Genomic DNA, 47,481 nt, shown 5'->3' with positions numbered 1-47,481 from the left:
CTTCTGCTTTGCGCTGATTTTCCTCTTCAACTTCAACCAGCTCTTGCGTAATCATATCTGGATGTTCCAGCGTGATAAGTCCCAACGTACCGTTTCTCAGGTCATTGATCAGAATTTCAGACGCTTTGTGAAGATCGATTCTGCCACCAGCACGAAGACAACCACGCTTGGTGCCTATAGCTTCCATAAGCTCTATTTCAGTCTCCGCCAACTCATCAAGGCTGTATCGTGTTTTCAGTAGCTGCGGATATTTGTCAGCGAGATATTCAACAGTGTAAAAGGCCACTTCATCGTATTCCATGGCTGTATCTTTCACCGCACCGGTTGCAGCGAGACGGAAACCACTATGCGGATTTTCTACTTTTGGCCAAAGTATTCCCGGTGTGTCAGAAAGCACTACACCATTTTGTAAATTAATACGCTGCTGTTGGCGAGTAACCGCTGGCTGGTTACCTGTTTTTGCAACAACACGGCCTGCAAGGGTATTGATAATCGTCGATTTACCAACATTGGGATACCCATGATCATGGTGCGAATGTTTTTGCCTGTTTCCTGTCGGTGTGGCGCTAATTTTTGGCACAGCTCCATAATTTTATTCACTTCACTGACCTGATCAGTGGTGATTGCTAGCGCCTTAACACCCTGTTCTTTTTCGAGATGTTCAAGCCATACAGCGGTCATTTCCGGATCTGCTAGGTCGCGTTTATTAAGTACTTTAATAACGGGCTTGTCACGTCGTATCCGGCGGATAAGAGGGTTTTCACTACTGAAAGGGATTCGGGCATCCAGTACTTCTATGATGACATCAATCTTGGGAATGACTTCTTGAATCTCTTTTTGTGCTTTATGCATGTGGCCAGGAAACCATTGGATGGACATGCGATTTTCCTTTATCCGTTGTAATGGGAGCCATATTTTAATGATTATATTAAGTTTGACCAGAGACTTTATGTGCAGGACTGTGTCTTTCTAGGGTAGTGGTCATGACGGTATCTAAACATTAAAGGTTGTTGTATCTCGCTGTTTTAATCGCGGAGGAGTTAAATACCAAAAACGTAATAATAGATCATAGTGTGGTCGGCCTGCTGGGTATTACTTTCAACAGAACACACTGCATTGCCTGATAGAAACCGTCAAGCTGTTGTAGTGGATAACAGCCAATATTACATTTGGTTAGCAGCAATAGTGGTTCTTCTAAAAACCGACTTCAATACTATGGTTGATTCTATTTTTGCAATGCTGTCGAGATTAGCGATTTGTTTCTTCAATATTTGCTCATAGTGAGCAAGATCTTTGGCAATCACTTTTAGCAAATAGTCATGTTGACCAATAATCACCGAGCATTCCATTACATGCGGTATGTCTGAAACCTCTTGCTCGAAGGCTTTACCTGCTGCCTCAGAGTTATTTTTCAGGCTGACAAATGCGTGGATAAAGACGGTATAGCCCAGTTTCGTTTCGTCAACACATCCTTTGTAACCCGTTATCACTCCGCTTTGTTCGAGTTTCCGAATCCGTCTCAGGCAGGGGGTATCAGACATATTCAATGATGCGGCGAGTTCGCTGACTGCAATCCGACCATTGGTCTGGAGTGCTTCTAGTATGAGTTTGTCTTTATTATCCATTGTTATTGTACCGATATTTTCATTCCCGATATAAATTTATCGAAAATCACTAAAAAATCAATTTTTGTTAAAAAATATCGATATTTTTGTGAATTGACTCGGCATTATTTTGTCGTATTTCCCTATTAGGCTTGTGATAAATTTTTACATAACGGGTTGATTATTCAATGCCCTTGATATGGGAATCAGGCAAAGGGCAGGAGGCCAGGCCATGACAGACAATGTAATTGCGTTTGATAGCTGGATGCGCGACGGATTTGTCGAGCTCAACAATGATCTGGAGCGCTTGTATTGGGCGCAGGAAGACAAAGCAAATGTGGATGAGGTTGGTGATGACGTGAAGAAAACGTTAGTCGCTGAGGGAAACCAACTTATATCGTCTCTTCTGCAGGAAGGAAACACCGACGAAGGGTTCGATGCAGCCTTTGACGTGTTGGGTAATGTCGGATTGTTTATGGCGGCATGTCGACGACATGAAATTACTGAGCCATCAAGAGAACATGTGTCTCCATTAACGGAGGCATCCGCCCTTGCGATGCAAATCGGCGCATCTATCGGTGTCACACCGAGATTTGCCACTGCTCACCTTACAACGCATAACAAAGCGGTGGCAGGAAAATACAAACGCTTCACTGACCTTGATGCTGAGAGGATCTTTGTTGATTACAATACCAAAGGGATTCTCGCATACAAACGCGCAGCAGATGCGCTATTAAAAATTAAGTCAATTGGGATTTCTCATCCTATTGCGGCCGACTTACTGCGCGTTGCTCATCGAGCTCTGCAGGATGTACATGAGTCCAATTCAATCTTATTTTCAAAGCTAGATACAGACGGATTTTTTTATCAGGTGAGGCCATATTACAAGCCTCACAGGGTCGGTCAGAATATTTATCGCGGTGCCAACGCGGGTGATTTCGCGGGCATTAATGTCATTGATCTGTTGCTTGGCTTGTGTCTTGCCAATGAACCTTCCTATTCTCAACTGCTTGTCGACAAGTTTTTATACATGATGCCAGAGGATCAGCAGATACTGCGTGATTGTATGCGGATGACATCCTTTATGGATGAATTTATAGCGTTGTCAGAGAGTTGTCGCCATCAGTCTTGGTTTCAAGAGCACCTTTCTTTGTTTATTGATGTGTGCCGGATGCATGGACAAACTGCTCAGCAGCATCATAACCAGTTAGTAGAAAAGTACATCGCTAAACCTGCTAACGATATGGTCGAAAACCATCTGGATAAAGTGACAGCCAGTGGCCCGCCTCTTCCGGTTTTACTGGGAGCGTTAGAAAAGTTGCGTGACAGAAGATGCGCGGCACAACGTAATGATATCTACACCCGTTATGAAGACATGCAAATGTTAGAAGCTATGTTGGGGTAAGGAATATGTCTACATTTTATCGAAAGGAAGATTTTTACTGCCCAAACGGCGCGTACCTGCTCAGTCACTCAGTGGGCCGTCCTTTGCGTGAACAGTTAGCAGGGTTTGAGCGCGATTTTATTGAGCCTTGGCAACAAAGCGGTCAGGAACCATGGCCTCAATGGATGTCCGGTATTGAAGGGTTTAGGTCGGCACTCGCGTCACTCTTTAACGCGAGTCATGACGAATTTTGCCCTCAATCTAATTTATCCTCTGGATTAACAAAAGCCTTCCAGTCTCACCAAACACTGCGTAATGCACCTGTGATAGTGATGGCAGAGCAAGACTTCCCGAGTATGGGATTTGTTATCCAGCATGCACCATTTGAGCGTGCGACATTAAGGATGATCCCAGCAGAGAGAGATATTACTGATGCCAATGTATGGGCCGAATTTCTACAACAAGATGTCGATGCGGTTTTCATCAGCCATGTTTACTCCAACACGGGTCAGCAGGCTCCTGTTGAGGATATCCTTGCTTTAGCACGGGGAAAAAATATTCTTTCAATTGTTGATGTTGCACAGTCTGCCGGTGTGATCCCGCTGGACTTGCAGGTTTCAAGGCCTGATTTTCTGGTGGGTTCATCTGTGAAGTGGTTGTGCGGTGGACCAGGTGCTGGATACCTTTGGATAAATCCTGACATCCTACCTCAATGTCAGCCCGCCGATGTTGGCTGGTTCAGTCATCAAGATCCCTTTGAATTTGACATACATCATTTTGAGTTCCACGAGTCCGCACTGAGGTTTATGGGGGGCACACCGGCGGTTGCACCGTTCGTCATGGCAAAGCAGAGTATGGAGTATTTTGCGTCCCTTGGAATTAACAATGTGCACAATCACAATCAGCGTCTTGTAGACAGATTACACGATCAAATGGGTGAGCACCTTGTGTCGCCAGATGATATGAGTTGTCGTGGGGCGACGGCGATTGTCAGTTGTGAACATATTTCTGACGCATCGGAGTTGATGAAAAGCAACCATATTTTCATTGACCAAAGAAAATACGGACTCCGTGTTTCGCCACATATTTACAATAACGACGATGACATCGATGCATTTGTCGAGGTGTATAAACGTGGCCTCAAATGAGGTAGGTCTTTATCCGGCAAACCCTTACAGGTAAGGGGCACCTTCTAGAAGCAAATTACTGGGATCGTGCCTCGCAATATGCTGAAAGGTGTTGCGGTTCCCCTAAAAAGTATCCCTGATAATAATCAATATTGAGGGCTAACATTGCAGAAAATTGCTCTTGGCTCTCAATACCTTCAATCAGTGTTTTTGCACCAACATCATTTGCCAGCTCAATAGAGTGCAGAAGCCACTCTTTATCACCTGCCATATACTGAAGCAGCACAGAGCGATCTATTTTGAGAATATTAGGTCGTATGGAGCGAACTCTATCTTCCTGTGACGCATTCACGCCATAGTCATCTATCGCGATTTGAAAACCTGAAGACAAACGTTTAGCGGCGGCAATGGCGAGGCTTTTATCATCTTCAGATTCATGTTCGACCATTTCAAAAACCACATTGTTTATGTTCAAACCCAACTCGTTGATACGATCTGTGATCAGTCCATGCTCTTTATTTATCTTCAACCAGTGTATTGCTGATTGAGGAAGCACGTTGAGGAATAGAGAGCTGGTGGATTCAAACTTTGAAAAATTACGTAGGTGAATGACCCGAGTAAGTTTATCGAGGTTACGCTGATGAATTATCCAGTGCTTGTCGTAACATTGACAAAAAATATCTGAACAACAAATAGGGTTACCATCGCTATCATAAATTCTGCAGAGTGCTTCGAACCCAATAACCTCTCTTTGTCGATCAATGATAGGTTGGAAAACACTCGAGAGCACCACATTTTCGTAAGACGCCGTGACGTCTCCGTTTGCCTCTAGATTCAGGTGTACTTCAAAATCTTGTTGGCTCATTAGTTCTTTAGTCAATGGATTAAACCTACTAAGCCCGTTCATTTGGATCTGCATTTTATTTTCATCGAAAAATAAGTCTGTCAGTTTCGATCCCGTTCGGGATAATTGTCACGATAAATATTAAGCGACAAAATAATGACACCCTTTTTTTTAGATATGTATCGATAATTTTATTTTGATTTTTCGAGTGAAATCATATGTAAATATATATTTACATTAATTACACACTTGTAAGCTATTGCTAACGTATAAATCTTCGCCAAATGCTCCTAACGTATTAATAACGATTGAGTTACATGCGTAACATTAAAGCCAAGGAGAGGTGGCTTAAATTATGGCTAAGACATCTAAATACGAGTCCAAACCTGTTGATGGTTCAGGTCATATTGCATGGAGCATGCAAGAGAATAGCGTCTGGAATCGCCTGGTTACTCGTCAGCTTGACTGCATAAACGATAAAGCTTGTGAGGAATATTTTACAGGTCTGGATCTCCTGAGTCTTCCCGTCGATAGAGCACCTCACTTATCGGAAGTAAATGAGGTACTTGCTGATACAACGGGGTGGCAATGCAAAGCTGTTCCGGCACTCATTGATTTTGACCATTTCTTCCATCTTCTTGCCAACAAACAATTTCCGGTAGCCACTTTTCTTCGAACTGAGGAAGATTTTGACTACTTGCAGGAACCAGATTTTTTCCATGAAATATTCGGCCATTGTGCGATGCTTACGAATCCAGCATTTGCCGAATTCACGCATACGTATGGAAAACTGGGTTACGCAGCCAACAAACAGCAGCGCATTTACTTAGCGCGCTTGTATTGGTTCACCGTAGAGTTTGGGTTAATCGAAAATCTTGACGGGTTAACTATTTATGGTGGCGGTATTTTGTCGTCTCCGGGTGAAACCCATTATGCTTTTAGTCATCCTGATGTCATCAGGAAGCCACTTAATGTGGTGGACGTCATGCGTACCCCTTACCGCATAGACATTATGCAACCAATATATTTTACCATCGACAGCTTAGACAGGCTGTTTGATTTCACCAATATGGATTTGATGGCGTGTGTTGAGGAAGCTAAGTCGCTCGGGCTTCATGCGCCGCTTTTTCCACCGAAATCTGCTCAAAAGGAACAACAATATGGATGATTTGAACGAACTGAAATGTGAAGCCTGCGTTGCTGATGCTCCGCGCATTGAAGGCGAAGAAGCAAAAGCAATGTTGGAAATGATCCCTGCTTGGGAGATTGTTGAAAGAGACGGAATTCCTCAGTTGGAAAGGGTATTTAAATTCAGGACCTTTAAGCAGGCATGGGCATTTTCTGACAAGGTGGCAACCTTGGCAGAAGATGAAGGGCATCACCCGGCCATTCTATTGGAATGGGGAAAGGTAACTGTATCTTGGTGGTCTCACAAAATTAAGGGTCTTCACAAAAACGATTTTATTTGCGCGGCCAAAACAGACAGCCTGTGTGATTGATTTTGGCGTGATTTTATAGTCATCACAACTAAAGACAGTGGAGAAAATCCCACTGTCTTTTTTTGGGTATCCGGTTGAAATCATTAATACAAATGGATTAATTGATGACGTTTGGTATCAGGAGATAAAAGCAAGGCTCAGATACGGCGGCTATCTTGCCAGATTCAAATTTGATTGAGTTCGAGCAGCTCTGGCAGGTCTTTGCGGCGGTGCTCGGTCAGGCTGCTACGAAAGGAAGTATGCGGGACAAGATTGGCAATTGAGCTGGTTCCTGATCCGCCGGATCATCACTTTGTTAGGGATATCGAACGTTTCCCACCATTAAACTGACACTGAATTAGCCACAGGCAGTTCCATAACAACCAAAGAGGGAGAGCGAATAAAGGTCAGGTAGACACTAGCTGGTATCTGCCTGAATATTCAAAGTCCTGTTGCGCCCCACATAGCCGAGCCCCGGCGTCATCTGTTACCTCAGCAAATTCCACTCAAACCCAGACCGCCTGATATGGCGTAGGGGTATTGGGGTACGCTAAAGCACGTATAGAAATAATCTGGACTGGGTACTGCCTGATAGTTTGCAAACTCGTCACATTCGTTATGGCAAGGTTACGGTGACAACGTACTCATGGATTATTCCCTCTCAAGCGTCTGAATTTAGGCCTTTTAAATTTTAAAAATCGAAAGATGCCTTTGTTTTTGATTATCGGAACACATAAAGAGGGGTTGATTGATACCGCTTCGTTTTGGTCATTAAAGCCAATGGAACCACCACAGCCTAAAACAACAGTCACTTCGGGGTATGTGTCTATCTCTGTCTTATTTCCCTTATAATACACCTCAAGTTGATTACCAATCTCACTGTCAATTGTATATTTTTGAGAGCCGCCCAAGCCTAATAGCGATAATGACTTTGGTATACCAGCAGGTATGCCGTGTTTGCAGAGAAAGAAAGAGCTTCCCACCATGTGGTTACCTCGTGTCTTAAAGTTATGAACTTCTGTTGAAAACATTTGTTCAAACTTAGCCCCACTCCAGTGTACTAACACCCATCCCTCTATCATGTTTACTTTGAACCCGCTGACTTCTTCAATCGGTGACTTCGTTCCAGATTTGGGTTTTGCGGGAGATGCTTTACACTTATTACACGAACAAAAATATGCCATCGTTTTTCCTGTTGCATGACTAACTGAACATTACTTTCATTGTTACTTTATTAACTATCTTTGAGAGAGTACCTCTGGTACGGTCAACTCCTCGTGAGGGCGCTCAGAATGAGATCAGGCAGAGCGTGGTTGAAGCCGATGCGCGGCAACTGTCGAACACCTTAAACCGCGACCTTATCCGTTTTTTCATCGATTTCAACTTCAGTTCCTAGAGAACCTATCCAGAGATGGTAATCGTTATCCCAGAAAGGGTGACATCAACGCACTGGCGGCCAACATTGAAAAGTTGAAGACGCAGATCTTTGGCGTGAACCCAAGTAGGAACTGGGACCATAATGACGCTATCCCCCAGTGATATCGCGATGGAAGAGAAAGACCACAGTGTTTACGCTCAGACGTTTGAGTCAATCACCTGAGCAACTTCGTAAAGCCTACCAGTCTGGGGTTGAAGCAGGTAAGTAAGCCATCGTACGTTGGCATCAGCTGTCTGGGTAAAGAGTGAATTGCTGTACCCAGACAATCCATCAAACTGTCGCGGTTGATTAGGCTTCACCTTTGATTGTGAGGCTGTCCTTGTTTTCCGGCTTCTTCTTTATTAACAAACTTAAATACCACTGAGGGTTGAGGGTGATGTCATAGTTATCCTGTTGTAATTTTTGTAGGTAACATTTGAGTTCGGGTATAGTATTTATTATCACTATCGGCTTCTTCGGGGTAAAAAAGATCAGAGGAAAATCAATGCTTCCGAATGGATTTCCAAAATAGTCACTGTGCATGACGACTTTTTGCCCAATTCTGCTGTTTATTTCATTACCTAATTTTTTTATTTCAAGGGAAATGTTCCCACTATTTTTACATTCTTTCTTGTCTGCAAGTACATTTATATTATCAGGTCGTAAGAATGGTGTTCCTTTACATCTATTTATAATCGATTCTTTAGTGCCAGGTCGTAGCGTTGCGTGGAGGGGGAGAAGTCTGTCGTTATAACCGTTTGATGCATTACTAGGTGAGATGATCCCCCATAAATCATAATCACCACAAACGGCGGATTTATAGGTTAACGGTTTTTCGTTGGGGTTTGTGAGCCCACAGACTGGAAGATATCCATCTAACTTCAGGTTGAAAAATCGGACAATATTCTCTTTTTCATTGGGATTATTGGCATCCTTTCTATCGTCATAACAAATACACCACATGTTATCCATATGTGTCTGTCTAATAAGGCAAAAGGTTGTCCCATCCGCATTGGCTGTCACGTATGTTTTTTGACTGGAAATGACGGTGAGAGTCACTAAATTCCAGTCTCTAAGGTTATAGAGACGTTGAGTTGATATAAACAGAGGAACCGATCTGGCTCCCTTCTTCTTCGCTCTAATTATTGCTCTCTCCTGATCTGAAATTTTTTGTTTGGCTTTTGTGTAACGATGATCATCAGGAACAAAGCCAGCCATTGGTCCCCAATCACAGGTCTTTGCTTTAATATGGAAGCCCTTTGACGAATAACCATCTAGCATCAGGTCCGTACAAAGAGGGTTTAGTTCTCTGGAAATGATGACGATATTTTTCTTATTTGAGATATCTTGAAAAATATCGGCGTGTTCTTTAGGAAAACCAGCTAGCTCTCGGTATTCTGTTAAAGATGACACTTTTTTCCCCTTTATCGTTTGTTGAAAAATATCTCATACTTATATTTCATATTTGATGTGCATATTGCTCTTCGACAGGGTTATCAATATCCAAGAGGCCGGAGAGTGCAGTAGTAATTAGGAATGTCTATTCTGAATAAAGATAAATTTTCGCTAGACGTAATGGCGACAATATAATGAATGGAAACATAAAATACAAAATAGAGACCAAACCATTAGCTCATCATACAAACACAAAATAAAAATAAAATTGATAGTAGTCTTGAAATAAAAAATGTAAAAAGTGTTTAGCAAAAGAAGTGAAACGTTAACAACAGGCCATGAAGTTTCTGCCCAAACAACCTGAAGATGCTCGAATTCAGAGTGAATTCAGCGAGCTTGATTCAAGGAAAGTATGAGCAGGAATAGTAGACTATATCAAACAACATCCTGTCGCTTCTTTCCCTGTGATTGTCATTACTGTAGATAAAATTCGGGCGGCGAGTCGTCATGCTGTTGAAGAAATCAAACTGGAGTTTATGTCTCCGATGTCCACCCGCTGCTCATGGCGCAGGTGTCTGCGTTCAATAGACTCGCCAAACATGTAATAAACCAAGTTGCCGTCTCTTAACAGGGCAGGGATGTTGTCAACCCGCGAGGTGCGGTCGATGTGATAAGACGGGCACCAGACGTTGACAGTTCGACAGGTACTTCTGAATCGGATAGCTCACATAGTGAAAAACACTGTATAAAAAAATACTATAAATGTAGTAAAGGGGGAGAGGTGAGAGTAAGGGGGACTTTGTGATGGCGAACAAATAGAGAGGTGAGTCCCTAATTTCTTGATCAATTGTGTGAGCAACTAATGCTGATAAATTAATTTAATTAATTTTCATGTATTTACAATCAATTTTAATATCTAGTTGCATTAGTGATATTTTTACTTTCATTACATCTATTATCACCTTATAGAAGACATTCTGCCTTTTTTAAACGGCCATCTGCCTAGTATTTTTATATGCTGCTTAGGCATATAAAAATAGACAGTCAGCGGGGTAGGTAAATGCATAATCCAATAACACCACCAACACCACCAACAACACCAACACCAACAACAACGACGTCAACGACACCAACGACACCAACGACACCAACACCAACACCAACACCAACAACAACACTACCAACAACAACACCAACAACAACTCTGCGGCAAAAGGTAGAACCGAATAGTAGCCGTCATATGGCTACGAGCCATTCGAGAACTTCGCGTATCGAGGAAATTCGTAAACCTAAGGGTAATTCTCAATCCGCTGCACTTCCGGCAAGCCCAAGACAAACTGATGTGGGTGATAATTATGGGGAACATCAAGTACATCATCTAGAACCAGTTCCAGCGGTTCATGATGTCGGATCTGAGGGTGATTCTGAGTCCGCCGCACCTCCTACAGTAGAATCAAGACAAAATGAAGAAGCGCATAAGGGCTCTTTCTACAACCCCTATAAATTTGGTCAGGACGTATCCTCAGGCGTCCAAGCGCCTCTGGTGTCAGAAGAAAACCAAGTCGTTTATGCCACGGATGGAAAAAGTATGTATATGCTTGATTACAATAATAGAGTGTATGACGACACTGGGAATAGTTGGACGAATCCTTGGGTGATAGTTCCTGAGCCAGCACAGAAAACCAGCGCGAAATCAACTGCGGTACCGAGCAGTTTAGTAGTTAGTACACCTACATCTCCCCCACCTATTGCGGGTGGGCAGCCCACTACGGGGACTCAGCCTGCACCTCGCGCCACACCTGATGTATCTAACGAACAGAATGTGCAGAGCGCTGAGGGAGAGCCACAAACTTATGATAATACACTAAATACGGACGGACCAAAATTGCAGCCAGTTCCAGCGGTTCCTGATGTCGAGCCTATGGATAATTCTGAATCCGCTGCACCTCCGGCAAGCCCAAGACAAACTGATGTGGGTAATAATTATGGGGAACATCAAGTACATCATCTAGAACCAGTTCCAGCGGTTCCTGATATCGGACCTAAGGGTGATTCTGAGTCCGCCGCACCTCCTAGAGTAGAATCGAGACAAAATGAAGAAGCGCATAAGGGCTCTTTCGACAACCCCTATAAATTTGGTCAGGGAGTACTCTCAGGCGTCCACGAGCCTATAGTGTCAGAAGAAAACAAAGTCGCTTTTGCCACGGATGGAAAAAGTATGTACCAGCTTCATTACAATGGCAGAGCGTATGACGACACTGGGAATAGTTGGACGAATCCTTGGGTGATAGTTCCTGAGCCAGCACAGCAACCCAGCGCGGAATCGACTGCGGTATCGGGTAATCCAGTAGGCAGTACACCTACATCTCCCGCACTTGTTGCGGGCGGGCAGCCCACTACGGAGACTCAGCCTGCACCACGCGCCACATCTGACGTATCTAACGAACAGAATATGCAGAGCGCTGGGGGAGAGCCACAAAGTTTTGAAAACTCAGAGGTGTCAAAGGTCGTTCAAAACTTCAATGCTGAAGTCCAATCACTCAAGGAACAAATGTCGTCTTTGGAAAACCAATATTCGTCTCTGCAAAACCAATATTTGTCTCTGGAAAAGCAAGCGCTGGATAGTTTAAAGCAAATTTACAACGACGGCAGTTTTCCACCTGCGGAGAAAAAACAGATTTCATCAGCCGTGTTGGAAACAGCTTGGATACGTTACAGACAAGACAATATGGAGCCTGATGGGACGGTTAACATTGACGTTGAAGGTAAGGAAATACTGCAACGTTGGCAGAATTTAGAAGATAAGTATGAGGTGGCAGAAAATGACGTCACTAGAGGGTATATTAAAAGACAATTCACTGATCTTATTGACGGAACAGCTGGCAACTTACCAAAGCAGGTAGAGGACCTGACAGATATTTACCTAGAGCAAGCACTATTGGAGTATTTGAGAACAGCTTCGAACGCATTGCAACAACAAAACGCTGATAATTAAGAAGTGATTGAGGAAATGCGCCGCAGAATTTACAGAAAGAAGCCAGAATGGCAAGGGATGAGTCTTTATTACTTCTGATGTTGAGACATTTTGGTGCCATTGAATGATAGAGATTTCCCGGGCCGAGAGTGAATGGACGGTGCTACATACAAACACGCATAAGGTGCTTTTTTAAATCATAGCAAAAAGAGTTTGTTTGTCAGTGTGGAGGTAAGACGATATTAAAATCAGCGCAGTGTATTAAGCAGCCTGGAGATAATATTCCTGGCATCCATGGTTCTGAAAACTGTCATGAAAGTGCTGCTGAAATTGGTAACAATCAATGTGCATGTCAAGCGGTTCGGGGGGCGAGCCTGATAAATAGTCAGTACCAATCCCGTATGAACAGCAGGGAAACACACCATCGGCATACTACTGCGCCCGGCTCTCAGAGTGCACAGAGAAAAAAAACTGAGACAGCAAACATTCGTGCGGGTAAATCATTAGCGCTTGATGAGTCGAGTACCTCGAACAAGGTAGCAAGCAATCTCGTAGCATTTAGAAGAGGCCAATGGGTTACTATTGATGGCAGTCAAGCGCTTCAGCAAGGTGTACCGTATTATGCTGGTGACAAAGCGAAAATTAATGGAAGTGTTTACGAGCTTGGGGCGGATCGACAAACATGGAAAATCGCAAATGCCGAAGGTGAAAATAATGAGGGCGCACCTTCTAAGGTTTTCCGACCTGTTGCTCCGCCAAAACAAACGAGTGGGCAAGCACTACCGTCAGGATTGGACTTTGAATCAGTGATTAAAGACATCGAGACCGGTAAGAGTAATGCCTTTGATGCGATCACCCCGAAAACACACCTAAGAACGTTCAAATATGGTGATAAGACCGTGACGATTGGAGGTCTCCATGATTCAGTTACTCAAGGTGACGTTGTTAAGGCAGAAGAAATGATAAAAACCTTGATGGATAAGACAGGGTTTGGAAACGCAATAAAGGGGGCCCCAAAGTACGTTTCAAAATTCTATGTTGGTCTTGGGTGGTATGGCAAACAGCCTGAAAACGCGACAATATACGGCATTAATACTGGCCGCAATAAGCCTGAAAACTATACTGTGCTTGACCTGAACGCCATAGAGAATTATCAAAGGGACGTTGATGCTCAGACTGGCGAATTGCGTATGGCTGATCTGATTCTGCATGAGATGGGTGGGCATGGTGCGTATATTGGCGATGTGTTTACAAGTGATTTTGAGAATGTCGCCTACGGTGTCGCTAATAAATGGGCGACTGAATATGCATTAGAAAAGGGGTATGACGTTGCTAAAGTATTTAATCCCGGCTTAGGAGGCTCAAATACAGCGAGTAATTACAGCAACCGCTTCGACTATAAAGAATTCAACCGAAACAATAAGTAAGGACAGGTAGTTTTTAAAGGTGGGAACGTGGCAGACGGCATTGAATTACATAGCAAAAAGTTTTGAAAACTTTATGTTTAAAACTCCTTCGTAGCTATAACTTTTCTTGTTTTGGCCTGACATCGACATGGTGTTAAGTCGACATATCAATCATTTAAGATAACAAGGACATCCCGTGAACCGCTTTTTACTCGCTGCCGCCAGTCTGATGCTACCCTCGCTGGCCTCCGCCAACACTTGATTCCGGCAAGCATAACTTGCTCTAAATAGGCAGTGTCCATTTCAGGTTGTCTGGCCTGCCAACCTTCATCGACAGACCAGAGGGCGGTCAAAAAACGGCATTAACTGAAGTACGTGGAGCTGACCACCATAACTTTATTCCTGCGGATTTTTGCAATTATTCATCTAGGCTTACTGTTCAAATTCGAATTGGCACTCTTCAGCATCGCCAGTACAGACAAAATAGGTCACAAAGCCGCTATCTTCTTTTGTCCATTTATCCTGATAGTTTTTAATCTCCACCTCTCTGTCTCTGGTGCTGGCGTCTTGTAAAGACAAATCGACAACGCCTTTTTCCTCAAGATTGTAGGTACAATGCACAAGTCGCAGCTTACCGTTATCGACGACCATCAAAGCCTCGTCAAAGGATTTTATTCCCCCACGATTAGGCGCCTGAACGGTTTGACTCCAATTTCCAGCAGCATTACTGGCTTCAAAAACGAAGTCAAAAGGCCGATGGATTTCATCTATTGCAGGACAAGATGAAACTACAGTATTTGCAAATACCGGTGCCGACAAAGAGAGCAAGCTAAGACAAATGCCTTTTTTAAATATATTCATGATTACTTTCTATTTTATAAGATGAGTCAGATAAAAGTTTTTAGGCGACCTTCATCACTGAAGGTCAATTTACCGTCTAATTTTCTGAGGCTGGAATAAGAAATAACAGTATTTTTATAGAGATAAGTTGAGCTATGTGAACAAGATAATCACATGATTATTTCTTCATCAGTAAAAAAATAAATTTATTAACGGAAAGTCGAAACTTGTTTACTTTTCTATGATGCAGACTTAGAAAAGTAAATCATGAGTGTGATCTGCGAGCCTCTAAACGCATTGAGTTCTCGTATGTGTCGATAGTTGTCCAAAGCCCTATGCGGTAAAAAGCACTGAACTTGGTATAAGAATATAATTCTGCCTAAGTACACCGATGTGGTTACTATTTTTATAAATGTTATGAGCTTGTCAATGTTTGGGGCAGAAGGCTAAGGGAAGGTGGTCTGATTAACTGACAGACCGAACTCCTGAAGAAAATGGCGGAGATGATGAAGGGGTAGATACTCCGTTTTCTTCAGGCTTTCATTTAGCCAACCTTGGTGTGTTGGCTCGGTGTCTGACAAAAGTTTGTCTGACAGTTCGGTATATTTCGGCTGATGGGTAATAGTAAAAGTAAGAAGGATGTTTACAATGAGTCGCTCTGCATAAACCTTAAAGTGCCAATTATAAAAGGTCACTTTGATTACTGTGTTGAATTCAACTAATAGCGACTATGCAAGAAAGACCTTTGCTTTGTTCATGAAACTTGAGTTTCAAAGGTTTATTACGAATAGAGTCTTCTTGATTGAAAATACCTTGAAGACGAATACCATACAATTCAACGACCATACCTACAGTTGCTCCGTTCTCTTCCAAAGGTGCACTGATACGACTTGCTTAATATCGAAGTTTTCATTTTTTTGCATTTCAATGTTGAGTTGAATTGAATTAGCCACCTTTTTATTTCTTGAATACACTAAGCGCGCTAATTCAGACTCTACCACAGCAGGTGGGTATTGAAAGAATTCATATAAACCCAAAAAAGTTTTAACAAACCAACGGGTAAGTTTTTCTCGATCGATATGTTTATTATGAACACTAAACTTCTTTTGCTTGGAATGTCTTCTTTCTAATGACAAATTCAGGGCGTATTCAAGTGCTTTCCCAAATCGAATAGCTTCGTCATCGAAGATGGACAGTAGTTCATTATGTTTTTTACATAAGCACTTTCTGGTTAAAGATGCCTTTGATAATTGTTTCATACCGCCACCAAGAAATGGGGCATTTTTAACCTTTACTATTTTTCCGGAGAATAACCCCTTAGTTATATAGTGCTCACGAGATTGAGTAGTACAGCAACCTGAAACTGACCTGGCCCAACACTTCATAATTATTTCCTTTTGAACCGCAATCGTATTGCGTTGTGAGCAATGCTGCCAAGAAACTCAACCATACCAGCTTAATCGTTTAAACCAACGCTTAGTGGAAATACCACGCGTTGCGAATCCCTCTTGAGCAGTTTTTCAAGCTTATGGCTGAGGGAAAAACGTGACTACATTTTGATGCACAAAAGATCTCAGTATCTCAAGTGATTTTAGCGCGTCTGATTGAGCTAGGTCTTCAGCCGATTCAAATCGACCATCAATCATTTTTTTAACCAATGAACCATTTTTAAGTCCCGCTTTCGCATGAACGTAAGGGTTACGGATTTTTCGTAACACTTCCAGTTGTTCAAAAAGAGCTTCACTTATAATTTCAAAGCTTTTTGCAGACTCGAGGATTTTCTTAAATGATGATTCCGCTATTGTATTATGTCCTCTCATGATGAACTCACCGGATAATGAGTGTTCAATAAAAGCTTGGCATAATAATACAACTGCCATGTAATTGCCGTTAACGTAACTATTACCCAATTCATGAAAAGCTAAGTCAGACTGTAAACCTCCAGTTAAAAGCATATCTCCCTGAGGAGAAAACAATTCATTTAGTTCAACAAATCTAACAATTCGATCAGGTCTGGTTTTTTTTTCATCATCGATAAAATCAGAGATACCCTGACGTTTTATTTCTTCGTAGTCCATATTGTCCTCATTGAAGCTTATCAGTGTAATAAACCCCAAAGTGTCCAATATCATTTAAGGACTAACCCTTCAACCATCTGTATGCCTCTAATCCTGATACCTGCTGATAATCGGTTTCGTAAAAACACTAGACTGGGGCATATTAATTATATGGATAGAGTATACCAAACTGTGCATGAGGCGAGAATCCTGCCTTGGTGCTTTCGCTCAAAAAGCAATCATATTTTGTTAGGGAATTAACTTAGTAGAGTTAAGTGATTTCTATTCTCTTTTATAGGTTGCGAGGGTGTGAAAGGTTTGGGTGAAAAAGGCTAAAAGTTGATAATCCCCGCAAGGGCGGGGACTAAATAGTGTCAGAGTTTAAGCAGGGCACTTTGCATCAAGCACATAGCTTGTTTGGTCAAATTGTTGCCATGCGCCAGTGCCGATACCATCTACGACAAATATAGATACGATACCGAGGTCAATGAACGTGCCCAGAAGCGTTGTCGGGTCAAAAGATTTACTCACAGGAATAGTTATGGCATTGCAACCTTCTTGCTCCACGCGGATAGTGTAAGCATTTTTCTTTTTGAAACTTGTAACAACATCACCTTGACCAAGGTACATATCATTTACATATATTTTAGCTTTTGGGTTATGGCTTCTTATTGCAACTTGCTGAGTTGTTCCATTGAACATTGCGGCACAACCATTCAGAAGAAAAATAGATAAAAGAAAGATAACAATTTTTTTCATAATAATATTCCTATAAATAATATGACTATTCTCCTTTTTTTAAATCATTTATGAATTTTAAAACAACGTTTTATTTTTTGATTGGTTGATTATTGAGCAAGTTAATACTTGAAATACATTTTAGAAAATAAATTAGTGCAGCCTGTCAACAAATCTCACATATATATAAAATATAAATGAAATTGATTTTTATTTTATATATTTCGAGATTGTAAAAGTTTTGGGGGGGTGAAAAGTAAAAGGCTGATGAGTCGAGCAGTGGGTGGAGCAACCTTCTCAGGAAAATGACGGAGCTGATAAAGGGGGAGGGATTATCTGAGGGCGTCCGCATTTACCAATCTTTCCTCAGTCCAATTTTGGTCCTTGAGTGTATGATCTGTGCTATCGAATATTTCTCTTAATAAGGATGCGCAATGAGGCACCTCTCTTTCCTCTTCTTTTTAATATCGTTTGCTCTTCTATCTGGCTGCTCTTCTGAGAGTAGTAAACAGCATGAACAAAAATTTTCAATTCCCAAGCTCGGCTCAGTATCGTTAGAGCTCAATGTTAAAAGTGAAAAACGTTTGGATACGGTTGTAGTAAGCCTCTTTGCATCTGAAAACGGCGTTTACACTACTCATGACTTCGACGGATATAATGAGTTACTAGAGTTGACCTCAACACTCTCTAACACCAAGACTAAGAAATATGGTGATTCGTCAATATTCATAGAAGATGAGAGCGGGAAAGATATCATCAATATATTAGGAGACTATAAGGGCAAATTTTTCTTCAATTATATCAAGAGTTCGGCGTCATACACTTGGATAAGACACGATATATCAAGAACTTCTGCCAACTACACAGGTTGGCATATTTTCAAAGATAAAATGATTGTTTTTGATAGAACCATGCCATTACAGGTCTACCAATATCCTTCGTTTGAGCTCATAAAGGAGTACAAACTTCCGGGCGTTAATAGACCGACTAACTATAAGCACGTCGTTTCGGGTAACTATTTTCACCTGTCGGTAGATCGAAGGAATGTTCATAAGGTTATCGATTTAGATACGGGTAGGGTGGTTCGGGATGGTCCTATCCTTGGTTTGAAAAGTGGGATCAAATCTATCGGCTTGATAAAAAAAGATGATGAAGTATTTGTTTTCTTCAAAGAGGGAGTATTCGCGCAACTTGATGAGCGAGGGAACCTGAAACGCTTAGGGAAAGTGGATATTGATGTAGAGTCTCTGGCACATGTTGGTCAGTGTCTAGCGATCGGCTCGACGGACGGTCATTTAGCCTTTATACCAGATGACTTATCGAGCTTATTGATTACATCGAAAATCCATGATGGCTGGGTTTCTCATGTTACTGCAGATGAAAATGGTAACGGCTACTCCGCAGGAATAGACAAAAGAGTTTTATCTTGGTCAGTACCAGAAGCCTGCTTATAAATTGTTTGAAAATATTGCACAAAAAAAGCGGTACTTGAGGAAGTGGGCAGATTACTCGCCCTAATCTTCCTCATAACCCTGAGCAAAAGGACACAAGCTAAGATTAATTCCCAGCTGACTCAACCTAATAATGTCTAGATTTAATCAAATAATTCAACACTAAGTGCACCATTTCACCTGATCAACTCATCATTGCCCACGCTACTGTGCGGGCATGAATACTAAAACCTTTGCGTTAAACACTGACCTTACTGCCATTGCAGAGCCTGCCACGGACGGCGCACCCCAGTGTGCGGAATTTATCCCTGCGGGTGCCGCTATCACAGGCCGGGACGGCCGTGCATGGGTCAATGACAATCCTGACGCCATCGTGTCGGCCTTTGCCCATAACGGCGCAGACCTGCCCATCGATATCGAGCATGCCACGGAGATTAAGGGTAAGGCCGGAGAGCCTCCACACGCTGTGGGTTGGATAAAGGCCTTACAAGCCCGCGAAGTGGGATCAATCTGGGGACTGATCGAGTGTACCCAAGAGGGCGAGCAACTGGTAAGTAACCGGGCGTACCGCTCAAGTAAGTAATATCATTTATTTTTGGTTGGTTTTTTGGTTGTGCAAATAGAAAAGCGAGGAAGAACCTCGCTTTATGTCACTCAGGGCAGATTTTACCAAAATATTTCTCTAAGATTTCTGGCGTCAATTCACCTTTCTCTTCCAGTTCTTTGAGCTCAGCCGCTATTTTTTTCTGCTCATCTAGAGAGGGCAGAGGGACTTCAGGTTTCTTCTCAGGCATACCTGTCAGTAGTTCGTCTAAATCTTTCATATCTTGCGCTCTTCAACGATTTTTGTGCCACTCGATTCTATGTCGATGACGGGAAAAAAACTATGCCGATAGCCTGTCTTTGTTTACCGAGTGACCTTTGAGAAGACTGCTGGCTCGTTTTTTCATCACTTTTCTTCTTTGACAACACAGTCAGTATCCTGAAACACCGAATATTTCGCTGATTTTCATCCAAATACTTGTGTTTTTTCCAAATATGTAACACTGTAACAAATAGATGTATGTTTGAGATACATACTAAGGATCCTAAAAAAAGGGCGGAAACAAAGGACGTGTAATTATGGCTGATTATTTAGAAGTTTATCGCTCCGAAGCCTTCGTAGCAGACGGCCAGGGAGGAAATACCGCTGGTGTCGTACTCAATGCTGAACATTTAACTGACCAACAAATGCAATCTATCGCAGCCGAGCTTGGTTTTTCTGAGACAGCGTTTATGATGCCGTCAAAAAAAGCAGATTATCAGGTAAGGTTTTTCACTCCAGAGGAAGAAGTGGATTTCTGTGGTCATGCGACTGTTGCGGCTTTCTCTACTGTTTTCAAGCTAGGAAAACAACCTTTGGGGCATTACACCCAACAAACAAAAGCAGGCTTGTTAGGTGTTGAGATCACCGAAGATGGAAGGGTGGTCATGGAGCAAGTCAAGCCGTCTTTCGGCAAGAGTTTTCAGCCAGAAGACATTGTAGATTTGTTTGGTCTCACCACCAAAGATATTCTGGCGACAGGTATGCCGATAAAAGATGTGTCCACTGGGCTGGCTGACATTATCGTTCCTCTTGCTGATAAGAATGTTCTTAGCCGCTTAAAACCTGATTTCAAAGCTATCGCCGCCTTCAACAAGCGAACCAAAACGTGTGGCTTCCATTTATTTGCTCTTACGCCACACGAATCTGATATTTCGGCAAAATGCAGAAACTTTGCACCCGTTCTCGGCATTGATGAAGAATCAGCGACTGGCAGCGCAGCCGGCGCACTCGCGGCCTATTTGTATCGTTATCAAGGAACCAGAAACAGATATGTATTTGAGCAGGGAGCAGCGTTAGCAAAGCGTTCTTTGTTGTACGCATCCGTAGTTGCCGATGGCGAAGATATTAAGAAAATCCATGTTGGTGGCGCCAGTGATAAGCCCCAGAGGGTGCCTTACAGACTGACACGATTGGTAAGCTGATTTTCATGCTCCGAATCAACGAATAAGGCCTGCGAACGCAGGCCTTATTTTTTCAAATCATTACATCATCTTTTTTGTCTGCATGGCTTAGCGAAAATACATGTGGCCGATATCGAAAGCAGGGAAGCCCAGCACACGTACTGCGTCACAGAGAATGCTCACTTTCTCACTCAGGTCTGGGTTCATGTCATTTTGATTATTTGTCCCCGTTGTCAAAACCTGCCTGTTAGTGATTCCCTGTTTATAGAGTGCTATATTGAGAAGGACCGTACTGCGTGGCAAGTGTTGATTGCAGCTTACGACACAGACGGTACTCAGCGGTATCTGAGCAATAATCTCGGCACTGAATAGCGCGTTGTCTACGGTATTTTTTGCCCAACTCTCTTTTATGATCAGATGACTTGGAACACCGGCTGACAGCAACCATTGAGCCATTTCATGCGCCTCTGTTTTACCGTTTACCGGCAATCCGCCAGTGACAACAATCTTACTTTGCTTATTTGTCTCCCACACGGCTAGCCCACTTTTTAGTCGGTTTATCAACTCGGGTGTTTTATTGCCATGTTCATCGAGCTTCAATCCCTGAATAACGATAATCGCAGGCTGAGAAAGACAAATGTGTTCAGAATATACGCTTTGCCATCCTGCCAATTGGCCCAGAATATATTCCGCGTATCGGCCGAGATCAGGTGCATTGTTTAGTAACTCTTTTCTCGCCATTTCCTTTTTTTCATCATCTAACAGAGTCGTCCATATATAGATATGGAAGAGAGCCAGAGAATGTCCTCCTGTGATTTCTCTTATTTCTCTATATTTTTGTAGTGCTTCCTTGGGCGCGCGTTTAAATAAATAGGCGGTTGCAATACCGAAATGCGCTGAAAGCCGGAAAACGTCGTCTTTTAGAATTTGCTGAAGACAGAAAATAACCTCGTCCATATTATTTACTGTCTGGCCATCCGCGTTCTGGTAATGTGCTCTGTTTTTAGTCATGAACGCATGTTGGGCACGACCCAGCCAATCGTTGCTAGAAGGCCATTTATCGTGGTCAGGCATTCAAAATAACTCCCGGATAGTATCCATTTTTTATTCATCCATATGTCTTTGGCGGGTTATTCCCGGCAATACGGCGATAACATGATTAATGTATTTAGCCAACTGATCGAAAAATACATTGGGTTTTTATCAAAGGCTCTACCATAACGGGAAACCCGCCTAAGTCTTTGAACTTTTCAGCTTATATACGAAACAAATGAGATAAAAGTGAGATTTTGATCTAACTTTTAAGGGTGTATTCGTCGATTGGAGCAACAAAGAGTGGCCGAGGTTTTTTTCTCCTGCCAACCCGTTTTTGACGCTGATTTAAAACATTGGGGCAATGATCTTCTGTTCCGTGAAGGCCTCGAAAATAAGTTTCCTTCTATTGATGAGGATACCGCGACGTCGCGTGTATTGAGTGCAAATTTCTTAGCGAGTGGCAATCAGTCAGGCGCAAAGTACATTGTTAATTTCGGTGAATCGTCATTGATTGACGAAATTCCTCTCTCAATGCCTGCTGAGTCTTTGGTTATATCTGTCACCAAAGATTCCACTCCCAGTCAGCGTCTGATTGACAACTTAAAAGCCTATCGCAGTGACGGATACCAGATCATGGTGGATGGTAACGCATTTCGGCAAAGTTGGAGTCAGTATATTGAGCTGATTGACATTATCAGAGTCAGTATGGATGTCGATGATCCCGCCGCATGGGAAGCTATCGCGACTAAATACGCAAACAAGACATTTCTTGCCTGTAAAGTCGAAACGCAAGATGAATTAATGATGGCTAAACAATTTGGCTTCTCATTATTTCAAGGATATTTCTTTGAAAAACCGCAAATTGTTCGTTCTGAAGACGTCGCACCTTCTGTACTTACCCTGCTGGACGTATGCATCATTATTAATCGCTCGCCAAACGACATTGATGGACTCACCCAATTAATATCGAAAGATGTCTCGCTGCTCTACAAGGTCGTCGCCAGTGCAAATATTCTGGCTAAAACGAAAACCAGTGCGATAACGAATCCAAGGCAAGCTGTGGTCTACCTTGGGGTTGAATCACTGAGAAGGTTGGTATCCCTGCTCATCATGTCAAATATGAGTAATAAAGCCGCCTTTCAGTTACAAAATACGGCACTTCTGAGAGCGACGTTTATGTCATCTCTTAATGTCAGCGATCAGAACTTTGATCCGGATGAGGGGTTTATTGTCGGTGCATTTTCCTTACTTGACGTCATGCTCAGCCGACCCATGGAGGAAATCACACAACATCTGGACCTTTCTTATGATGTAAAGCGGGCGATGGTATCGCAGGACGGGGTATATGGTTGTGCCCTTGCGCTTTGCAAAGACATTGAGCGAGCGAATTGGAACGGCGTGACACATTGGTGCAACCAGTTTTCTGTTTCTGATAAAGCAGTACTCAAGACATATGAAAAATGTCGTGATGAAACTGCTGAAATTATGTCAAGCATGCAGGTGTGACTATGTTTGCCCTTCGAACGCGCCTCGCTGTTGTCTTGCTTATTTGCGGCACATTAATTCTCAGCCTCTTCGGTTTTTTGAATTATCACCATACCAAATCACGATTGATGGATGATATGGATGCTGAGATCACCGCCTTGGCAAATCGCCTCAAATTTCGTTTGCCTGATACGTTGAGAAATGGCGATTACGACTCGGTGATCAAGGATTTAGAAAGTGAGTCAAACTCCCGTTTTGTGAAAAAACTTGAGGTGATTGCTGAACGGGATAAATTTCGTTATGCCACGAGAGAAACGCCATTAGCTTCCGGCAGTGACGGTGCATTCCAGGTGCGTATTTTTGATTTGCAATTTACCGAGCCAGGAATCAATACCAATGTAGGTTCATTGTTTATCTATGAAGATGCCAGCTTAATAAAGGAAACATTGGCATCTGAGATACTCACCGGTGTTGCCCAGATTTTCGTGCTTGATGTCATGATCATGTTCCTTATCTGGAAATATGCGCGGGCAATAACCGAAATTGAATCACGTAAAAATTACTTAAACACCGTCATACATAGTTATCAGGATGGTCTTTTGGTCTTGGCAGACAACCATCAGGTGATCACCGCAAACGATGCTGCAACAAAAATATTCGACCTGCCACAAATTAAGCCCGGGGAGATCAAGCTGGCCGATATTATCGCCCGGGTTGTACCGGATTCGCGGGCATACTTTTCACAGGCACTCTACGGACTGAACAACAAACAGGTGAGCTATCAGTTAGAGACCTCTGGCGGAAAGATCATTGTTCAGGTGCGTTCGACGCAAATCACTGTTGGTGATGAATTGCTTCAGGTTGCCATCATCCGCGATATCACTGAACAACATTTAGACAAAATTAAGGTGTCTAAGGGCGCAGAGTTATTTTCTGCCGTTAAAACGCTACAAGACAAATTTCTTATCAGCGATGATTTCCATCGTAGCTTTCGGGAAGTACTGAGTATTCTGCTTAAAATTGGCGAAAGTAACCATGGTGTGATTTTGGATGTGGACTCAGGCGAAGAGAAACGTCTTCGGGTGCTTGCCCAAACTCGTTTGATTGCTAACGGCTACATATCCTCAGACTTCGTCGACACCGTCATTAATGAAGTGATGGAAACCAGAAAGGCAACGCGAAACCTTCAGGTGGCAGGCTTAGGCGGAGAGAGCAAATTGGTGATTAACACGCTCTGTATCCCCTTATATTTGTCTGATGAACTGGTTGGAGTCGTTTGTCTGTTTGATGAGTCGACACTTTATGAGACTGAATTACAGCAGTGGATAGAGCCTGTGTTATCGAGTCTCAGTGCAATGGTGCACTTCGTCAGACAACAGAATCTTAATGAGATGATTTCGGCCGAAATGGCTCGCGCTAAGGAACAAGCCGAGAATGCTAACGAGGCTAAAACTAACTTTCTAGCCATGATGAGTCATGAGATAAGAACGCCGATGAACGGTATTGTTGGTATGTCTAACATGCTGCGTGAAACCGTGCTTACCAAGCAGCAGGCATATTTTGTAGATACGCTGCTGCACTCTTCGAATGCGCTGCTCAATATCATTAATGATGTTTTGGACCTCAGCAAAATAGAAGCGGGAAAAATGCAGCTCAATATCAAGCCTTCAGATATTGAAGAGCTGGTCTACGAGTCACTTATGGTGTTTACAGCAAAAACGGCTGAAAAACATCTGCGAATGCATTGTTCTATCAGTCCGGAGTTACCGAGGAAACTGGATCTGGACGAGGTGAGGTTTAGACAAGTGGTGATAAACCTCGTGGGAAATGCAGTGAAGTTTACCAAGCAGGGTGCCATCGAGGTCAACTTGAATATGGTGTCTGTTGATGGTGATAACCTTCTGGAGATGGAGGTCATCGATACAGGCATTGGGATACCTGAAAACAGACTTGAAGCGATATTTGATAATTTCACTCAGGCTGATAACTCTGCGTCTCGTACCTATCAAGGAACAGGTTTAGGTCTTCCTTTGTGTCGAAAACTGGTCGGCCTCATGGGCGGCGAGATTGAGCTGGAAAGTGACGAGGGAGTGGGAAGCACCTTTAAAGTGAGGATACCCATTAATGATGTCTCTGGCCCGGATGAAAGGCTATTGTCGACGTTCACTCCCTTGCCACATGAAGAGATCCGGAGAGTCTATGTTGCCAGTCGTGACACTAAACTGTTCAGAGTGTTACATATATACCTGACTGAATTTGGCTTTTCAGTGACTCAATGTGGTTTACCGTCGACGATGCCATATCAAATGCTGGCGGGTTCACTACTCTTTGTCGATCAAGAACTGGTGGACGAACTCAGTGATGCAATTTCAGAGGCGGGTAAGACGATTATCATCAGCCACCATGGTGCGTTGGATTTATACCCGCACCCTTGTATAACAAGCCCTATTCGCCCTACAGACCTTTACAACACCATTGTTAATGGTGGTATTGATAAACATGTGTCACCTGTATCGCTTGATTCTTCGTTTGAAGGAATGCGGGTATTGGTCGCTGAAGATCATATGGTCAATCAGGATTTGATGACTCTCATTCTATCGAGTTTAGGATGTGCCACAACGGTCGCTGACAATGGAAGAGTTGCCTTGTCAAAGCACAGAAAACAGCGATTTGACATGATTTTAATGGATTGCCAAATGCCTGAAATGGATGGTTTTGAGGCAACAAAAAGAATACGTGAATTTGATACTGAAACGCCGATAATTGCGGTTACCGCTAACGCAATGACGGGAGATGCTGATCGTTGCTTGGCTTTTGGTATGAATGCCCATCTGGGTAAACCATTCACCAAAGATCAACTTATCGAAATGATGAAAAACTTTCTCCCATTGCGTGATCAAAAAAATACTGGCTCGCAGAGTGGGAGTGAAAAAAACGCTCCTTTACCTGTGGTACAGCAGGATATGGTTATTTCATCTCAGGCTATCGGGTGTACCTCTTGTGAAGTCGATAATATGAATGAGGGCAGAAAAATTAATAATGCGACCCAGATAATCGATTTGAAACATCTTGAACAGCAGATTGGAGAGGGCATAGATATTTTACAAATTCTGCTTGGTAAATATGCTGCGACACAATCTGTCGATCTCGAAAGCTTCAGAGTGGCTCTGGAAGAGGGCAATATTGACCAAGCAAGAAAAGTTGCTCACAAAATGAAAGGTGCGGCGGCAATGATTGGTGCCAGTGCGTTTGCTGAGCTTTGCCTTTCAATAGAAAAACACGCAAGCAATGATATCGAAGACATTGAAAAGTATTGGTCATCGCTGTCTGAACAGGCCAATGCCATTGCAGATGAGATTGAGGAAATTATGTCTATGTAGGAGAGTGGTTTTTAATACTGGCAGCGTCCGCTTTTTCGTCGTGACATTTTTGACGAAAAATCTCACAGATTCCCCGTTGTGCAAAAATAACTTATCTAATCTCTCCCCACCGTCACTGTCATAACTAACTGATTAATCAGTAATTAGTAAAATCATATATTTTTATGACCAAATAAAATACACATTTGGTATTTAATTACCATTCTGAAAGAAAATATTCTAACAGGTGCGTTTATCTATCATGTTGAAAATGCGCTTTTCGTCACACTGGCTTTCGGCTATTCACCTGACAAGATATGTTTACATTTTAAAATCAATTAAAACAATGAGTTAACGGTTTTTATAAAGCTGTGGATAATTTCCGTTATCCACAAAAATGGTTGATAACTCGTTGCTTAGTGGTCTGATGCCGCGCCATCACTGAGATTTTTAAAAGTCAACCATACCTTAAAGTGCACCAGGATATTTTCTCGCTTACCATGTGTGAAAATAAGATAAGAAAGAAATATTATTAAGGAATGTTTTAAAGCGAACGCCATATAATTTTTCGGCTGAAATTATACCGTTTGTTGTGCCATAAATAAACAACAGCTTACTTTGATTTATTATAATGTGGCGTGTGGCTGTTTTAATTGGTAAAGACCAACTGTGAGCGATGAAATAACTTAAGTCAGTCGTAATAATCGGTTCTATGAAGTGCTGAGTACGAGTCCATTTAGGTTCGTATGGCTTTGCTGAATAGGATGTTTTTCGGGGGGCGCTTCTATTAAGAATCACAAAGTAAATAATCGCACTATGAGGGGTTTATTGTAGGCTAAGAACAATTTTCAGATAGAAAAAAGGGCACTAACAAGGAAATTGTCAGCGCCCTCTTATGTCACGTTAAATCAGTTTGTCGCATTCGCCTCCGCGACTTTCTCTGATTCTGTTTGATTATCAACATCAGGTTTTTTATGGCGTTTAACCTCCGTTGGATAACGTTCAAATACATATTTGAGCACCATATAACCAATGATGGCAGAGGCGAAAGAACCGATAAAGATAGCGATACGAGATGTATTGATCAGTTCGGGACCAACATTGCTCGGAAAGGCAAGGGTTGCGATAAAGATAGACATGGTGAACCCGATACCACACAGGATAGAAGCCCCCAATATGTGACCAAAGTTAATCTCATCTGGCAGCTTCGCAATGCCAAGCTTGTGGGACAGCCAGCAAGCCCCTGTGACGCCGATAGGTTTTCCTATAATCAGCCCAAGTGCGATGCCTAAAGGGAGAGGCTGTAAAAGTGTGCCAGCATCAAGACCACCAAGGGGAACGCCAGAATTGGCAAACGCAAAGAGGGGTAAAATAAGGAAGTTACTCCATGGTGAGATACCGTGTTCGAGGTTTCTTAGCGGTGAGCGTTTGTCTGTCGTACCCAGAGGAATAAGGAAGCCCAGTATGACGCCGGCAACTGTCGCATGAACGCCAGATTTAAGTACTGCAATCCAAAGTATGGCGCCAACAAGCAAATAAGCTGTCAGTCTATGTACCTCATGTTTATTCATATAATACAAGATAAGGCATGCAGCAGCGGCCACAACAAGGGCTGTTATTGAAAGGTCAGAACTAAAGAACAAGGCGATGATGAGCACTGCGCCGAGGTCATCGATTACTGCAAGCGCTAAGAGGAAGATTTTAAGACAAACGGGGACGCGCTTACCGAAAAGAGCTAATACACCAAGTGTGAACGCAATGTCTGTGGCTGACGGAATGGCCCAGCCAGTCATTGCGATGCTGTCTCCATGATTAAACACAGTAAAAATCAGTACTGGCACTACCATGCCGCCGATAGCCGCAACAACGGGAAAGATAGCCTGTTTCTTGGTTTTTAGTGACCCCTCTACGAGTTCTCGCTTTACCTCCAATCCGATTAATAAGAAAAAAATTGCCATCAACCCGTCGTTGATGAGCAAAAGCATATTTTTCTCAATATCTAGGGCCCCTATACGAAACTGTACAGGGAGTTCTAAAAAATGGAGGTAGTGACCTGCCAATGATGAGTTGGCAACGACCAAAGCAGCAAATGCTGTAAAAATTAATACAATACCCGGTGCCGTATCCTGTTGGAAAAACGCTTTCAGTTTCTTGGTTACACTCACAGTAAACTCCTGTAACAAACTGTTTTGCCAATAAATCTAGTAGTTAAAATTATTTAAAGGCAAAACAGAGTTAACGTTTCAAAAACTAAAGCCGGATTTACGGGAAAGAAACCAAGTTATCACCCAGTTTTGAATTGTAAGCCTCAACATAAGCAGTATGATTGTTGAGAAACATCACTCTTATATATTATCGTGATGGTAAGTTTTTAATATTTTTGAGCTATTTAATGCCCTTTAATGAAAGGGTTAAGTATAGGTTAGCCATTGGCTCTTGTCCGTGTAGCGAAGGACAGATTGCTGTTACCTTAACCTCTTTATTCACCCTTTCACCTGTTCTGAATGTTTCTTCTAACATTTCTTCTATCAAGGTTCCTTGATCGCAAATGAAAACAACATCATCTTCAGGTCGTTTCAAAAAATCGGCTCTCATGCTTTTAAAGGCCAGTGATACCTTCCTGTTGTCTTGACTTGTTTTGTAGTAGGCGAGGTATCCGCCTGCAATATCTGCACCTACTGCCAAGGCTCCAAGATACATACTGCTTAAGTGATTTTTTGTTTTTCGCTTTAGCGGAATTTTTATTTCTACACGTTGGTCGTCTAAGTAAATAAGTTTTGCTTTGCAAAATGAGATAAGAGGAATCTTCACCATGGCAAATAGATTCAACTTAAGGTTTTCTAACCATAAATTGGATTTTGGTGTCGGAGCTTTATTATTGTTACTTGCTACTTCCTGTTGCACTCAATGTTCTCCTTTTAAAATGTTGCTAGATTGATGATCAGAGAAGTCTGTGTTTTTTCGTTAAGTAAAGAGCGGATATTGTCTTACTGTCTTTCAACGTGTTGTCTAAAAGCATCTTATCAATATCATCAATACTTAATGATATAACATCTATAAACTCATCCTCGTCGGGGATACCGCTCCCATCACTTAGGTCGGACGCAAGAAAAATATGCATTTCTTCATCACAAAAGCCGGGGGCAGGAAAGATCACCCCGAGCTTGGTCCATGTTTTTGCTACCAGTTGTGTTTCTTCCGCCAGCTCTCTCTTGGCACAAACTTCCGCCGTTTCACTCTCTTCGAGTGTGCCAGCAGGAAACTCATAAATCCAATCGTCGATTGCTGAGCGGTATTGACGAACCATAACGAGGTCGCCATTTTCTAATACTGGCACAATTAACACTGCGCCTGGGTGATGAACGATAGTTTCAACCGTTTTACACCCATCTGGTCGCTGGATAACTCTCTCCTCAAGAGCCAATCTTTTCCAGCGATGAATAACATTGGTGTTACTCATGCTACTTTCCTTATCAGTTAATGTCCGCACTGAACTTGAGACTTCAAATGCAAAAATGCATCTATCCAGAGTTTAAATTTGTGATCAAGGGCGCTTTTGGTGCGGAAAACCATGAGTTTTATGATAAACTCCGCGCCAATTAATGGCGGCGATAAGGTGCTGCTGGCCGACTTCTGCGCTTATGCAGAAAAAGATAACACCATTGGAGTGATACATTGCAATTTGAAGATCTGAATTTAGACAAACGACTGATGAAAACCATTGAGCATCTCGGCTTTCAGCAGCCTACAGAGATTCAACAAAGCGCGATTCCAGTTGCCTGTGCAGGTAAAGACTTACTGGCATCCTCAAAAACAGGATCGGGGAAAACACTGGCTTTCCTGTTACCCGCATTGCAACGTATGTTCCGGGCGAAACCGTTCAGTCGACGTGATCCCAGAGTAGTGATACTCGCGCCAACACGTGAGCTTGCCAAGCAGGTTTTCGGTCAGTTACGTCAACTTATTTCTGCTACTCCTTACAAGGCGGCTTTGATCCTCGGTGGTGAAAACTTTAATGACCAGGCAAAGGCCTTCCGAAAAGACCCGATATTTGTTGTCGCTACGCCGGGACGCCTTGCAGACCACCTTGAACACCGCCATTTGAGTCTTGATGGACTTGAGATGTTGATCATGGATGAAGCGGACAGAATGCTTGATCTGGGTTTTGCTCCTCAGTTAAAGGCTATCAACGAAGCTGCATCTCATCGCAAACGTCAGACATTAATGTTTTCTGCGACACTTGATCACCATCAGGTGAATGATATCGCTGGAGATATGTTAACGGATCCTAAACGAGTCGCTATTGGCTACGCCAACGATGAACATAAGGACATTACTCAACATTTTTATCTCAGTGACCATCTTGATCACAAACAGGCTTTGCTCGAAAGAATCATGGAACAGGAGTATCAACAGTTAATGATATTCACTGCCACACGGGCGGATACCGACAGGCTTGCGAAGGAATTTATTGAGCGTGGCATAAAAGCAGTGGCACTGAGTGGCGATCTTAATCAGGCTCAGCGGAACCGAATCATGGATGAGTTCGAACGAGGTCTCCATAAGGTGCTTGTGACTACAGATGTGGCTTCACGTGGTCTTGACATCAACAACGTCTCCCATGTAGTTAACTTCGACATGCCAAAGCATGCAGAAGAGTACGTTCATCGCATTGGGCGAACTGGAAGGGCAGGGAACAAGGGCTTGGCATTTTCATTTGTTGGGCCTAAAGACTGGCATAACTTTAAAAATGTTGAAGCATTTTTGGCCCAAAAAATTCAGTTTCATGTTCTAGATGGGCTGGAAGCTAAATTCAAAGGCCTTGCACCGAAAAAAAAGAAATTTGTAGGTAAAAAACCGGGTAAAAAACAGGTTAAAAAGCCAACACAGGATAAACGCACGCCGAAACAGCGTAATAAGAGTTTTTACCAAGGCGTAGCCGTTGGAGAGCAAGTCTTTATGCCGAAAAAGGTAAAAAAAGAAGCTGAATAAGGCAGTGCGATAAGCTTTACTGTACCTCACTCAAGATAGATTGAGCGCTTTTGAGTGAGGTATGTCGCTTTAAAATTGTCGCAATTAAGTGAAAATCATTAACTATTTCGATTTAAGTCACGCCAACAGCTGTATTGCCGTGAATTCTTAGTGAGAAAACTATAGAATATGCGCGTTTATTTAAGGTTTGTCTTTGAACCTAACAAAATTTTAACACTTCCCGGAGGAAACTAGTGGAAACAGTACTCGTTGTTACATTTATCATCATCGGCTTGTTGGTTGTCCGAAAAGAACGTGCAGAAAGAAAATAATCGCATCACACTCTTATAAATCACCATGTTTAGTGCGATTAATGATCAATATATCGATAATGTGTAGATAAGCCGCCGAAAAGTAGTATTTCAGGCGGTTTTTTATTTGTGTAATCCCCCATCTTGCGTGTGAGCTATTCTCAGTCTGATTATTTCATGATGAAATACCGAGCAATCATTTACATGGGGCTGCAAACGACTGACTTTGCCTCAGCTCTTCTGATGAGGAAGTGAAGCATGGCGTTACTGATATCTGAATTTTCCGCTGTGATATCGTAAATACCACTCACCCAATCTTGATCTTCCAAGCTTTCAAACAGCATACCCACACCGACTGGCATTCCATCTTGCGTGGCCAGATACAGTGCAATTTTTGTATTGTTTTCGACCTCTTGGTCTGTCAAAGACACCTGAGAAAGGTATTCCAAAATCAATGGTCGTTGTGTTTCTGGCCATGCCTTGGACAGTGTTACAGCGTAACGAATCATAAGAGGATGACAGTCAACCCGGTGAAAGGTGAGGTTGAGGTCGGTGTTTTCTTGAGAGTTGTTGTGCTCAACGGGCAGACGTTCAGTTTTCTGATATAGGCTATGTCCTTCTAGGCTCTCTTTCGTTGGGAACTTGGCATCTTGGACATGGCTTGCCATCCAGCGCTGTTTTCTCTTGAAATGGCTGTCTATTGCTGCGTTCGCCATACACTCTCCACGGAAACGTCGTCCGTCATCTTCTTGGATTTATGGCCATTGATATTAAGGATCTCGCTACAAATAACAATCAATAAACGTTTGTTCGCTCATTTTGTGCGCGTGGAATGTAATTAAGTGCTTGGTTTGTAGGGTCTGTTTCAGGATTTAGGTTTAGAATAGGGGAAATTAAGTGTTTAAGTTTTGGAAATATTGGGTTCCTCTTTTATGTCGAGTCAGCGTTTACAGTCACAATTTGCTCGTGTCTATGGCCATTTTGGGGGTAAAGACAGCGAAACAACCCTTCAGGATATGTCTGCCATCCTCGAGTGCACGAGGAGAAATGCGCGAATGGTACTCAACAAGATGGCTGAGACAGGCTGGATCACTTGGCAACCCGCTGTGGGGCGCGGAAAGCTCAGCCGTTTAATATTTCATCGCTCTACGTCTGATCTGCAGCAAAAAAGATTAAGGCAGTGGATAAGCGAAGGAAAACTGGATGCCGCGTTTGATGCTTTGAATCATGACGCAGGGAAATTAGCTCTTCTTATTCAGGAATTACTCGGATCGAGTACAAGGGAAGGGAAGCAAATTATCAGGCTGCCTTACTACCGCCCCTTTTACTGCCTAAACCCTGCTAAACCTTTAAGACGCTCTGAAAACCATCTTATCCGTCAGATATTCAACGGATTGACACGAGTTAATGATAAAACCGAGCGGGTTGAGCCGGATCTGGCTCATCACTGGCAGAAGATCACTGAAAGACACTGGCGTTTTTTTATAAGGCCCTCAGTCTATTTTCATGATGGTAAACCACTGCAGGTGAGAGATATCATCTGGTCGTTAGAGAGTTTGCGTAATCACACCTACTTTTCTCATATTGATCGTGTGAATTCCCCAGCAATCAATGTGATTGATGTTTTCCTGACAATAGCTGATCACCGTTTTGCAGATTCGTTAGCACTACCGATGGCCAGTATTCGTTCCAGAGAAGCATCTGCCACAAAAAATGCGGATAGATTTCCTGTTGGAACAGGGGCGTATAAGGTCGCAGAAAACACTGACCGGAAGCTAGTTTTAGAGGCTCATGATCAGTATTTTGGTTTCAGGGCGCTAACAGATACTGTCGAAATATGGGTTCTTGATAATACTGCGATGTGCCAATTGCACCCCAGTGCATCATTGCACCCTGGAGCGCTGGATACACGCAGAGGAACATTCAGTAATATGACGGGGAAAAGAATGGTGCTTGATGAGGGGAGTAACTTCCTTCTACTTAACCGGCGATCTGGCATTGCAAAAGATCCCAGGTGGGCAGCATTCTTCCAGTACCGTTTATCTCCTGCTCATATGTTACCGCTTCTGGAGGCGTCTGGCGCTGCTGAATATCGCCTTACACCCGCCTATGGATTGAGACCGGGTTGGGCGCATACACCTGCTGTATTGCCTGAGATAGATACTCCGGGCCCCACAACAATATATCTTGGATATCAGGGGAGTCATCCTCTTTATCCGATAATGGGTAAGGTGATTAAGACCATCCTCGCTCGTGACAATATCAACGTTGAATTTATCGTGTTAGAGCATGAGCAGATCCAATCTGGAAAAGATCTCAAGAAAATCGACATATGGCTGGGAGGAGTGAGTCTGGGCAGTAAAAGGAGTGATGCATTGCTTCAGTGGGTTTTCTGTTTCGGTTTATTTTCTGCAATGATGCCTGAACGCGAATATGAAGCCACGATGCGCGAAGTAGATAAATCGCGCTCAAACGATACAGAAGACAGTTACTACGATGAAAGTCTTGCACGAACGCTGGTGGATACCCGACAGCTCCTCCCGCTTTTCCATATTTGGTTGGGCGTTATCGATGACAGCGAACTGCAGGACTTTAGTTCTAATACGGTGGGTTGGTTTGACTTTAAGTCAGTCTGGACAAAGCCTTCAGACAATGATTTAGAAGTCTAAATGATTGCAATCTCAATCATTACCGAGAGTATTATTGGGGTGAAGCGTAAAAGACGCTGACATCAACATGTACTTGTATATCACTTCATTATCTTTAAGCCTTTTCAAAGGATGGAAAAGCTTAAAGTTCCCATTGTCCAGTGAACATTGATGTTCGATGTCCTTCGATAAACTCCCATCACTGAGTTGCAATTTGATTCCCTGACTTTGGTAGGCTTCCAGATCAACTGGCATGTTTCCCAACCACCAACTGGGGAGCGTTTTGCTTGCCATCGTGCGATCAAACCAGTGGTCTGATACCAATAGTAGTCTGAAGTCAGCGTCGCTTGAGAGTTCAAGCTTCTCAAGCGACCACTGTATATCGGTTATAAGAGCATGACGGCAACCCGCTCCGGGGCTAACCATACGGTGACCAATGACGTAGAGCTGATATTGGCCGCCATTTATGTGGAAAATAGGAAGTCTGATATGCTCAGCTGTTTCCAACTGAACAAGAGATGCATAATGCCCGCCTGCACTGAGTGTGCTGACGATACGGCGAGACAAGGCTTTGCCAAGATGAATGTCTCTCATGCCACGGTTATGGATTGTTGGGTAGTGGTTTTCACAAAGCTTACGGCAATCAGCCTTAAACCCTTCAAGGCTTTGTGATATCACATCGTCCAGCAAGCTGCCTCTCCAGAAAAAGTTGTAACTACATAGATTTACCCGAAGTATGGCAAATTTTTAAGAAAAGTGACATCCTGAGTCACTATTCCGCCTTCGCTCTTGTGTGATAAATCAGCCTTTGCAAGGGAGAAAGGACACTTTGTATCCACATTTTAACGTTTCGTCGTCTAAGCAGTAGCAGTGCCGCCGAGATGACCAGATAAATACCAGGCTCAATCAGCTCAGACTTTGATGACCAATAAAAGTGGATAGGCGCAAGTGCAGCAGCCAGGTATACCCAGTTGTGCAGCGTTTGCCATCGGCGACCCAGTTTTCGTTGAATCGCCTGTGTAGATGTCACTGTTAGTGCCAACAGCACCAACCAAACAACAAATCCCACGGTAAGATACGGACGTTCTACGATTTCACTTATCAGTAAGCTGACATTCAAACCCAAATCTAGGAAGGCGTAGACAGCGAGGTGAAGGGATGCCCAGACAAAACTGTAAATGCCAGCAGGTCGACGCAACCTTATCATGAGTCCCATCCGGTAAAAACGGGTTGCCGGACCTATCACCAATGAAACCACCAGACTATTCAGCGCTGCTATGCCTGTGTATTTTGTCAGTCCCTCTACAGGGTCTGCTCCAAATCCCCCTCCCAAAGTCAGTGTGACTAATTGAACCAAAAAATACGCCTGAATAAGGTGTAAAAGGGTTTTGAGGATGATGACATGTCTTTGAGTAACCCGCATTAAAACTCCCTGGTGAGGTCCATCCCAGAATATAGGCTGGCAACCTCTTCAGCATATCCATTGAACATGAGTGTTTTTTGTCGTTGTGAGCTAAATACTGTTCCTTCTCCAATAAATCTCTCTGACCCCTGACTCCATCGCGGATGGTCTACTTCTGGGTTAACGTTGGCGTAAAAACCGTACTCATGTCTTGCAAGTATATTCCATGTGGTTGGTGGTTTTTTCTCCAGCAAGTGGATCTTGACGATGGATTTAATGTTTTTAAAACCGTATTTCCAAGGCACAACAAGTCGTATCGGAGCTCCATTCTGCGGAGCCAGAGTTTTGCCATACAGGCCAACGCTTAATAGCGTCAAAGGGTGCATTGCTTCATCAATACGAAGTCCTTCTACATACGGATAATCAATACCGCCGCCGGTAAATGACGATGCTTGCCCCGGCATTTGCTTTGGGTCGTACAAGGTTTCGAATGCGACATATTTCGCGCTACCGAGTGGGTCTGCCGCCTTGAGTAACTCAGATAGAGGGAAACCCAACCATGGAATGTTCATTGACCATGCCTCAACGCAACGCATCCTGTAGCGCCTTTCTTCTATCGGGAAGCGAGAGAGAAGATCTTGGTAATTCAAGGTCAACGGCTTGTTCACTAAACCTGTCACTTCAAGCTTCCAAGGATCAACGACAAAACCTTGGCTGTTGTCGACAGGATCTGTTTTTCCAGTGCCAAATTCATAAAAGTTGTTATAGGTAAGAATCTTTTTCTCGGGTGTCATCGTTAATGACTGCCCGTAATCGGTTTTCTTCGCAGTTAATACATCTCTCTTGAAGGCTTTTGTTTGTTTTTTGTCGTCGTCACCTGAAAAAAAACCAAATAAATCAGCGTTTGCATTGTGCGCAACGGGCAGAGCAGCCGCAGCAATACCAAACTTTTTTAAGGCATCACGTCGCGATAAATATGATTGCTCAGAGGTGAGTTCGTTCTCTGACAATTCCGATCGCTTCTTTGATTTTATGAGCATAATTACTATTCCTTGACTTGCTTGTCCCGATAAGACCGACCTAAATTCCTAATACTTTCACTAAACTTGTACCAATACTGAAAAATATGACTCGAATATGGAAAACCTAGTGTTACACAACTAGAGTGACAGTGAAATTCACTTCAACTTTTAGATAAACTCTATGCAAATATTTAAAAACATAGTGATTGTTACCTCTCTGTCTGTCATTCCTCTTTCCGTATCGAATGCATACGAAAACGTTATAGGCATATCAGTTGGATCACCGGGTTACACAATTAGTTATAACCGAGAAAACTTCCGTATTTCAGCTGGTTTCGAAGAATTTCATGCAGGGTTGGATTTACTTTGGAATGTTGAGTGGGCAGGAACGCTGGGTGGTTATTCATATACCGGCGCTCAGTGGCTTGATGAGACCGACAAAGAATGGGGAATAAAAACCGGTTTAGGTATTTCTGTTCCTCTAGTAGGCACCAATGCGGAATGTTTTGGAGAATTTGGACCTGTATGGTACGGCCAAAATAGGTCAGATATAGAGTTTGAAGGCAGTTTTGGTGTCCGGTTAATGTTCTGACTGGTAAAAGCCCTCAAACCACCGCACAGATATTTATTTAAGAGGTTTTGCAAGGGATGAATGTAGACGCGATGAGGTGTGGTAAATGGTTGTTATTACTTCTAGCAATTTTCGCTTTTAATCTACACGCCGTAGAGTACACGCTCCCGTCGCAAGGTAGCAGAATAATCGGCAAAAATATCATTCATGTCAGCGACAAAACTGAAGATCTTGAATCCATAGCAGCACAATACAATGTAGGCTTTCTTGCTCTGATAGCCGCGAATCCTGGTGTGTCTCCTCATTTAGTAGAACCAGGTACTTTCGTTACCATCCCAAGAAAGTTAATTTTACCCGTCGTCGACTATGAAGGAATAGTGGTCAACTTGGCAGAGCTAAGGCTTTATTACTTCGAAAAAGGAAAGAGTAATGTTCATGTTTTTCCAATTGGAATTGGCAGGGTAGGGCGTGAAACGCCATTAATGACAACCAGCATCAGAAACAAAAGGGAAAATCCTACTTGGCGACCGACCAAAGAGATTAAGGCTGAATATCTGGAACGTGAAATTGAACTTCCCGATGTTGTGCCACCGGGGCCGGATAACCCTCTTGGTACTCATGCCCTCAGACTATCCTATGGTTCAGGTGAATACCTCATTCACGGCACTAATAAAGACTTTGGAATCGGTCTCCGTGTCAGCTCTGGCTGTATTCGTATGCGACCAGAAGACATAGTTTGGTTGTATGATAAAGCGCGTGTTGGCGAAACGGTGAAAATAATTAATCAGGCGGTAAAAATAAGTGTAGAGCCTGACGGTGCAGTCTTTGTTGAAGCCCACAGGCCGCTGTCGAGAACAAAAGAAGACAAGGACAAGCGACTTGTTTCTCGCCCTGATGAGTTATTGACAGAGTGGTTAGGGGAAAATTCATTGCACTCAATAAGATATCGTGCAACGCTCTCCGTACAGTCGGGCATACCCGTCGAAGTAGGAACAATGCCGCTATAGTTCGCTATCTAGCTACGCGTGGTCAGTTACCATTGATACCTTTCAATACGCAACAAAAAAGGCACCATGGCGCCTTTCTATTTTTTTCGAACACTACCTTGTGAAACGATTATTTCAACTTGACGTCTGCCTACTTCACATAGCTTTGAGACTTCACAATGCTCTGCGACATTAAGTCTATACGCTCGTTAGCGCGCGTTGCCTCGTCATATGCCAGATCTGAAGTTGCTTTAGCATCAAAAATACCGCCTTTCAAAGATGCCGCTTCCTCAGACACTTGCTCCAACTGCTCAGTAAGTTGGTCTACCTGACTAGACAGTTGATATACTTTGGCTGAAAGTCCCGCCACGCTTTTCTCCACGCCATTAGAGCTGGAGCATCCCACCAGCAGAGCGCAACATGCCAGCGGTGCGAGGGCGAGTAGACGTTTTTTCATAGTGAACCTCATAATACTTGTTAGTGTGCCTGTTACTGCATTGTCAAAATAATAATGCTACTTCCTGTAGAATATGTATTAACAGTAGACCCTACTTCGATATTATGACGCCAATCATTGGTTCACGGGCGACTCAAACTTGAAACGCAAAGATAAAAACTTTCTTATTTCAAATGTTTATTTGGCCATTCTCAATGCAAAAGTCTCACTTTACTATCAATGTTTGTGATCTGAGTCCATTGCCATACCGTTCATCACGGTCTTTACAGGAACTAGATGCTCAATTACATCTCCATTGGCAAAGTGTAGACTTAGATCAATAGACTCGCCTTCTTTTAGTCTTGATTTTAAATCAAAAAGCATGATGTGGAGACCTCCAGGCTTAAGTGAGACAACTCCATTTTTTGCGATAGCAATATTCTCCACCTTTCTCATCTTCATCATCCCATTTTGCATCGAATGTCCGTGAAGCTCGACACGATCTGCCCGAGGGGAAGAGGCGGAAACAAGCAGACGATCATCGTCACTATGATTGTGAATATTGGCAAATATGGCTGAAGTTTTGGCATTAGGTGCCATTTCTCTGGCATATGCTTGGTCTAACATAATGTGTGCATTTGCGAACGAGCTTGCGAAGATAAAAAGCAGCGCAGTGAAGCTTGAAGCTTTGATCATATTAACTGTCCTTAAACGTGATAGTCAGATGTTCTGAGTCGTTCTGAAAATCGCATCGGCGATAATGGCTGGATTGAGAGTATGCTGGACTTTTTCAATCAACGTGCCGTCAGAGGCAATGAAATAAAAATAAGAACTGTGGTCCACGGTATACTCCATCGCAGAATCCTCTAATTGCGTGACCATAAAGAGCACACCATATCGCTCGGCGAGCTTCCTGATCTGATCTTCGGGACCACTAGCTCCTGCTATATTAGGGTGAAAGTGTCTGGCATACTCTTCCGCCACTTTTCCTGTGTCTCTCTCAGGGTCGAGTGTAATAAAGACTGGTTTGATTTTTTGTAATGTGTCTTGCGGTAAGGTTTTCATTGCTGCTGATAGGATAGCCAAGGAAGTGGGGCATACATCCGGGCAATGAGTATATCCAAAGTAGACCACTCTGACGCGTGGATCCTGCTGATCATACAGGTCTAACATCTTATCGCCGCTCTGTAATTGTCCAAGAGCAAGAGCGTCCTTAGTATCTTGTCCGTCTATATAATATCTAGCACCCAGCCCCGCAATGAGAGCAATAGCTAATATCAGAATTTTTACTTTCATCGGCTCATCCTAATGCTGATGGGAAATCGAACATCCTCAGATTCTTCAACGATATGACCTTCCCAGCTCATCTCTTTTTGCGTGCACACTGGCAAAAACATAGTGCCAGTGTATTGCCCTGCTTTTTGTTTCTGAAGTTTCAGGCGATACACACCCATGTCCATTTCTCGTCCGTGAAGTTCCAACATGAGTTCAGGAGCTGAAGACGCTAATACCACTTTTAGTTCTGCCTCTTCGAGCGGTTTTATAATGGGTACTGATAGCGACACTGTTGCTAGGGGAAAATGGCAAGACTCAATACCAAGTTCACAAAATTTGGTTGTCTCTTCTTTTTCGCCTTTTGTCAGGAAAACAACTAACTCTGGCAAAAAAAATCCTACACCCAGAAAAAGGAAGAGAGAAATGGCAATAACCACATTTTTGACATGAGTTAAGGAAACATCCATGGAGAGTGACTAATAGATGATCTAAAACATGATATTAACATAGCTGTAAATATTCAGAACACTGACAATTTGATGGTTATGATGTGAATCTGATGACTCGAAGCGGGTGTAAATTTGTTATCTATTTGCCAATGAACTTTTTGACGGCGCGGTAATTTTTTTGACTTGGTAACTGGCTGTCATGAAAAATGAAGATGAGTCATTTTTTTCATGGATATGGCCTTGAGGAATACTACCCGGGAAGTAAGAAAGCGGAGTAGTCAAACTATCCGCTTTCTTGATATCTTGCGGGAAAAACTTAGTCTGCGAGTTTGTATGCCACCTTTTCCATGGCTAACACCAGCATGAAACCAACAACCATCATGACTACAGCAATCGTAAGTTGTGAAGGTTGTGAGGTCACTGTCTCATAGACCCATGGAAGCAGGTTTTTTTCGATCAGTGGGACTTGCTCACCCGCGCTATTGATTCTCCAGCTAATCACTTCCTTCCAAGGCCATATCTTAACCAACGCACCTATAATGAGTCCTGTGAGGAAAGTAATGGTCAGTTCCCGGAAACGTCGGAGTAACCATGATAAGAGATGCGAGAAGGACAGCAAACCGATCAGGCACCCAAGTGCAAATACGGCTAGGGTAACAACATCAAACTGCTTTGCAGCGGAGAGCACTGTGCTGTACATACCTAAAATCAATAAGATAAGGCTGCCAGATATGCCAGGCAAAATCATCGCACAGATTGCTATCGCACCTGATGCAAACACGGTAAATAGATTAACTTCAAAAGCTAAGGGATTAGCCATTGTGATTTGCCAGGCAAACAGTGCACCAAATACCACCATCGCCATTCGGGCTAAAGACCATTGTTCAACTTGTTTAATCATATGAATAGCGGAAGCGACAATCAGGCCAAAGAAAAAAGACCAAAGTACAATAGGGTGGTTGGTGAGTCCCCATGTCACTCCTTTTGCGAGAGTAAAAATCGCAAGAAGAATGCCGCTGAGTAACGCTAACAGAAAAGAGCCATTCACATACTGCCAAACGGCTTTGAAACCTTCCTTTCTCCAAAGTGGAATGATGCTTGGGTTTACACGGCGAATACTTTCAAGAAGGGTGTCATAAATACCGGTAATAAATGCGATTGTACCGCCAGAGACGCCGGGGACGACATCTGCACTTCCCATTGCGATACCTTTTAAAAAGGTGAGTAGATGTGTTTTCATTATTTAACTGCTGACTAAAATCCGTGGCCGTCATTATATACTCAAAAGACAGGAAAAAGCAGAGTTTCAGTGGCTTGGAGCCGCAACAATACATAAAGTATTTTCCTATATTACCCCTGTTACTGATGAAGAGTTTGTACTGCCGTGTTTATATCAGCGCTTATGATTTCCAGATAGAAAACAGGCGCAGATAACAAATGTCGTTGATGTATGTTGAAGATTAACGAGGCGGTTGAGTTAGCCATTCAGTGCCCAGCTAAATGCTTTGATAATGTGCTTTTTGCCCTCACCGGCAATGGGTTGACCATGAATAGGTAAAATCGATTCGAAAGGCCAGGACAAAACTTCCTGTAGAGATTGTCTTATCTGAGTTTTCTCTTCCAGATACATTGAAGTTGATGGTGTCGTGGCGGGTTCAAAGTACCGTCCGGTCAGTAAACCCGCAAACTGTGTGAGAAGGGTACCTCGATTCAGGTGACTAAAGACGGTTCCGAACACCAATGTTTTTGTGACAGGGTCACAGAATATAATATCCTTATTCTCTCCGTAGGTCGTAAATACAGTCTGAAGCAGATCATCTCGCCAAAGAGGCTGGCTTTGCGTTGATAGCGGCGCATCAAATCCAATATCGGTTCTTTTCGCTTCAAGGCCCGGCGCGGCGTAAAAATAAGCATCGGGATAAGTCAGCCACCAATCTGATAGATAGTGGTGGAGATGGGTATTTACTGTCGTTATTCCTTGTATATGACCAAGCTTTGCAAGCTGGTCTTTTAGCGACTCGGTGAGTTCTATGGGGTTGTGAACTAACAAACCGCCGTTTGCGAGGCGGAAGATTGTCATCCGAAGCCCAATACTAATCCCCCAATGCGAGTATTTGCCTGTCTGATACCAAATACGATCCGGTTGCCATTCAATCATCCTTGTTCCCTTTAGTAGGAGGGTATTTTTATAAGAAGACCTGCAGTAGATGATTCGCCCGCAGGTCTTTTTTCCTAGGACTCGTGTTATTTCAGTAAATCAAAGAAAAAGGCATATTCTAGCGCTTTGTCGTGGAGCGCTTTGAAGCGTCCTGATGCTCCTCCGTGTCCTGCCTCCATATCTGTTTTAAACAGTAATTTGTTGTTGTCAGTTTTTAGCTCACGTAGCTTCGCAACCCATTTCATAGGCTCAAAATACTGTACTTGCGAGTCATGTAAACCAGTGGTCACCAAGATATGTGGGTATGCCTGCGGCGTGATGTTGTCGTAAGGCGAATAACTCAGCATATAGTCGTAATAGACTTTTTCGTTGGGATTGCCCCACTCACCGTATTCATTGGTTGTAAGCGGGATAGATTCATCAAGCATGGTAGTGACGACATCGACGAAGGGAACATGAGAAGCAATACCACGATAAAGTTCTGGTGCCATATTAACAACGGCACCCATCAGGAGACCACCTGCCGAGCCACCAACAGCAAATACCTTATCATCGGCACAATATTTCTGTTCAACAAGTGACATTGTCACGTCTATAAAATCGGTAAACGTATTCATTTTATTGAGTAATTTACCGTCTTCATACCAGGGGCGTCCAAGCATTTCAGAACCGCGGATATGAGCTATTGCACACACAAAACCACGGTCTAGCAAGCTAAGCCAATTTCTGGAGAAGCTTGGATCAATTGTTGCACCATAGGATCCATAACCATATTGATACAGCGGATTAGTCCCATCTTGTTTGAAGGAATCTTTTCTGTAAACAAGAGAAACAGGGACGCGCTTACCGTCTCGTGCTGTCACCATGATACGTTCAGACTGGTAATTATCCGGGCTGAATTCTCCAAGCACTTTTTGTTGTTTCAGCAATGTTGAATGGCCAGTGGTCAATTCAAAATCATAACTGGATGCTGGTGTCGTTAAACTGGAGTAATAGATACGGACAGCAGGTGCATCCATCTCGATATTACCAGACATACCAGCCGTGAAGGCCTGCTCTTCAAATGGCAACTGATATTCTGAACCGGACGTGATTTCGCGAACGGTTATTGATGTGATCCCATCCTTTCTTTTTTGATAGACGAGATGGTTTTCGAAAAGCTCAAAATCTTCCAGTAAAGCATCCGTCTCTGGTTCAACAGCATCTTGCCACAAATCAATATCGTATTTTTCTGCGGCATTGGTTGTCATCAACCTAAAGTTTGTTGCCTTATGGTTAGTTAAAACAAAATAGCTATCTCCGTGTTTTTCGATGGAGTATTCAAGCCCATGTTCACGGGGATAAAACAGCTCAGGCACTGCATTGGCATCATCCGCAGAAAGCACAGATACGGCTTTACAGTCAGTACTGTAATGCCAGATGTAGACTTCTGTATCGTCCTTACTTTTTGAGAGGAAGGTGTAGAAAGACAGATCAGTTTCTTCGTAAATCAGCACATCCTCTGACTGATCAGTCCCTAATTCATGCTTGTAAACCTGATATTCAAGCAGCGTCTGTTCATCTTTTTTGATGTAGTAAAACGCTTTATTATCATTCTGCCACACGACTTGACCAGAAGTGCCAGCCAGCTCATCTTTAAGTAGCTGATCTGTCGTAAGGTCTTTAATTCTTAACGTGTAAATTCTTCTGCTCAGTGTGTCTTCACCGTAAGCAAGAAGATTGGCATCAGGACTTATGCTGGTACCTGACAGATGATAATACTCGTGCTCGCTGGCTAATTGGTTAACATCCAACAGAGTCAGTTTGTTTTCACCATCAAAATTATCTGCTCTTACGTAAACCGGGTACTCGTTGTCGCCGCTGACTTCTGTGGTGTAAAAAAAGTTGCCTTTTTTCACCGGGACAGAGCTGTCGTCTTTGACGATTCGTCCTTTTAACTCCTCAAAGAGTACATTTTGCTCGGCCTCTGTGTGAGAGAGCATAGTGTCAGTGAAGGCATTTTCAGCCTCAAGGTGTGCAAGAATCTCTTTGTCACTGCGACTGTCATCGCGCATCCAGTAATAGTTATCTACCCTTTTGTGGTCGTGGTGTGTCATTTCATATGGCACTTTTTTAGCCACAGGTGCTGATGGAATATCTGTATTCTGGGATGAACTGGAATGTGTTTTATTTTGCAATCTTGAATCCTCTTAAATGCCATACATGAATGAGACAATTGGGACGTTGACTATCGCATCTTACCTATTCGGTTTTCGCCTCAATATAGGTAAAATAGCGATGCCAGATGGATGCATGTCCTGTGTACCTGACCTTGCTGGAAATCATAAACTTTCGATTCTTTGGGGCATGAGGGCCACAGGCATTTTTGATGTGTTGCCAATGTATTTATTTAGGAAGAAGGTATACCTGAACTAGCAATATAGGAACAACTGATTTATCCAATTTTGTGTTTTTGTTCTCGATTCATTGGTGAGGGGAGGGAAGAAGCGATTGTTATCCTTAATTACTGACAGATAATAGTGATCTATATCACTTAAATTTTTATTTGTAGAAATATTACAAAAACTCATGGTGTTATCAAGTTTAATTTGTGACGAATGACGCAATATTTAACTTTAAAATGAGTTTAAATGAGATCAAATTACAAATTAAAGTATGAAAAACAATCGGTTGAATGTGTCTCCAATCAAAAAAAGATAAAAAAATGTCGTGTCTAGGCTGGATGGTGTCACAAAATTACCAAGTGTTAACCACTATGTAACTGTTTTTCACATTACAAGAGAAGTCTGGAAAGACAAATCAACCTGATACATTTTCCAGCTTTCAATATTTTTTTATCGCTTAGCCCGAGAGAACTTTTATGACTATGTATTCTCATGGTTCTAACTTTGACAAGGAACAATTCCAGCGGGAATTGCGTCAGGTGCTGAAGAGCCAATTGGCCGTTATCGAGAAAAATGCGACGACCAAAGATTGGTATCTGGCACTCGGCAGGGTTCTGTCACAGTATACTTCGATGAATTTGCTTGATACGGAAGCGTTCATAGACGGAGAGAAAACCCGCAAAATAAATTACCTGTCATTAGAGTTTCTGATTGGTCGTTTAACGGGCAATAACCTTATAAACCTTGGTCTTTATGAAAAGATTGAGGAAGCCCTCCAAGAGATGGATCTTGCATTGTCAGATATTCTGGAGGAGGAGCGCGATCCTGCATTGGGTAATGGTGGATTAGGCAGACTTGCAGCCTGTTTTATGGACTCACTAGCCAGTCAGGCTCTCCCTGCTGTCGGTTATGGTCTCCATTATGAATACGGGTTGTTCAAGCAATCCTTCGCTGCTGGCCGACAAGTTGAGAGTCCTGATACCTGGAGAGAAGCGCTTGGATATCCATGGGAACGTCGGCGTCCTGAATTAACGCAAACTGTGGGTTTCTGGGGCCATGTTGAGCAGTATTCTGATGATAGAGGGAAACTGCGTAAAAGATGGGTGCCCGGATTGAAGGTTGAGGGCATTGCCTGGGACTTACCTGTTGTCGGCTATCAGAATGAAATCACTCTGCCGCTTCGTCTTTGGGAGTGCCACACCGGTGATCCGTTTGATTTAGCCCGATTCAATGAGGGTGATTTTGTTGGTGCTCAGTATCCCGTTCTTGAAGCGTCAAACATAACCAAAGTGCTGTATCCCAATGACAATCACGAACAGGGTAAAACGCTTCGCTTGATGCAGCAATATTTCCATTGTGCGTGCTCTGTTGGTGATATTTTGCGCCGTCATCTTGCTTTAGGGCGAGAACTGAAGACACTACCAAAGCTTGAAACCATTCAGCTCAACGACACGCACCCTGTCATCGCCATTCCTGAACTGATGAGGCTGTTGATCGATGATCATGATCTGAGCTGGGATGAGGCATGGGACATTTGTACCCGGACATTTGCATACACCAACCATACCCTTCTACCTGAGGCCTTGGAGACATGGAGTGAGGGTCTTATTGCTCACTTGTTGCCGCGGCATATGGAAATTATCTTCGACATAAACCATGAATTGATGGTTAAAGTTCAACAGCAATGGCCGGGTGATATCGGCAAGATGTCGAAGTTGTCGATTATCCAAGAGGGTGATCATCGTCAGGTGCGTATGGCTAACTTGGCAGTTGTTACCAGTTACGCAGTCAACGGCGTCGCCGCGCTGCACTCAGATTTGGTAAAACGCGATCTCTTCCCTGAGTTTGACAAGCTTTACCCCAGAAAGCTGACTAATGTGACCAATGGTGTGACTCCTCGTCGCTGGATAAAAGCGTGTAACCCGGCATTGTCTTCCATTATTACCGAAAAACTCGGAGATGGCTGGATACGTGAGCTGAGCGAAATTGAAGGGCTGAAAGCGTTTGCTGATGATAAGGAATTTCAGCAAGCCTTCATGACTGTAAAGAAAGCCAACAAACAGAAATTGGCTGACTGGGTAGAGGAGCACCATGGTATTACTCTGAACACAGATGCGATATTTGATGTTCAGATTAAGCGACTGCATGAGTACAAACGCCAGCATCTCAACCTGCTGCACATTCTGTCTCTGTATCACAGACTCCTAAACGAGCCTGAGTTCGATATTCATCCCCGTGTCTTTATTTTTGCAGCTAAAGCAGCGCCGGGATATGCCATCGCCAAGGAC

At 43.0% G+C, this 47,481-nt stretch carries 44 protein-coding genes and 1 pseudogene (1 of these 45 cut by a window edge); 17 read left to right on the top strand and 28 right to left on the bottom strand.

The window, feature by feature from the left end:
• A pseudogene (gene ylqF, locus A8L45_RS09255) lies at positions 1 to 879 on the bottom strand (ribosome biogenesis GTPase YlqF); the annotation flags it as partial.
• Between the two features lie 284 nt (positions 880 to 1,163).
• The gene (locus tag A8L45_RS09250) at positions 1,164 to 1,625 is read right to left on the bottom strand and encodes an Lrp/AsnC family transcriptional regulator (protein ID WP_068901509.1); all 462 of its coding nucleotides are present in this window, start codon (positions 1,623 to 1,625) and stop codon (positions 1,164 to 1,166) included.
• A gap of 211 nt (positions 1,626 to 1,836) precedes the next feature.
• On the opposite strand from A8L45_RS09250, the gene A8L45_RS09245 reads away from it, so the two are divergent.
• Complete coding sequence (locus tag A8L45_RS09245; protein ID WP_068901507.1) at positions 1,837 to 3,009, top strand: PrnB family protein; 1,173 nt, start codon at positions 1,837 to 1,839, stop codon at positions 3,007 to 3,009.
• Positions 3,010 to 3,014: 5 nt separating this feature from the next.
• The gene (locus A8L45_RS09240; RefSeq protein WP_068901505.1) at positions 3,015 to 4,136 is read left to right on the top strand and encodes an aminotransferase class V-fold PLP-dependent enzyme; all 1,122 of its coding nucleotides are present in this window, start codon (positions 3,015 to 3,017) and stop codon (positions 4,134 to 4,136) included.
• A gap of 55 nt (positions 4,137 to 4,191) precedes the next feature.
• Here the strand turns inward: A8L45_RS09240 and A8L45_RS09235 are convergent, their stop codons facing one another.
• The gene (locus tag A8L45_RS09235; RefSeq protein ID WP_083228277.1) at positions 4,192 to 5,034 is read right to left on the bottom strand and encodes an EAL domain-containing protein; all 843 of its coding nucleotides are present in this window, start codon (positions 5,032 to 5,034) and stop codon (positions 4,192 to 4,194) included.
• A gap of 280 nt (positions 5,035 to 5,314) precedes the next feature.
• Here A8L45_RS09235 and phhA point away from each other — a divergent pair, with 280 nt between their 5' ends.
• Both phhA and A8L45_RS09225 read left to right on the top strand, forming a co-directional pair.
• A complete protein-coding gene (phhA, locus tag A8L45_RS09230; protein WP_068901503.1) occupies positions 5,315 to 6,127 on the top strand; it encodes a phenylalanine 4-monooxygenase in 813 nt (270 codons plus the stop codon).
• Positions 6,120 to 6,458: a 4a-hydroxytetrahydrobiopterin dehydratase gene (locus A8L45_RS09225; protein WP_068901502.1), complete on the top strand. Its 339-nt coding sequence runs from the start codon at positions 6,120 to 6,122 to the stop codon at positions 6,456 to 6,458. Before phhA ends, A8L45_RS09225 begins: the two co-directional genes overlap by 8 nt.
• Before the next feature lie 623 nt (positions 6,459 to 7,081).
• Here the strand turns inward: A8L45_RS09225 and A8L45_RS09220 are convergent.
• Positions 7,082 to 7,621: a hypothetical protein gene (locus A8L45_RS09220; RefSeq protein ID WP_068901500.1), complete on the bottom strand. Its 540-nt coding sequence runs from the start codon at positions 7,619 to 7,621 to the stop codon at positions 7,082 to 7,084.
• Between the two features lie 23 nt (positions 7,622 to 7,644).
• Here A8L45_RS09220 and A8L45_RS25705 point away from each other — a divergent pair, with 23 nt between their 5' ends.
• Complete coding sequence (locus A8L45_RS25705) at positions 7,645 to 7,833, top strand: phage portal protein family protein (RefSeq protein WP_139122352.1); 189 nt, start codon at positions 7,645 to 7,647, stop codon at positions 7,831 to 7,833.
• 179 nt (positions 7,834 to 8,012) lie between these two features.
• Here A8L45_RS25705 and A8L45_RS24550 read toward each other — a convergent pair whose 3' ends face one another.
• Together A8L45_RS24550 and A8L45_RS09215 are read right to left on the bottom strand one after the other, a co-directional pair.
• Positions 8,013 to 8,174: a hypothetical protein gene (locus A8L45_RS24550; protein WP_175401956.1), complete on the bottom strand. Its 162-nt coding sequence runs from the start codon at positions 8,172 to 8,174 to the stop codon at positions 8,013 to 8,015.
• Positions 8,164 to 9,267 carry an anthrax toxin-like adenylyl cyclase domain-containing protein gene (locus A8L45_RS09215; protein ID WP_068901498.1) on the bottom strand — a complete coding sequence of 368 codons (1,104 nt, stop codon included), beginning with the start codon at positions 9,265 to 9,267 and terminating at the stop codon, positions 8,164 to 8,166. Before A8L45_RS09215 ends, A8L45_RS24550 begins: the two co-directional genes overlap by 11 nt.
• 1,042 nt (positions 9,268 to 10,309) lie before the next feature.
• Here A8L45_RS09215 and A8L45_RS24545 point away from each other — a divergent pair.
• Both A8L45_RS24545 and A8L45_RS09205 read left to right on the top strand, forming a co-directional pair.
• Positions 10,310 to 12,244 (top strand): hypothetical protein, encoded by a 1,935-nt coding sequence (locus A8L45_RS24545; RefSeq protein WP_175401955.1) that lies wholly within the window; start codon positions 10,310 to 10,312, stop codon positions 12,242 to 12,244.
• A gap of 380 nt (positions 12,245 to 12,624) precedes the next feature.
• Complete coding sequence (locus tag A8L45_RS09205) at positions 12,625 to 13,650, top strand: hypothetical protein (RefSeq protein ID WP_068901494.1); 1,026 nt, start codon at positions 12,625 to 12,627, stop codon at positions 13,648 to 13,650.
• Positions 13,651 to 13,796: 146 nt separating this feature from the next.
• On the opposite strand, the gene A8L45_RS24540 is transcribed toward A8L45_RS09205, so the two are convergent.
• The 6 genes from A8L45_RS24540 to A8L45_RS09185 form a co-directional block, all read right to left on the bottom strand.
• The gene (locus A8L45_RS24540) at positions 13,797 to 13,982 is read right to left on the bottom strand and encodes a hypothetical protein (RefSeq protein WP_175401954.1); all 186 of its coding nucleotides are present in this window, start codon (positions 13,980 to 13,982) and stop codon (positions 13,797 to 13,799) included.
• Between the two features lie 79 nt (positions 13,983 to 14,061).
• Positions 14,062 to 14,490: a DUF3757 domain-containing protein gene (locus tag A8L45_RS09200; protein ID WP_068901492.1), complete on the bottom strand. Its 429-nt coding sequence runs from the start codon at positions 14,488 to 14,490 to the stop codon at positions 14,062 to 14,064.
• Between the two features lie 425 nt (positions 14,491 to 14,915).
• Positions 14,916 to 15,164: a hypothetical protein gene (locus tag A8L45_RS24160; protein ID WP_139122350.1), complete on the bottom strand. Its 249-nt coding sequence runs from the start codon at positions 15,162 to 15,164 to the stop codon at positions 14,916 to 14,918.
• Positions 15,165 to 15,317: 153 nt separating this feature from the next.
• Positions 15,318 to 15,854, bottom strand: coding sequence for a hypothetical protein (locus A8L45_RS09195; RefSeq protein WP_068901490.1), 537 nt, complete (start codon positions 15,852 to 15,854; stop codon positions 15,318 to 15,320).
• A gap of 141 nt (positions 15,855 to 15,995) precedes the next feature.
• The gene (locus A8L45_RS09190) at positions 15,996 to 16,547 is read right to left on the bottom strand and encodes a hypothetical protein (RefSeq protein WP_245680690.1); all 552 of its coding nucleotides are present in this window, start codon (positions 16,545 to 16,547) and stop codon (positions 15,996 to 15,998) included.
• Between the two features lie 360 nt (positions 16,548 to 16,907).
• On the bottom strand, positions 16,908 to 17,285 hold the full coding sequence (locus A8L45_RS09185; RefSeq protein ID WP_068901486.1) for a PEGA domain-containing protein: 378 nt from the start codon (positions 17,283 to 17,285) through the stop codon (positions 16,908 to 16,910).
• 413 nt (positions 17,286 to 17,698) lie between these two features.
• Between A8L45_RS09185 and A8L45_RS09180 the strand changes: the two genes are divergently transcribed.
• The gene (locus A8L45_RS09180; protein ID WP_068901484.1) at positions 17,699 to 18,718 is read left to right on the top strand and encodes a hypothetical protein; all 1,020 of its coding nucleotides are present in this window, start codon (positions 17,699 to 17,701) and stop codon (positions 18,716 to 18,718) included.
• A 214-nt stretch (positions 18,719 to 18,932) separates the two neighbouring features.
• Positions 18,933 to 19,298, top strand: coding sequence for a phage protease (locus A8L45_RS09175; RefSeq protein WP_068901482.1), 366 nt, complete (start codon positions 18,933 to 18,935; stop codon positions 19,296 to 19,298).
• A gap of 67 nt (positions 19,299 to 19,365) precedes the next feature.
• On the opposite strand, the gene A8L45_RS09170 is transcribed toward A8L45_RS09175, so the two are convergent.
• Positions 19,366 to 19,539 carry an ATPase gene (locus tag A8L45_RS09170; RefSeq protein ID WP_068901480.1) on the bottom strand — a complete coding sequence of 58 codons (174 nt, stop codon included), beginning with the start codon at positions 19,537 to 19,539 and terminating at the stop codon, positions 19,366 to 19,368.
• Positions 19,540 to 19,837: 298 nt separating this feature from the next.
• On the opposite strand from A8L45_RS09170, the gene A8L45_RS09165 reads away from it, so the two are divergent.
• Positions 19,838 to 20,722: a PhzF family phenazine biosynthesis protein gene (locus tag A8L45_RS09165; protein WP_068901478.1), complete on the top strand. Its 885-nt coding sequence runs from the start codon at positions 19,838 to 19,840 to the stop codon at positions 20,720 to 20,722.
• Between the two features lie 87 nt (positions 20,723 to 20,809).
• Here the strand turns inward: A8L45_RS09165 and A8L45_RS09160 are convergent, their stop codons facing one another.
• Positions 20,810 to 21,775, bottom strand: a complete 966-nt coding sequence (locus A8L45_RS09160) for a YdcF family protein (RefSeq protein WP_068901477.1) — start codon at positions 21,773 to 21,775, stop codon at positions 20,810 to 20,812.
• Positions 21,776 to 22,036: 261 nt separating this feature from the next.
• On the opposite strand from A8L45_RS09160, the gene A8L45_RS09155 reads away from it, so the two are divergent.
• Together A8L45_RS09155 and A8L45_RS09150 are read left to right on the top strand one after the other, a co-directional pair.
• The gene (locus tag A8L45_RS09155) at positions 22,037 to 23,242 is read left to right on the top strand and encodes an EAL and HDOD domain-containing protein (RefSeq protein WP_068901475.1); all 1,206 of its coding nucleotides are present in this window, start codon (positions 22,037 to 22,039) and stop codon (positions 23,240 to 23,242) included.
• A gap of 2 nt (positions 23,243 to 23,244) precedes the next feature.
• Entirely contained in the window at positions 23,245 to 26,601 is a 3,357-nt protein-coding gene (locus tag A8L45_RS09150) for an ATP-binding protein (protein WP_068901473.1), read from the top strand.
• An 887-nt stretch (positions 26,602 to 27,488) separates the two neighbouring features.
• Here A8L45_RS09150 and nhaA read toward each other — a convergent pair.
• From nhaA to A8L45_RS09135, 3 genes are all read right to left on the bottom strand, one after another.
• Positions 27,489 to 28,745, bottom strand: a complete 1,257-nt coding sequence (nhaA, locus tag A8L45_RS09145; protein WP_068901472.1) for a Na+/H+ antiporter NhaA — start codon at positions 28,743 to 28,745, stop codon at positions 27,489 to 27,491.
• Between the two features lie 220 nt (positions 28,746 to 28,965).
• Entirely contained in the window at positions 28,966 to 29,394 is a 429-nt protein-coding gene (locus A8L45_RS09140) for a PaaI family thioesterase (protein WP_068901525.1), read from the bottom strand.
• A gap of 127 nt (positions 29,395 to 29,521) precedes the next feature.
• The gene (locus tag A8L45_RS09135; protein ID WP_068901471.1) at positions 29,522 to 30,040 is read right to left on the bottom strand and encodes an NUDIX hydrolase; all 519 of its coding nucleotides are present in this window, start codon (positions 30,038 to 30,040) and stop codon (positions 29,522 to 29,524) included.
• A 215-nt stretch (positions 30,041 to 30,255) separates the two neighbouring features.
• Here A8L45_RS09135 and A8L45_RS09130 point away from each other — a divergent pair, with 215 nt between their 5' ends.
• Positions 30,256 to 31,572, top strand: a complete 1,317-nt coding sequence (locus tag A8L45_RS09130; RefSeq protein ID WP_068901469.1) for a DEAD/DEAH box helicase — start codon at positions 30,256 to 30,258, stop codon at positions 31,570 to 31,572.
• A gap of 490 nt (positions 31,573 to 32,062) precedes the next feature.
• On the opposite strand, the gene A8L45_RS09125 is transcribed toward A8L45_RS09130, so the two are convergent.
• Positions 32,063 to 32,578: a hypothetical protein gene (locus tag A8L45_RS09125; RefSeq protein WP_068901467.1), complete on the bottom strand. Its 516-nt coding sequence runs from the start codon at positions 32,576 to 32,578 to the stop codon at positions 32,063 to 32,065.
• A 216-nt stretch (positions 32,579 to 32,794) separates the two neighbouring features.
• Here A8L45_RS09125 and A8L45_RS09120 point away from each other — a divergent pair, with 216 nt between their 5' ends.
• Positions 32,795 to 34,531, top strand: a complete 1,737-nt coding sequence (locus tag A8L45_RS09120; RefSeq protein ID WP_068901465.1) for an SgrR family transcriptional regulator — start codon at positions 32,795 to 32,797, stop codon at positions 34,529 to 34,531.
• A gap of 12 nt (positions 34,532 to 34,543) precedes the next feature.
• On the opposite strand, the gene A8L45_RS09115 is transcribed toward A8L45_RS09120, so the two are convergent.
• The 3 genes from A8L45_RS09115 to msrP all read right to left on the bottom strand — a co-directional run bounded on the left by A8L45_RS09115 (position 34,544) and on the right by msrP (position 36,952).
• Positions 34,544 to 35,200, bottom strand: a complete 657-nt coding sequence (locus tag A8L45_RS09115) for a hypothetical protein (RefSeq protein WP_068901462.1) — start codon at positions 35,198 to 35,200, stop codon at positions 34,544 to 34,546.
• Between the two features lie 82 nt (positions 35,201 to 35,282).
• Positions 35,283 to 35,933, bottom strand: coding sequence for a protein-methionine-sulfoxide reductase heme-binding subunit MsrQ (gene msrQ, locus A8L45_RS09110; protein ID WP_068901460.1), 651 nt, complete (start codon positions 35,931 to 35,933; stop codon positions 35,283 to 35,285).
• Positions 35,933 to 36,952 carry a protein-methionine-sulfoxide reductase catalytic subunit MsrP gene (gene msrP / locus A8L45_RS09105; RefSeq protein ID WP_068901458.1) on the bottom strand — a complete coding sequence of 340 codons (1,020 nt, stop codon included), beginning with the start codon at positions 36,950 to 36,952 and terminating at the stop codon, positions 35,933 to 35,935. The genes msrQ and msrP overlap by 1 nt, the downstream gene beginning before the upstream one ends.
• 163 nt (positions 36,953 to 37,115) lie before the next feature.
• Between msrP and A8L45_RS09100 the strand changes: the two genes are divergently transcribed.
• Together A8L45_RS09100 and A8L45_RS09095 are read left to right on the top strand one after the other, a co-directional pair.
• On the top strand, positions 37,116 to 37,526 hold the full coding sequence (locus tag A8L45_RS09100) for a hypothetical protein (RefSeq protein WP_068901456.1): 411 nt from the start codon (positions 37,116 to 37,118) through the stop codon (positions 37,524 to 37,526).
• Between the two features lie 89 nt (positions 37,527 to 37,615).
• Positions 37,616 to 38,512, top strand: coding sequence for a L,D-transpeptidase family protein (locus A8L45_RS09095; RefSeq protein WP_245680689.1), 897 nt, complete (start codon positions 37,616 to 37,618; stop codon positions 38,510 to 38,512).
• A gap of 130 nt (positions 38,513 to 38,642) precedes the next feature.
• On the opposite strand, the gene A8L45_RS09090 is transcribed toward A8L45_RS09095, so the two are convergent.
• From A8L45_RS09090 to A8L45_RS09060, 7 genes are all read right to left on the bottom strand, one after another.
• A complete protein-coding gene (locus A8L45_RS09090; RefSeq protein WP_068901454.1) occupies positions 38,643 to 38,948 on the bottom strand; it encodes an Lpp/OprI family alanine-zipper lipoprotein in 306 nt (101 codons plus the stop codon).
• A gap of 216 nt (positions 38,949 to 39,164) precedes the next feature.
• A complete protein-coding gene (locus A8L45_RS09085) occupies positions 39,165 to 39,623 on the bottom strand; it encodes a copper chaperone PCu(A)C (protein ID WP_068901452.1) in 459 nt (152 codons plus the stop codon).
• Between the two features lie 24 nt (positions 39,624 to 39,647).
• Positions 39,648 to 40,223, bottom strand: a complete 576-nt coding sequence (locus A8L45_RS09080; RefSeq protein ID WP_068901449.1) for an SCO family protein — start codon at positions 40,221 to 40,223, stop codon at positions 39,648 to 39,650.
• The gene (locus tag A8L45_RS09075) at positions 40,220 to 40,669 is read right to left on the bottom strand and encodes a hypothetical protein (protein ID WP_068901447.1); all 450 of its coding nucleotides are present in this window, start codon (positions 40,667 to 40,669) and stop codon (positions 40,220 to 40,222) included. Before A8L45_RS09075 ends, A8L45_RS09080 begins: the two co-directional genes overlap by 4 nt.
• A gap of 298 nt (positions 40,670 to 40,967) precedes the next feature.
• Complete coding sequence (locus A8L45_RS09070) at positions 40,968 to 41,891, bottom strand: polyprenyl-phosphate transporter (RefSeq protein WP_068901445.1); 924 nt, start codon at positions 41,889 to 41,891, stop codon at positions 40,968 to 40,970.
• A 237-nt stretch (positions 41,892 to 42,128) separates the two neighbouring features.
• Positions 42,129 to 42,809 carry a DUF4336 domain-containing protein gene (locus tag A8L45_RS09065; protein WP_068901443.1) on the bottom strand — a complete coding sequence of 227 codons (681 nt, stop codon included), beginning with the start codon at positions 42,807 to 42,809 and terminating at the stop codon, positions 42,129 to 42,131.
• 86 nt (positions 42,810 to 42,895) lie between these two features.
• Entirely contained in the window at positions 42,896 to 44,986 is a 2,091-nt protein-coding gene (locus tag A8L45_RS09060) for a S9 family peptidase (protein WP_281181505.1), read from the bottom strand.
• Positions 44,987 to 45,669: 683 nt separating this feature from the next.
• On the opposite strand from A8L45_RS09060, the gene A8L45_RS09050 reads away from it, so the two are divergent.
• Positions 45,670 to 47,481, top strand: partial view of a glycogen/starch/alpha-glucan phosphorylase gene (locus A8L45_RS09050; protein ID WP_068901439.1) — the 5' portion only. Its footprint extends 645 nt past the window's final position; only the first 1,812 of its 2,457 coding nucleotides appear in the window; its start codon is at positions 45,670 to 45,672; the stop codon falls past the right edge of the window.

Origin of the sequence: Veronia pacifica, assembly GCF_001707825.1 — a bacterium.
In the GTDB taxonomy this organism is placed as follows: Bacteria; Pseudomonadota; Gammaproteobacteria; order Enterobacterales; family Vibrionaceae; genus Veronia; species Veronia pacifica.
Note: the sequence above shows the minus strand (reverse complement) of the source record. Positions and strands in the feature narration are given on the sequence as shown.

Excerpts from the sequence above, each read along its gene's own strand:
- A8L45_RS09140 (WP_068901525.1), bottom strand. The coding sequence starts at position 29,394 with ATGGTGAAGATTCCTCTTATCTCATTTTGCAAAGCAAAACTTATTTAC.
- A8L45_RS09250 (WP_068901509.1), bottom strand. The coding sequence starts at position 1,625 with ATGGATAATAAAGACAAACTCATACTAGAAGCACTCCAGACCAATGGT.
- A8L45_RS09180 (WP_068901484.1), top strand. The coding sequence starts at position 17,699 with ATGAGGCACCTCTCTTTCCTCTTCTTTTTAATATCGTTTGCTCTTCTA.
- A8L45_RS09205 (WP_068901494.1), top strand. The coding sequence starts at position 12,625 with ATGAACAGCAGGGAAACACACCATCGGCATACTACTGCGCCCGGCTCT.
- phhA (WP_068901503.1), top strand. The coding sequence starts at position 5,315 with ATGGCTAAGACATCTAAATACGAGTCCAAACCTGTTGATGGTTCAGGT.
- A8L45_RS09195 (WP_068901490.1), bottom strand. The coding sequence starts at position 15,854 with ATGAAGTGTTGGGCCAGGTCAGTTTCAGGTTGCTGTACTACTCAATCT.
- msrQ (WP_068901460.1), bottom strand. The coding sequence starts at position 35,933 with ATGCGGGTTACTCAAAGACATGTCATCATCCTCAAAACCCTTTTACAC.
- A8L45_RS09125 (WP_068901467.1), bottom strand. The coding sequence starts at position 32,578 with ATGGCGAACGCAGCAATAGACAGCCATTTCAAGAGAAAACAGCGCTGG.
- A8L45_RS09135 (WP_068901471.1), bottom strand. The coding sequence starts at position 30,040 with ATGAGTAACACCAATGTTATTCATCGCTGGAAAAGATTGGCTCTTGAG.
- A8L45_RS09090 (WP_068901454.1), bottom strand. The coding sequence starts at position 38,948 with ATGAAAAAACGTCTACTCGCCCTCGCACCGCTGGCATGTTGCGCTCTG.
- A8L45_RS09120 (WP_068901465.1), top strand. The coding sequence starts at position 32,795 with ATGTCGAGTCAGCGTTTACAGTCACAATTTGCTCGTGTCTATGGCCAT.
- A8L45_RS09235 (WP_083228277.1), bottom strand. The coding sequence starts at position 5,034 with ATGCAGATCCAAATGAACGGGCTTAGTAGGTTTAATCCATTGACTAAA.
- A8L45_RS09165 (WP_068901478.1), top strand. The coding sequence starts at position 19,838 with ATGGCTGATTATTTAGAAGTTTATCGCTCCGAAGCCTTCGTAGCAGAC.
- A8L45_RS09225 (WP_068901502.1), top strand. The coding sequence starts at position 6,120 with ATGGATGATTTGAACGAACTGAAATGTGAAGCCTGCGTTGCTGATGCT.
- A8L45_RS09200 (WP_068901492.1), bottom strand. The coding sequence starts at position 14,490 with ATGAATATATTTAAAAAAGGCATTTGTCTTAGCTTGCTCTCTTTGTCG.
- A8L45_RS09170 (WP_068901480.1), bottom strand. The coding sequence starts at position 19,539 with ATGAAAGATTTAGACGAACTACTGACAGGTATGCCTGAGAAGAAACCT.
- A8L45_RS09065 (WP_068901443.1), bottom strand. The coding sequence starts at position 42,809 with ATGATTGAATGGCAACCGGATCGTATTTGGTATCAGACAGGCAAATAC.
- A8L45_RS09245 (WP_068901507.1), top strand. The coding sequence starts at position 1,837 with ATGACAGACAATGTAATTGCGTTTGATAGCTGGATGCGCGACGGATTT.
- A8L45_RS09190 (WP_245680690.1), bottom strand. The coding sequence starts at position 16,547 with ATGGACTACGAAGAAATAAAACGTCAGGGTATCTCTGATTTTATCGAT.
- A8L45_RS09175 (WP_068901482.1), top strand. The coding sequence starts at position 18,933 with ATGAATACTAAAACCTTTGCGTTAAACACTGACCTTACTGCCATTGCA.
- A8L45_RS09150 (WP_068901473.1), top strand. The coding sequence starts at position 23,245 with ATGTTTGCCCTTCGAACGCGCCTCGCTGTTGTCTTGCTTATTTGCGGC.
- A8L45_RS09070 (WP_068901445.1), bottom strand. The coding sequence starts at position 41,891 with ATGAAAACACATCTACTCACCTTTTTAAAAGGTATCGCAATGGGAAGT.
- A8L45_RS09185 (WP_068901486.1), bottom strand. The coding sequence starts at position 17,285 with ATGAAAAAAATTGTTATCTTTCTTTTATCTATTTTTCTTCTGAATGGT.
- A8L45_RS09100 (WP_068901456.1), top strand. The coding sequence starts at position 37,116 with ATGCAAATATTTAAAAACATAGTGATTGTTACCTCTCTGTCTGTCATT.
- A8L45_RS09220 (WP_068901500.1), bottom strand. The coding sequence starts at position 7,621 with ATGGCATATTTTTGTTCGTGTAATAAGTGTAAAGCATCTCCCGCAAAA.
- A8L45_RS09075 (WP_068901447.1), bottom strand. The coding sequence starts at position 40,669 with ATGGATGTTTCCTTAACTCATGTCAAAAATGTGGTTATTGCCATTTCT.
- msrP (WP_068901458.1), bottom strand. The coding sequence starts at position 36,952 with ATGCTCATAAAATCAAAGAAGCGATCGGAATTGTCAGAGAACGAACTC.
- A8L45_RS09240 (WP_068901505.1), top strand. The coding sequence starts at position 3,015 with ATGTCTACATTTTATCGAAAGGAAGATTTTTACTGCCCAAACGGCGCG.
- A8L45_RS09160 (WP_068901477.1), bottom strand. The coding sequence starts at position 21,775 with ATGCCTGACCACGATAAATGGCCTTCTAGCAACGATTGGCTGGGTCGT.
- A8L45_RS24545 (WP_175401955.1), top strand. The coding sequence starts at position 10,310 with ATGCATAATCCAATAACACCACCAACACCACCAACAACACCAACACCA.
- A8L45_RS09085 (WP_068901452.1), bottom strand. The coding sequence starts at position 39,623 with ATGATCAAAGCTTCAAGCTTCACTGCGCTGCTTTTTATCTTCGCAAGC.
- A8L45_RS09080 (WP_068901449.1), bottom strand. The coding sequence starts at position 40,223 with ATGAAAGTAAAAATTCTGATATTAGCTATTGCTCTCATTGCGGGGCTG.